The 57,671-nt window shown below is 45.9% G+C and carries 56 protein-coding genes and 1 tRNA gene (2 of these 57 cut by a window edge); 28 read left to right on the top strand and 29 right to left on the bottom strand.

The genetic code is table 11. The features are described from left to right. From QEP07_RS01565 to QEP07_RS01555, 3 genes are all read right to left on the bottom strand, one after another. Positions 1–520, bottom strand: partial view of a glycoside hydrolase family 99 protein gene (locus tag QEP07_RS01565; protein ID WP_285008210.1) — the start only. 755 nt of this gene lie to the left of the window's left edge; 520 of the gene's 1,275 nt are visible here — the first part of the coding sequence; the start codon lies at positions 518–520; the stop codon falls past the left edge of the window. A 63-nt stretch (positions 521–583) separates the two neighbouring features. Further along, on the bottom strand, positions 584–1,021 hold the full coding sequence (locus tag QEP07_RS01560; protein WP_285008209.1) for a tail fiber domain-containing protein: 438 nt from the start codon (positions 1,019–1,021) through the stop codon (positions 584–586). 52 nt (positions 1,022–1,073) lie between these two features. Then, positions 1,074–1,379: a hypothetical protein gene (locus QEP07_RS01555; RefSeq protein ID WP_285008208.1), complete on the bottom strand. Its 306-nt coding sequence runs from the start codon at positions 1,377–1,379 to the stop codon at positions 1,074–1,076. A gap of 203 nt (positions 1,380–1,582) precedes the next feature. Here QEP07_RS01555 and QEP07_RS01550 point away from each other — a divergent pair. The 5 genes from QEP07_RS01550 to QEP07_RS01530 all read left to right on the top strand — a co-directional run bounded on the left by QEP07_RS01550 (position 1,583) and on the right by QEP07_RS01530 (position 6,223). Next, positions 1,583–1,655 (top strand) — tRNA-Lys (locus QEP07_RS01550). 478 nt (positions 1,656–2,133) lie between these two features. Beyond that, positions 2,134–2,916, top strand: coding sequence for a sensor histidine kinase (locus QEP07_RS01545; RefSeq protein WP_285008207.1), 783 nt, complete (start codon positions 2,134–2,136; stop codon positions 2,914–2,916). Then, positions 2,913–3,668: a LytR/AlgR family response regulator transcription factor gene (locus tag QEP07_RS01540; RefSeq protein ID WP_285008206.1), complete on the top strand. Its 756-nt coding sequence runs from the start codon at positions 2,913–2,915 to the stop codon at positions 3,666–3,668. Before QEP07_RS01545 ends, QEP07_RS01540 begins: the two co-directional genes overlap by 4 nt. 140 nt (positions 3,669–3,808) lie before the next feature. Next, positions 3,809–4,729 (top strand): DUF6268 family outer membrane beta-barrel protein, encoded by a 921-nt coding sequence (locus QEP07_RS01535; protein ID WP_285008205.1) that lies wholly within the window; start codon positions 3,809–3,811, stop codon positions 4,727–4,729. Positions 4,730–4,786: 57 nt separating this feature from the next. Then, on the top strand, positions 4,787–6,223 hold the full coding sequence (locus tag QEP07_RS01530) for a serine hydrolase domain-containing protein (protein ID WP_285008204.1): 1,437 nt from the start codon (positions 4,787–4,789) through the stop codon (positions 6,221–6,223). A 76-nt stretch (positions 6,224–6,299) separates the two neighbouring features. Here the strand turns inward: QEP07_RS01530 and QEP07_RS01525 are convergent, their stop codons facing one another. From QEP07_RS01525 to QEP07_RS01505, 5 genes are all read right to left on the bottom strand, one after another. After that, the gene (locus QEP07_RS01525) at positions 6,300–8,462 is read right to left on the bottom strand and encodes a redoxin domain-containing protein (RefSeq protein ID WP_285008203.1); all 2,163 of its coding nucleotides are present in this window, start codon (positions 8,460–8,462) and stop codon (positions 6,300–6,302) included. A gap of 24 nt (positions 8,463–8,486) precedes the next feature. Then, a complete protein-coding gene (locus QEP07_RS01520) occupies positions 8,487–9,881 on the bottom strand; it encodes a RagB/SusD family nutrient uptake outer membrane protein (RefSeq protein WP_256006264.1) in 1,395 nt (464 codons plus the stop codon). Between the two features lie 3 nt (positions 9,882–9,884). Then, positions 9,885–13,268: a SusC/RagA family TonB-linked outer membrane protein gene (locus QEP07_RS01515; RefSeq protein ID WP_285008202.1), complete on the bottom strand. Its 3,384-nt coding sequence runs from the start codon at positions 13,266–13,268 to the stop codon at positions 9,885–9,887. Positions 13,269–13,455: 187 nt separating this feature from the next. Next, positions 13,456–14,661 (bottom strand): FecR family protein, encoded by a 1,206-nt coding sequence (locus QEP07_RS01510; RefSeq protein WP_285008201.1) that lies wholly within the window; start codon positions 14,659–14,661, stop codon positions 13,456–13,458. A gap of 99 nt (positions 14,662–14,760) precedes the next feature. After that, positions 14,761–15,372, bottom strand: a complete 612-nt coding sequence (locus tag QEP07_RS01505; RefSeq protein ID WP_285008200.1) for an RNA polymerase sigma factor — start codon at positions 15,370–15,372, stop codon at positions 14,761–14,763. A gap of 395 nt (positions 15,373–15,767) precedes the next feature. Between QEP07_RS01505 and QEP07_RS01500 the strand changes: the two genes are divergently transcribed. Together QEP07_RS01500 and QEP07_RS01495 are read left to right on the top strand one after the other, a co-directional pair. Continuing rightward, complete coding sequence (locus tag QEP07_RS01500; protein WP_285008199.1) at positions 15,768–16,697, top strand: alpha/beta hydrolase family protein; 930 nt, start codon at positions 15,768–15,770, stop codon at positions 16,695–16,697. Between the two features lie 9 nt (positions 16,698–16,706). Next, positions 16,707–17,621 carry a helix-turn-helix domain-containing protein gene (locus QEP07_RS01495; RefSeq protein ID WP_285008198.1) on the top strand — a complete coding sequence of 305 codons (915 nt, stop codon included), beginning with the start codon at positions 16,707–16,709 and terminating at the stop codon, positions 17,619–17,621. Positions 17,622–17,834: 213 nt separating this feature from the next. Here the strand turns inward: QEP07_RS01495 and QEP07_RS01490 are convergent, their stop codons facing one another. After that, positions 17,835–19,352: a TlpA family protein disulfide reductase gene (locus QEP07_RS01490; RefSeq protein ID WP_285008197.1), complete on the bottom strand. Its 1,518-nt coding sequence runs from the start codon at positions 19,350–19,352 to the stop codon at positions 17,835–17,837. Between the two features lie 752 nt (positions 19,353–20,104). Here QEP07_RS01490 and QEP07_RS01485 point away from each other — a divergent pair. Together QEP07_RS01485 and QEP07_RS01480 are read left to right on the top strand one after the other, a co-directional pair. Further along, a complete protein-coding gene (locus QEP07_RS01485; protein ID WP_285008196.1) occupies positions 20,105–20,308 on the top strand; it encodes a DUF2683 family protein in 204 nt (67 codons plus the stop codon). Beyond that, positions 20,309–20,596, top strand: coding sequence for a type II toxin-antitoxin system RelE/ParE family toxin (locus QEP07_RS01480; protein ID WP_285008195.1), 288 nt, complete (start codon positions 20,309–20,311; stop codon positions 20,594–20,596). 83 nt (positions 20,597–20,679) lie between these two features. Here the strand turns inward: QEP07_RS01480 and QEP07_RS01475 are convergent, their stop codons facing one another. From QEP07_RS01475 to QEP07_RS01455, 5 genes are all read right to left on the bottom strand, one after another. Further along, complete coding sequence (locus tag QEP07_RS01475) at positions 20,680–20,832, bottom strand: hypothetical protein (RefSeq protein WP_285008194.1); 153 nt, start codon at positions 20,830–20,832, stop codon at positions 20,680–20,682. An 88-nt stretch (positions 20,833–20,920) separates the two neighbouring features. Continuing rightward, the gene (locus QEP07_RS01470; RefSeq protein ID WP_285008193.1) at positions 20,921–22,123 is read right to left on the bottom strand and encodes a luciferase domain-containing protein; all 1,203 of its coding nucleotides are present in this window, start codon (positions 22,121–22,123) and stop codon (positions 20,921–20,923) included. A 4-nt stretch (positions 22,124–22,127) separates the two neighbouring features. Beyond that, positions 22,128–23,036, bottom strand: a complete 909-nt coding sequence (locus QEP07_RS01465; RefSeq protein ID WP_285008192.1) for an SRPBCC family protein — start codon at positions 23,034–23,036, stop codon at positions 22,128–22,130. Positions 23,037–23,066: 30 nt separating this feature from the next. Then, a complete protein-coding gene (locus tag QEP07_RS01460) occupies positions 23,067–23,996 on the bottom strand; it encodes a TIGR01777 family oxidoreductase (RefSeq protein WP_285008191.1) in 930 nt (309 codons plus the stop codon). 78 nt (positions 23,997–24,074) lie between these two features. After that, the gene (locus tag QEP07_RS01455; protein WP_285008190.1) at positions 24,075–24,581 is read right to left on the bottom strand and encodes a GbsR/MarR family transcriptional regulator; all 507 of its coding nucleotides are present in this window, start codon (positions 24,579–24,581) and stop codon (positions 24,075–24,077) included. A 144-nt stretch (positions 24,582–24,725) separates the two neighbouring features. Between QEP07_RS01455 and QEP07_RS01450 the strand changes: the two genes are divergently transcribed. After that, a complete protein-coding gene (locus tag QEP07_RS01450; protein WP_285008189.1) occupies positions 24,726–26,786 on the top strand; it encodes a PAS domain-containing protein in 2,061 nt (686 codons plus the stop codon). 8 nt (positions 26,787–26,794) lie between these two features. Here QEP07_RS01450 and QEP07_RS01445 read toward each other — a convergent pair whose 3' ends face one another. Continuing rightward, positions 26,795–27,568: an SDR family oxidoreductase gene (locus tag QEP07_RS01445; protein WP_285008188.1), complete on the bottom strand. Its 774-nt coding sequence runs from the start codon at positions 27,566–27,568 to the stop codon at positions 26,795–26,797. A gap of 114 nt (positions 27,569–27,682) precedes the next feature. Between QEP07_RS01445 and QEP07_RS01440 the strand changes: the two genes are divergently transcribed. Next, entirely contained in the window at positions 27,683–28,009 is a 327-nt protein-coding gene (locus QEP07_RS01440; RefSeq protein WP_256006301.1) for a winged helix-turn-helix transcriptional regulator, read from the top strand. Here the strand turns inward: QEP07_RS01440 and QEP07_RS01435 are convergent. From QEP07_RS01435 to QEP07_RS01425, 3 genes are all read right to left on the bottom strand, one after another. Further along, positions 28,006–29,094, bottom strand: coding sequence for an alkene reductase (locus QEP07_RS01435; RefSeq protein ID WP_285008187.1), 1,089 nt, complete (start codon positions 29,092–29,094; stop codon positions 28,006–28,008). The two genes, QEP07_RS01440 and QEP07_RS01435, sit on opposite strands and share 4 nt — an antisense overlap. Positions 29,095–29,130: 36 nt before the next feature. Further along, entirely contained in the window at positions 29,131–30,084 is a 954-nt protein-coding gene (locus QEP07_RS01430; protein WP_285008186.1) for an NAD(P)-dependent alcohol dehydrogenase, read from the bottom strand. 76 nt (positions 30,085–30,160) lie between these two features. Further along, positions 30,161–30,883 carry a helix-turn-helix domain-containing protein gene (locus QEP07_RS01425; protein ID WP_285008185.1) on the bottom strand — a complete coding sequence of 241 codons (723 nt, stop codon included), beginning with the start codon at positions 30,881–30,883 and terminating at the stop codon, positions 30,161–30,163. A gap of 104 nt (positions 30,884–30,987) precedes the next feature. Here QEP07_RS01425 and QEP07_RS01420 point away from each other — a divergent pair, with 104 nt between their 5' ends. The 4 genes from QEP07_RS01420 to QEP07_RS01405 all read left to right on the top strand — a co-directional run bounded on the left by QEP07_RS01420 (position 30,988) and on the right by QEP07_RS01405 (position 33,159). Then, a complete protein-coding gene (locus tag QEP07_RS01420) occupies positions 30,988–31,905 on the top strand; it encodes an AraC family transcriptional regulator (protein WP_285008184.1) in 918 nt (305 codons plus the stop codon). Between the two features lie 65 nt (positions 31,906–31,970). After that, positions 31,971–32,309, top strand: coding sequence for an ArsR/SmtB family transcription factor (locus QEP07_RS01415; RefSeq protein WP_285008183.1), 339 nt, complete (start codon positions 31,971–31,973; stop codon positions 32,307–32,309). Further along, complete coding sequence (locus QEP07_RS01410) at positions 32,293–32,757, top strand: SRPBCC family protein (RefSeq protein ID WP_285008182.1); 465 nt, start codon at positions 32,293–32,295, stop codon at positions 32,755–32,757. Before QEP07_RS01415 ends, QEP07_RS01410 begins: the two co-directional genes overlap by 17 nt. A gap of 3 nt (positions 32,758–32,760) precedes the next feature. Further along, positions 32,761–33,159: a DoxX family protein gene (locus tag QEP07_RS01405; RefSeq protein ID WP_285008181.1), complete on the top strand. Its 399-nt coding sequence runs from the start codon at positions 32,761–32,763 to the stop codon at positions 33,157–33,159. On the opposite strand, the gene QEP07_RS01400 is transcribed toward QEP07_RS01405, so the two are convergent. Further along, entirely contained in the window at positions 33,138–34,100 is a 963-nt protein-coding gene (locus QEP07_RS01400) for a 2-hydroxyacid dehydrogenase (RefSeq protein WP_285008180.1), read from the bottom strand. The two genes, QEP07_RS01405 and QEP07_RS01400, sit on opposite strands and share 22 nt — an antisense overlap. Positions 34,101–34,184: 84 nt before the next feature. Next, a complete protein-coding gene (locus QEP07_RS01395) occupies positions 34,185–34,691 on the bottom strand; it encodes a DinB family protein (RefSeq protein ID WP_285008179.1) in 507 nt (168 codons plus the stop codon). A gap of 75 nt (positions 34,692–34,766) precedes the next feature. On the opposite strand from QEP07_RS01395, the gene QEP07_RS01390 reads away from it, so the two are divergent. After that, the gene (locus tag QEP07_RS01390) at positions 34,767–36,092 is read left to right on the top strand and encodes a serine hydrolase domain-containing protein (protein WP_285008178.1); all 1,326 of its coding nucleotides are present in this window, start codon (positions 34,767–34,769) and stop codon (positions 36,090–36,092) included. A 36-nt stretch (positions 36,093–36,128) separates the two neighbouring features. Here QEP07_RS01390 and QEP07_RS01385 read toward each other — a convergent pair whose 3' ends face one another. From QEP07_RS01385 to QEP07_RS01365, 5 genes are read right to left on the bottom strand one after another with little or no spacing between them, the layout of a single operon-like run. Continuing rightward, a complete protein-coding gene (locus tag QEP07_RS01385; RefSeq protein WP_285008177.1) occupies positions 36,129–37,346 on the bottom strand; it encodes an FG-GAP repeat domain-containing protein in 1,218 nt (405 codons plus the stop codon). A 4-nt stretch (positions 37,347–37,350) separates the two neighbouring features. After that, complete coding sequence (gene ligD / locus QEP07_RS01380; protein ID WP_285008176.1) at positions 37,351–39,366, bottom strand: DNA ligase D; 2,016 nt, start codon at positions 39,364–39,366, stop codon at positions 37,351–37,353. 27 nt (positions 39,367–39,393) lie between these two features. Continuing rightward, on the bottom strand, positions 39,394–39,570 hold the full coding sequence (locus tag QEP07_RS01375; protein WP_285008175.1) for a hypothetical protein: 177 nt from the start codon (positions 39,568–39,570) through the stop codon (positions 39,394–39,396). Between the two features lie 36 nt (positions 39,571–39,606). Further along, the gene (locus tag QEP07_RS01370) at positions 39,607–40,080 is read right to left on the bottom strand and encodes an NUDIX hydrolase (RefSeq protein WP_285008174.1); all 474 of its coding nucleotides are present in this window, start codon (positions 40,078–40,080) and stop codon (positions 39,607–39,609) included. 24 nt (positions 40,081–40,104) lie between these two features. Further along, positions 40,105–40,842: an MBL fold metallo-hydrolase gene (locus QEP07_RS01365; RefSeq protein ID WP_285008173.1), complete on the bottom strand. Its 738-nt coding sequence runs from the start codon at positions 40,840–40,842 to the stop codon at positions 40,105–40,107. 119 nt (positions 40,843–40,961) lie between these two features. On the opposite strand from QEP07_RS01365, the gene QEP07_RS01360 reads away from it, so the two are divergent. The 6 genes from QEP07_RS01360 to QEP07_RS01335 all read left to right on the top strand — a co-directional run bounded on the left by QEP07_RS01360 (position 40,962) and on the right by QEP07_RS01335 (position 49,014). Then, positions 40,962–41,918: a CvpA family protein gene (locus tag QEP07_RS01360; RefSeq protein ID WP_285008172.1), complete on the top strand. Its 957-nt coding sequence runs from the start codon at positions 40,962–40,964 to the stop codon at positions 41,916–41,918. A gap of 74 nt (positions 41,919–41,992) precedes the next feature. Next, positions 41,993–43,252, top strand: coding sequence for a DUF4934 domain-containing protein (locus QEP07_RS01355; RefSeq protein WP_285008171.1), 1,260 nt, complete (start codon positions 41,993–41,995; stop codon positions 43,250–43,252). 6 nt (positions 43,253–43,258) lie between these two features. Continuing rightward, positions 43,259–46,105 (top strand): peptidase associated domain and porin domain-containing protein, encoded by a 2,847-nt coding sequence (locus tag QEP07_RS01350; RefSeq protein WP_285008170.1) that lies wholly within the window; start codon positions 43,259–43,261, stop codon positions 46,103–46,105. Positions 46,106–46,167: 62 nt separating this feature from the next. Then, entirely contained in the window at positions 46,168–47,886 is a 1,719-nt protein-coding gene (locus QEP07_RS01345) for an FAD/NAD(P)-binding protein (protein WP_285008169.1), read from the top strand. Next, positions 47,880–48,575: a DUF421 domain-containing protein gene (locus QEP07_RS01340; protein ID WP_285008168.1), complete on the top strand. Its 696-nt coding sequence runs from the start codon at positions 47,880–47,882 to the stop codon at positions 48,573–48,575. The genes QEP07_RS01345 and QEP07_RS01340 overlap by 7 nt, the downstream gene beginning before the upstream one ends. Positions 48,576–48,621: 46 nt before the next feature. Continuing rightward, positions 48,622–49,014, top strand: coding sequence for a hypothetical protein (locus QEP07_RS01335; protein WP_285008167.1), 393 nt, complete (start codon positions 48,622–48,624; stop codon positions 49,012–49,014). A 22-nt stretch (positions 49,015–49,036) separates the two neighbouring features. Here QEP07_RS01335 and QEP07_RS01330 read toward each other — a convergent pair whose 3' ends face one another. Genes QEP07_RS01330 through mgrA form a run of 3 tightly spaced genes read right to left on the bottom strand, consistent with a single transcriptional unit; the run spans position 49,037 to position 51,022 of the window. Continuing rightward, positions 49,037–49,315: a hypothetical protein gene (locus QEP07_RS01330; protein WP_256006360.1), complete on the bottom strand. Its 279-nt coding sequence runs from the start codon at positions 49,313–49,315 to the stop codon at positions 49,037–49,039. A gap of 54 nt (positions 49,316–49,369) precedes the next feature. Beyond that, on the bottom strand, positions 49,370–50,017 hold the full coding sequence (locus QEP07_RS01325; RefSeq protein WP_285008166.1) for a YceH family protein: 648 nt from the start codon (positions 50,015–50,017) through the stop codon (positions 49,370–49,372). Positions 50,018–50,023: 6 nt separating this feature from the next. Continuing rightward, positions 50,024–51,022 carry an L-glyceraldehyde 3-phosphate reductase gene (gene mgrA / locus QEP07_RS01320; protein WP_285008165.1) on the bottom strand — a complete coding sequence of 333 codons (999 nt, stop codon included), beginning with the start codon at positions 51,020–51,022 and terminating at the stop codon, positions 50,024–50,026. Positions 51,023–51,125: 103 nt separating this feature from the next. Between mgrA and QEP07_RS01315 the strand changes: the two genes are divergently transcribed. Then, on the top strand, positions 51,126–51,491 hold the full coding sequence (locus QEP07_RS01315) for a response regulator transcription factor (RefSeq protein WP_256006366.1): 366 nt from the start codon (positions 51,126–51,128) through the stop codon (positions 51,489–51,491). Here the strand turns inward: QEP07_RS01315 and QEP07_RS01310 are convergent, their stop codons facing one another. After that, positions 51,492–52,262 carry a queuosine precursor transporter gene (locus QEP07_RS01310; RefSeq protein WP_285008164.1) on the bottom strand — a complete coding sequence of 257 codons (771 nt, stop codon included), beginning with the start codon at positions 52,260–52,262 and terminating at the stop codon, positions 51,492–51,494. 45 nt (positions 52,263–52,307) lie between these two features. Between QEP07_RS01310 and QEP07_RS01305 the strand changes: the two genes are divergently transcribed. The 5 genes in view from QEP07_RS01305 to lepA are tightly spaced (at most 42 nt apart) and all read left to right on the top strand, a layout consistent with a single transcriptional unit that may run on beyond the window. Beyond that, positions 52,308–53,453, top strand: coding sequence for a methionine aminotransferase (locus QEP07_RS01305; RefSeq protein WP_285008163.1), 1,146 nt, complete (start codon positions 52,308–52,310; stop codon positions 53,451–53,453). Positions 53,454–53,464: 11 nt separating this feature from the next. Further along, positions 53,465–54,268, top strand: coding sequence for a nitrilase family protein (locus tag QEP07_RS01300; RefSeq protein WP_285008162.1), 804 nt, complete (start codon positions 53,465–53,467; stop codon positions 54,266–54,268). Between the two features lies 1 nt (position 54,269). Further along, entirely contained in the window at positions 54,270–55,304 is a 1,035-nt protein-coding gene (locus QEP07_RS01295; RefSeq protein ID WP_285008161.1) for a glycosylasparaginase, read from the top strand. Next, the gene (locus QEP07_RS01290) at positions 55,301–56,041 is read left to right on the top strand and encodes a copper homeostasis protein CutC (protein ID WP_285008160.1); all 741 of its coding nucleotides are present in this window, start codon (positions 55,301–55,303) and stop codon (positions 56,039–56,041) included. Before QEP07_RS01295 ends, QEP07_RS01290 begins: the two co-directional genes overlap by 4 nt. Positions 56,042–56,083: 42 nt before the next feature. Next, a protein-coding gene (gene lepA, locus QEP07_RS01285) for a translation elongation factor 4 (RefSeq protein ID WP_256006382.1) crosses the window boundary here: on the top strand, positions 56,084–57,671 show its 5' portion. The gene runs 200 nt beyond the window's last position; 1,588 of the gene's 1,788 nt are visible here — the first part of the coding sequence; the start codon lies at positions 56,084–56,086; its stop codon lies off the right edge, out of view.

Below are 57,671 nucleotides of genomic sequence, written 5' to 3'. Positions count from 1 at the left end.
TGCCCTGGCATCCCGATAGATCGTACATTACAGAGATAGCCCTACCGTATTTCTGCGAAGCGCCCAGCGCGTTCTGCAAGACCCGGTTAAAATGATGCCGACCCCTCTTCTCTTTTATTTCTACAACAAACCGTTGCATAAACACGCCGTCGACACCGTAATCCTTCATCCATTTAAAATGCGTATCGACGGTCGACGAATCATAGGCACTGTGCACAAAAGCCGGACTGCCATCAGCATGCTTAAAATTGGTCTGATACGTACGTTTTAGCTCGCCGACCTCGGGCCACAGATCAACGTTGGTAAAGCCCGGTTCAAACTTTCCCTGCCGCGTGTAATGATACCAGCCACGACCAGCCCCATCAGCCTCTGCGTTGTGCCAGCCCTGATAACCCGCCATAACCAGTCGCGAGTAGCTCTTAAACAACCCAGCCTTACCATGCCTGCTCTGTGCCTGCACCATACCATACGGCAGCGACACCACGAGCAACAGCGCAACTACAACAACATTTTGTTTCATAGCCTGAATATAAAAAAAGCACCGTGTAAACACGATGCTTTAAACTAAAAACACTGGCAAAACTTATTTGGCCTTTTGCTTCAACTGGTTTAGCTGAACCTTAAGGCTTTCTATCTGCTCCTGCTGCTCTTTTATAGCAGCCACAAGCATAGGAATGAGCTCCTTCGTATCCACTTCACTGTACGTAGCAACCTTATGGCTGTTTTTGCCCGAAGGATACTGCTTAGAAGTTTGTTTCACCAACCCAGGGAAAGCCGCGGCAACATCACTAGCCAGAAAACCATAATGCTCACCGGCAGGTAAATTCAGATGCTTAAACTTCTCCACATCATATTTAAAAACAACAGGCTGTAGACTGGTCAGCTGGCGGGTTGTATTCGAAATCTGACCCACACCAATCTTCAGCTCCTTTTCATCGATTTTCTGTGCATTCGCACCAACAGCAGTCACACTCAGTAAAAGTCCCATCAAAGAAACTTTACCCAACATTGGATATTTCATAAAGTATAATTTAAATGATTAATAAAATTTAAAAGAAAATTAGTCGCGCTATTTAAACAGCGGCACCGTCCGGAGGCGGACAAGACGTAGAAAGATGAACCGTCAGGGTATTCGGATTACCCCGTCCATCAAAGGTTGAAAACAGAACAACAAAGGGGACGGTAGCCGCCACCTCAGCATAAAGTTCATCAGGATATTCCGTCAGTTTATTTTCTTTAGAATCCTCATCAGGAACCTCGTCCGAAGACTGGTCTACATGATAGGCGTAAGCAGGCAAACCAGAATCAGCAATCAGATCTACTCCTTTTGCCAAAACAAATGATAACAACAAGAAAATGCCTGCTATTTTACTTAGCATAGTATTCGTCGTTTAACTTATAATTGGTTGCTCTTGCTAACAAATATACAGTATAACAACTCAGTTGCAAACATCGTTTTGTAAAAATTCCCGCCTGCAAAGCGATGCCAATACAGCACATACAAACCGACATCAAACTTTTTAAAATTTTTATAGCAAAATAAACATTTAATTCTATCTTTGCACCTCCTCAAAAGGGGAATGATTCCGTAGCTCAGCTGGTAGAGCATTACACTTTTAATGTAGTGGTCCTGGGTTCGAATCCCAGCGGGATCACGTCTTGGGACAAATCTGAATATATGGATTTGTCCCATTTTTTTACCCTCCAATTTCCTGTTAATCTGACAAATAAAAGCAATAGCAGAACCTAGCCTCAGAGTTCGATGTCTTGTTCCATCAAATCCCAACCATTCAGTGCGACACCTTGAATTCATCCCTTAAATAATGAAGTTCATCGGAAAGTCGGAATAAATAAAACACATCCTTGATACCTAAAATATATTTTTGGACAATGATTCGAATAAAAAACATTAATATAAAGAGACTCACAATCTTCTTTTTTTCGACACTGGTATATGCCCTTTGTCAAATGCTTTTTACCATTGTTTTAATGAAAGAAGATTTATGGCGAAATTTTCATATACAGCTATCAGCCCATTATGTGGTAATCTTTGCTATGTGTATAGCCGATTACACCTTATTAAGGTTTTTAAATAAAAACCTACCTTATTCAAAGAATATATTCTTGCGAATTATGGCAGATATTATGGGGATAACCTTGATATGCCTGATATTACTATGGGCATTTAATTTTCTGATTTATGACGTATTCCGCATTCCCCAGGAGGGACTGCCCCCGTTCCACGTTAAGTTTGCTTTTGCCATGTCAACAAATATTCCTATTCTGTTGGTCTTTGAGTTGATCCATTATTTCCAGTCTGAACAGAAAGCGATAGCCGATTCAGAAAAAGCCAAACGTGAGGTTCTGCTGTTTCAGCACGAGACATTGAGATCACAGATAAACCCTCATTTCCTGTTTAATTCCCTTAATGTATTGTCATCTTTGATATATATAAATCAGGAAAATGCCAACAAGTTCACGAAAGCTCTCTCAAAAAACTATCGCTATGTACTGTCCCTCACGCAACAACCGATAGTGTCCATTACGGAAGAATTGAATGCTTTGGATTCGTATATATTCCTCATGCGGATGAGATTCGAGAACTCCTTTACTTTTACGGTAAACAAAATATCGCCCAATAAACAGCATAAGATTATCCCCCTAACGCTGCAGCTGCTTATAGAAAATGCATTCAAGCACAATATCGCAACGGAAGAATCAACATTAAATATCACAATCAATATTGATTACGAACATATCACAGTCGAAAACAACATCCAGCCATCGGGCAGTGCTGATAAAGGTGGAATCGGGCTAAAATACATTACCAGGCAGTATAAAATCTATGCTAAAGAAGTTATGGTTGATCATACCGAGGAATTGTTTATTGTAAAAATCCCCTACATACAGTCATGAAATACCTGATCGTAGAAGATGAGCGGTTTGCATACGAAGAACTGAAACGTATGATGATGAAGTTACGTCCAGACTATCTCTTGGAAATGCAAACGAAAACGGTCATAGATACCATTGGTTTTCTGAAAGAATCTGTTGTCGATCTTATTCTTATGGATATCCGTCTTGCAGATGGCAACTGCTTCGAAATATTTAGCCATGTAGATGTTACAACACCTGTTATATTTACAACAGCTTACGATGAACATGCTATTGCGGCGTTTAAACTGAACAGTATCGATTACCTCCTAAAACCATTTGATGAAAGTGAACTGGAAACAGCGCTAAACAAATTTGAGCATATATTCTATAGCCGATCTTATAAAAGCGATCCGAAGAACTTTGAGCAACTACTATCGCTCAAGACCAAAAACCGTTTCCTGATATCCAAAGGTGAAAACTATCATTATATTGAAACCAAGGATATTGCCCATTTTTACAGTGAAGACGGGGTCATCTTCCTCCACACGTTCAACGACAGGCGGTATATCATTAATTATACTTTAGATCAATTGGATCAACAGCTTGATGGCCGATTGTTTTTCCGGGTGTCGCGTAATTGCATCGGGAATGTCAAAGCCATTGAAAATGTTGCAAAATACTTTAACAGCCGTCTTAAACTTTCCTTTTCGCCGGAATGCCCACATGAGGTCTTGGTTAGTCGGATGCGAGTACCAGACTTTCTCAAATGGATGGACGGTATCCTACAATAGCTTGATACAGAAAATCCATCTCCTTTATATTGCACTTCATTTAGCAAAATCTAAAGTCTATCGCTTAGAGATTTCTTGATCGCAGCGTTCGCCGTTCTTTTGCCCAAAGAAATAAATAAGTATAAATACATTTTAAAATCGTGAAGACAATATCATTACTCTCTGCAACATGGGTTATGCTTTTATGTCTGGAGGCAAAAGCACAGCAAGTATCCTTCAAGACAGAGTACATCGGAAATTCGGGCTACTACTATTTGCCTCCCGGCGAAAAACCAAGAGAAAAAATAGGTGATGCTAAAGGCTCGGCCATGGTTTATCAGGGAACTTTCAATATGCCCTTGTCCATGAAGTCAAATGAGCATAACCGTCCTACCGCTTGGGGAATTGGTTTTGGAGGGGCATACGTCTCCTTGCATAACCAAAACTTTTCGGAACATATGGTCTCCGAAATCATGAACTTACAGTTTGGCGTTTATCATTTACGTCCTTTAAACGACAAATGGTCCATGAGGGCAAGTGTCGGAATGGGGATATTTACGCAGTCCACCGATTTTACCGAAATCAGTTTCAAAAATGTGCTTGGCAGCGGGGGCATTGTTTTTATCCGTCATCTGAATCCCAATCTTGATATCGGAGGAGGTGTCGCTATAAACAGTTCTCTGGGATATCCGATGGTATTTCCGGCCGTTTACGTCAATTGGAGGCGTGAGGGAAAATACGATGTGAATATTGAATTGGGTGATGGCTTGGATGTGTCCATAGGTTATGCTGTCAACGAAAGATTCAAATTATCATATGCGCTTGAAATGAACGGACAGGTAGCCCTATTGGAAAAGGATGGTAAAGACGTTATATTCTCTCATCAATACATTGTTACGGGATTTCGCCCCGAAGTAAAGCTTGGTAAAAAAGGGCCATCCTTAACGGGTATGGCGGGACTTAACCTATTTCGTCCTGCGTCATACAGCGACAGAACTTTGAAAGGTGTATTTGCAGGAGACAATGACTATCATTTTTCTGTTTCTCCATATGCTTCCATCGGTTTAAAGATGAAGCTTTAACTCATAAACATGCGTTTTCTGAGTAACTTAGCCTATTGATAAAAGAAACCCATGAAGATGAAGAACATCTTACTGATCTTATTACTGCTTTGCCAGGTACGTTTAAGCACCCAGGCTCAGGACTGGCAGGATACCGCGAAGCGGATTGATCAGATTTTCGACATTTACAAAAAAGATCGCCCAGGTTGTCAAATCGCAATCAGCCGAAACGGACAGCTCCTTTACTCGAAAGCTTTCGGTATGGCAGATCTTGAAAACCAAAAAGCAATGTCCCCGCAGACATTGATTGAAGCCGGATCCGTGTCCAAACAATTCACGGCGGCCTCCATACTCCTGCTGGAGCAGCAGGGGAAGTTATCCCTGGATGAAGACGTACACAAATACCTGCCCGAACTACCGCTCTATCCTTCGAAGCTTACCTTGAGGCAAATGATGCAACACACCAGTGGTCTTAAGGACTGCTGGGCGCTTCTATCACCTTCCGATGCGCCAAGGGGCAGCAAAATTTACAGGAATCAGGACATACTTGATTTGCTCTCCCGCCAGAGCCTGAACCACTCGCCCGGAGCGGAATTTATGTACAGCAATACCAATTACGTGCTGCTTGCCATCATCGCCGAACGCGTGAGCGGAGAAACCCTGCAAAAATTCACACGCCGTTTTATCTTCAAACCAGCCGGACTGTCGCACACGCGCTGGCGGACGAATGCAAATGAGATCATCGGCAATAGAAGCATCGCCTATGCCCCAGATCAGAGCAGCTTTCTACCTGACATGCCTAACGAAGAAGTGTATGGCAGCGGCGGTTTGCTTACAACAGCCGAAGATCTGTTAAAATGGAACAAGTACTATACCGGTGATAGACTGGGCAAACCGGGGCTGCTGCAAAAGCAGATTTCGCGGTCGCCATTGAATGATGGACAAACGAATGATTACGCTGCAGGTCTGCGTATCGTTCAGATCAGGAACTGGAAAGTATACATCCACGATGGCGCCACGGCCGCTTACCGCAGTTCCCTGGAATATTATCCGGAAACCGGGCTTTCCATTGCATGGCTGGCCAACACTTCGGCCTTTGACGGTAAGCCCGACGGCCTAAATGAATTGAGGCAACTGCTATTACCGGAAAAAACTTCGGAAGTCAAGTTAGAAGCGAGGCAGGAACCGCCACAAAAACCGTTGAAAATGCCTGAGGTGGTCGCAGTTCCAAATGCCATCGATCCGATTCCGCTGGAATCCGTCACGGGTCATTATTATTCAGACGAAGTACAGGCAGAACTTGACATTAAGCTCAATAATGGTCAATTGGAAATCCATCGGAAATCAAATGAAGTATTTAAATTGGCAACCAGCTCTGACGGCAATTTCCGAATTCAGGATTCTAAAGTGACGCTACAAATACTGAGGGATGACCTCGGCAACATTTCCGCAATAAGTTTCACCACTCCACGCGTGAGGAACATCGTTTTCCGCAAGGTGTTGAAGACCAATTAGGCCATTCCTGCAATCCTGCTAAAGCCTGTTATTAAATAGAGTTAAATAACAAGCTATAGCAGGAAAAAGAATTACGTTATAAAGGCTTCAAAAGTTCCCCGAGTTTCCGGTCAACCCCCTCCCCCCTAAGATTTGTGGCGATAATCCTTCCATCCGGATCCAGCAGGAAGTTTTGTGGTATGGAAGTTACCGAATACAACTTGGCTACCTCATTCTCGTATTTTAAATCTGATACCTGTGGCCAGGTGAGCTTGTCATCTTTTATCGCTTTTATCCAGCCTTCCTTACCGGTTCTGGGATTATCTAATGAAATACCCAATATGATAAAATTATCTTTACCATATTTGTTCAACGCAGCTCTTAAAAACGGACTTTCCTCACGACAAGGAGGACACCAGCTTGCCCAAAAATCCAGCAGTACATATTTTCCTTTAAATTCTTTTAAAGACACTGGCTTGCCTGCGGTGTCAGCTGCGGTAAACTGCGGAGCATAAGCGCCAATCATCACCTTTTTCCACTCCGATATCTTAGCGGCATAAGCTTTGCCTTTTTCCGATGCGCGCACACGGGCAGATAGGGAGTTAAAATGAGATTCAACATCGATGTCAGGTGAACTTTCCCGCAATTTCTGAAGCGCATTTATACTGATCAGGGAGTTCGGGTGCGACTGGAGGAACTTCAAATGGCCTGCTTCTGGCTCTTTTTTAACGAGTTCTGCGAGTGCTTGCTCATCCCTGTTTAGCTCTCCTCCGGCAATTTTTGCCTGATCAATAGTACCGGCGCTGGTCAAGGTAATGGTCGTAGAATCCGTATAAAACTGGATAAACTTTCCGCTTGTGGAAGATTTACCTTTCACCAGATCGGAGACTCTCACAAATCCTAAACTTTCCTTTTTATTGGTAGACGCTTTAAACGAAAACACACCGTCTTTAACATCTGTAGAGTCGGTAGCTATAGTGCCATCAACATGTGTATACACATAAAAAGCACGCTTAGGTATCGAGCTTTTTGGCAACTTTCCCTTTACGACGTATTCGAATGTATCAGCATCAAGGTCGACAGATGAAACCGCCCCCAGAACTTCTTGTAATTTGTTCTCCAGGGCCTCCCCTCTCAGGTTAATTCCAATAATCCTTCCGTCCGGATCCAATAAGTAATTTTGAGGAACTGCTCTAACCATGTACAAATCCGCAACTTTGTTCTGCCAGCCTTTTAAATCCGTGACTTGCGTCCAGGTCAACTGATCGTCTTCAATAGCTTTGAGCCATGCTTCTCTGCCGTTCGCAAAATCCAGCGATACACCCAACACATCAAAACCCTTAGCTTTATATTTATGATAGGCTTTAACTACTGTAGGATTTTCTGCCCGGCACGGCCCGCACCAGCTCGCCCAAAAATCTATCAAAAGATATTTGCCTTTAAAATCCTTTAGGGAAACCAGCTTGCCATTAGCATCAGTCTGAGAAAAGTCCGGTGCAATAGCACCTATTTTCATGTACTTCTGCCTCGCTAATACATCGCCGAAATCTTTCCCCAGCGGATTCAGGCGTACCTGCTCACCGAGTGTATGGTACAGTGAGTCCACCTCCTCGAGTGCAGGGCTGCCCGGTATCGAATTGTATAACAAACGGGAGCTAACGCCCGAATAGGACTTTAGTACCATTAAACTCATCAATGAATTGGGATTGTTTTTTATAAAATCCAGCCATATCTTCTTTTGCCGAAGGCCGATAGCAGAACTTTCTTGCTGGAAATTGTCATTGAACGCTTTTGAGTTCCTGGTTTCCGGTGTCGCATTCAATAGCTTATCAACAAGATCACCCAAGGCTTTGTCCGTCGGTCTCAATTGCGCCTTCAACCTGACATAGTCCATATTTAAGGGTCCACCAGTAAGTTTAGCGTTTGGTAGCGAATCCGGACTGGTGATGGATATCTTCCCCGGTTCTATATAAAAGTTAAACGTAAAGGGGCTACCTCCAATCTGATTAGATTGTAAGCCCGTACCTTTTTTGTTGATAATGATATGCGCAGGCATTGCACCATCAACGTTGCCGGTAAATTTAAAGGACCCCTTGGTTATTACCGTAGAATCAATTCCATTTGCCAGGAACAAATAAGCCTTGGCAGGGGGATTTAGTTTACCGATCTTGCCCTCTACCACATACTGCCGACCTTGTGCGGCAGCGAATAGCGGTAAAGCTAATGCACACAAGGAAATCCCAATTTTAGTTATATTCATGTTCTTTATAAGTTTTGTCAAATATTAATAGTCGTCGTTTTGGTCTAAAGCCGGATTGGCCTGCCGCTCTGCTAGCGGAACAGGAAACACTGCGGCGCTGCTCTTCCAGAATGGTTTTACCGGATCGAGAACCGCATCTATCATTTTTGTACGTTTCAGGTCGATCCATCTGTTTCCCCATTCGCAAAAGAGCTCGACCTGCCGTTCATGAAGAATAGCGCTTAGCGCCGTTGCCTTCGAATCTGTACTGATATCAACGCGGTCCTGCGCCCTATCCCTGATTTTATTTAAGTCAGCCAGCGCTTCGGGCAACTTATCCAGTTGCGCATAGGCTTCGGCGCGGACTAAATAAATGTCGGCGAGCCTAAAAATCATGTAATCCTCTGCAGGGGTCTGACCAGCACTGGTATTCTTATATTTACGTGGATAATAATAGGTAGCGCTGCCTACCGTGTTTACACCAGTCCAGATCGCTACGCGCGGATCACCACTTTCAAAAGCGGCGAGTAACTGCGGAGAAAGCACATAATTTGGCTGGGCGGTTGGGCTATACGGTATAAACGTAGACGCCTCTACCGTTTGGTAGTAGACGCCATTGGCAGGTAATTGCCAAATGGCCTCTTCGCTCCCGCTTAAAAACACATTGTTTAGCGCTGTTAGGCTATATAGTGGCGAAGAAATCACTTTGCTGGACGCATCAATCGCATTCTGATACTGACCGAGGTAGAGGTACACCTTGGCTAATAACGCCTGCGCCACATGCAAATTTGGTCGTATCCGACCAGCAGAAGGATACTCAGCCGTCAATCTCTGCTGTGCGTCGGTCAGGTCTGACATAATCAGCTTAAAAACATCTTCTACTGAAGACCGCGGCATACGCTGAGTTTCCTTATAATCCGTGGAAGTGATAAGCGGAACCGGTCCCCAAAGGTTAACCATATAATAATAGTAAAGTGCCCTGTCCACCTTCAACTCGCCGATCAGCTGATTTTTCAACTTCGAACTTATCGCATTAGAGCCCTCAATGCCGTTTAGGCAAATATTAATCTGATAGAGGTTCTTGTATGCATCAGCCCATATTGACCTGTTGGTGCTATTATCTGGCGTAATCTGGTTATTGTAAAAGTCCGTGCCCGTATAGGTACTCGCCCCCACGGTAAGCTCGTCGCCCGTCAGTCCGGTGTATATGGTGACTGCCCCACTTCCAAATAGCGGGCTGAAGGCAGACAGTCCAAAATTCGTGTACACCCCTGCCACGGCGGAAACGATACTTGCACTATCCGTGAACACGAATTCAGCAGAAACCTTATTTGTTGCATTTGACGGTATTTCTATGAGTTTCTTACACGAACTGGCAACTAGTCCAGTCAGAATGATAGCAACCGTCGATATTTTGTTGATAACACTAAAAGCTTTCATAAGCTATAAATTAATTGTAAGACCAAAATTTATTGTCCGCTGGATAGGGAAACTGAACAACTTGCCCAGTTCAGGATCACCAACTTTATAATTTGTTATAAGAAAGAGGTTCTGTCCGTTAACATACACCTTGGCGTCTGAGATACCCAGTCTCTCACAAAATCCGGAGGGCAGCATGTAAGACAGCGCTGCTGTCCTCAACCTGGCGTACGAGCCATCGCTATACGCACCTGATGAACTGATGAAGTTATACCCGAAAAAGCTGAAGCCGGTCGTTAGCTTTTGGATAGAAGAAATGTCCCCCGGTTTTCTCCAATGGTCTAATACCTCAACAGGCTGATTCGCTAAAGATCCCGGCGATGTTGTTGAGTAGACGCTGCTTAGATAGTTCTCTTGCTGCTTATGCTGGAACTGAAAAAAGAAATACAGGCTCAGACGTTTATACGAAAGTGTATTCCCAAGTCCGCCAATATACTTAGGGTCAAGATTGGCAATGGTCTGAAAGTCGCCTCCCTGCGAAGGTATTCCATATGCAGGAGATGAAGTTAATGTACCATCCGCCTTATAGAACTCAAAAGTACCCGTCTGCGGATTCACACCTGCGAGCTTATAGCCTCTAACGATGTTTACAGATTCTCCTATGGAATATCTAAGCGCATAGGAAGATTCTTCCAGTCCAGGAAACGAGATCAGTTTATTACGGTTGGCAGAAATATTAAAGTTTGTACTCCATGAAAAGTTTTTACCGTTAACATTCTTAGAAGTCAGGTTAAATTCCAGCCCCTTGTTCTCAACTTCGGCCGGGAAATTTGCCAGCACCGAGCCGAAGCCGGTTTGAGAAGGCAAAGTATAATTTACCAGTTGGTTACCGATCCTGTCGCGATAATAATTCGCATTCAACAACACCTTGTCTTTAAAAAAGCCAAGATCCAAGCCCAGGTTCCATGATTTCTTAGTATCCCATCCATAATCCGGATTGTACAGGTTTTCCACAAACAATGGTTTTATCCCCTGAAAGTTGGGCTGAGTATTTCCGGAAAAAGATTGCTGATAGCCATATGGCAAGGTTGAGTCGGTACCAACAGTACCATAGCTAGCTGATAATTTGCCGTACGACAGGAACTGAAGCGGACCTTTAAAAAACTGCTCTTCCGAGAAAATCCAGCCTAAACCAACAGAACCGAAATTACCAAACTGCCGACCAGGGCCAAAGTTGCTTGACCCGTCTCTTCTGCCGGAAACCTGAACAATATAACGCTGGTCGTATACGTAGCCAAGTCGCGCAAAAACACCTATATATTTGTACGGATCATAGGAATCTGTGCCCAGAATAGTACCCGCCTGCGCAATCGAACCCAACAGCGCCTCGTTCGCATAGTTTGTTCCCTCGAGCTGAATTCTCTCAATATCATTCTGCTTATACGTTGCCCCCAAAAGACCGGTAAATACACCTCGTCCTAAATTCCGCTGATAGTTAAGTTGCGGCTCCACGTTTATGGTTTCAAACGTATTGTCTGTAAACGTTGCTTTTGAAGCAGGGAAATTGCTCGGGTTAATGGTACTTGCAGGCCTACGCTGATCTTCGGCACTCATAAGCCTGTTGTATCCCAGGTTTACATTAAACTTTAGGTCGGGGATTATCTGGTAGCCCAGCGAAAGCGAGGTATTCATATTGTGTACCGACAGTGCGCTAGGCTGCATTAAATTCGCGGCGTACTGTGCAAAGGAACCTGTATTGTACCCCTTGTAATTCCAGACCGGATTACCACTGGCGTCCACAAGATCCGGGAAATTGGGAGGTGCCATGATGGTGTTCAGGATATTGGCAGAGGCCGCCGTATTATTTTTTTCATGACTGAAATCAAAGCCAAAGCCTACCGAGAAGCGATCATCTGAAGATTTATAATTTAAGTTCGAGTGCAGGGTTAAACGCTTATCATCAAAGTCGCCCGGAATATTGTATTCCGCTTTAGTATAGCCCGTTGAGATCAGAAAGTTCATTCTGTCGGCCCCGCCCGATACACTTACATGCCCGTCGTTGTTATGTGAGGTACCTCCCAGATATTTCTCAAACCAGTCTGTGTTTTTCTGCTGATCGAAAAGAAGCAGGTCGGGGTAAGACAAAGGATCCGCTGTAGAAAGATCAATGCCATCGTTTGCCAATGCTTCCCGCCTGTAGGCTAAATATTGCTCCGTGTTCAGCAGTTTGATCTTTCTCGTGGCCGTATTTAATCCAGAATTGAAGCTGGCCTGCACCCTGGTTTTCCCCGCCCTGCCTTTTTTAGTGGTAATCAATATAACCCCATTTGCACCTTGTGTACCATAAATAGCGGTCGACGAAACATCCTTCAGAACAGTAATGCTCTCTATATCTGCCGGGTTAAGGCTGTTAATCGGACTAAAGCCTCCTACGCCGTTTATGGTTCCATCATACCCGCCCAGCGACGCTAAAGAGTTGATATTGGTATTCTGGGCGGCTACAGGCACGCCATCAATGATGAACAATGGCTGGTCATACGGTTTTAATGTGGTATTGCTGTTTTGCGATAACGAGTTTTGTCCCCTAACCTGAACCCTCACGGCAGCTCCCGGCGCGCCAGATGTTGAGTTGATATTTAAGCCCGGTACCAGCCCCTGCAAAGCCTGCAGCGGGTTCATCACCGGTTGGTTTTCGATGTCTTTTGCAGATACGGTATTAACAGCGCCAATTGATACCCGTCGGCGCTCTGTTCCGTAACCAATTACATGCACCTCGTCGAGCGGAGAAACAAGTGCTTCCAACACAATGTTGCCCATCTTTTCTTTTACCGGAACCTCCTTTGTTTTATAGCCAACATACGAAAGGACCAAAACGTCCTTTTCATCTGCGTCCAGCATAAAGTTCCCATCGTACCCGGCAATGATCGAATAATTTTTACCCTTTATACTCACCGTTACACCGAGGATACCCTCGCCGTCGCTATTTACCACCCTGCCCGTAACGTGAATAGATTGAAATTTCGCAATTACCCGGTCCAGGATGGATGGAGAAGGCCTTTGAAGCACCGCAATGGTGTTTCCTTCGATCTTATAAACGACGTTCAATCCTTTCAAAGCTGCATTGAGGGCTTCCTCCACAGAAGCATTGCTAAGTACAACCGTCACCCTGTGGTTCTTAGGCAACGTTTTTCCGTCTGAATACAGATCATAACCGCTTTGCTTGCGGATCTCTGTGAGTACCGTACTTAACGGGACATTACGTTGGTTTAAAGTAATGCGCTGTGCGAGTCCTGATGCACTGACCTGCATCAGACAGGCTATCAATAAAACGGTGGTTAATCGCATGATACGCCATAATTTATGGTACAGCCGCTCCGGCATACCAATTTCCTTAATAATTTGATACATTTGTTTAGCGTTTGGTTAAAGCAACATCCTTCATCTTTCCAGGAAACAGGATATTGCGGTTTAGTTCTGGTTTAATAGCTGGCTCTTGGCCAAACCTCAACCAGTTCTTTCAGAACTGGTTGCTTTTCTCAAGCTGGTTCTAGTAAAATTTCTTCATTCTTTGTTTGCTTTAATGGTTAACACCCTGTTATTTATACACATATAGTTTTTTGCCCTCAAATCTGAATTTAACCTGACCCGAATTCTGAATCAGTTTCAGCACCGACGACAACTTGCTTTTTCTGGAAATCCAGCCCCAGGCCTCAATATCTTGCGGAACGCTCTCGTCGTACACGATCTCTATATCATACCACCTGGCTATCTCACGCATCGCCACGCGGAAATCTGCCCCGTCCAGGTTAAACGCTTCCTCCTTCCAGTCTGTAACCAGCGCGGTATTCACTTTCAAGACCTTTAGATCAGCACCGTTATTGACGACCTGCTCACCCGGCCTGATCGTCTGAACGTTTGTACCCGATTTAACCCGCACAGACCCCTCCATCAAAGTCGTCTTCACGGCCGACTCATCGCTATAACTGTTGATGTTAAAATGCGTACCCAGCACCGTCACCTCCTGACCCGCACTTTCTACAATAAAAGGTTGTTTCTTCATGCGCCCCGGCAATGATGCCGAAGCGACTTCAAAATAAGCCTCACCGGTAATTTGCACACGTCTTTCCGCCGCCATAAACTTCGACGGAAACTTCAGGGACGAAGCAGCGTTTAGCCACACACGCGTACCATCGGCCAAAACAACCTGATATGTCCCCCCGCGCGGCGTCGCTACACTCAGCATTTCGACGCCAGCTAGTGCGTGCACCACATCACGACCAGCCGTGTCCGTACCGCCCTTCAGCGAACCTGAAGACAGGGTCCCGGAAGAGTACCGGACAAGGCCATGGTCGACCACCACCCCAGTCTTGCCATCACTCAAAGCTACGGTCTGCCCGTTAGCCAAAGTCAGCGTCGCCCTATTTTTTCCGGGTGCAATATCGCTTGCGGAAGCCATTCCATCACGTTCGCTTTTCAGAAATCCGGAATCGCTGGTATAAAACCAAACGCCTAAAGTAATTGACGCAACTGCCGCTGCTGCCACCGCAATTTTTGGCCATAAACGGACCGACTTTTTACGTGCCTGCGAAATAATGCGGTCGTATAACCTTCCAGACTCCTCAGAACTCAGCATCATGCGTTCTTCAGGAAGAATGGAGCGCCAGGTTTCCTCCATGAATAGTTTAACAGGCTGTTCTGCCAGGTCAGATTTTAACAATGCATCCCATTCCGCCATTTCAACCGGATCCAAGCTGTTTTCCAGATAGGCCTTATGCAGATATTCTATTTTTTTTTGATCCATTTCAGTTTGTGCGGGTCAATAATTGCCCGAAATCGCCAAAGCTATTTAATAGATGGACGTAAAAAGAATGTGCACAAGGGCAATGCACACTCAATTATTTTAAAATAATTTTAAAATAATCAGTAAAACAGATAAATCAGTATGCTTAGCCATAAAAGATCGGAGCGATTTTAGGGCAAGTTTCATGTGGCGGTGTACCGTTTGAGGAGAAATTCCCAGTTCTTTAGCTGCTTCCTCATACTTTAAGCCCTGCTGATGACAAAGCTTGTATACTTGCTTCTGTTGAGGTGGCAACAACGCTATGCCCCTTTCCAGCAACTGTCGGGTATCGCTCAATAAAATACTTTCTTCAGTAATGTTTTCCCGCACATCATCCACCTCCCCTATCGGTTGGACATAGCGCACTTCCCGTTTCAGTTGTCTCAGTATATCGAACGTCCGATTCCGCGTAATGGTAAGCAGATAATTTTCAAGATCATTAACCGAGTTCAGTTTATCACCAAGATTCCAAATCTTGAGGAACACCTCCTGGGTCACTTCCTCTGCCAGTTGCCGCGACTTGAGGTACTTGTTTGCGAAAGTGAGAATCTGAGCGTGATAGGCATCAAAAATAATTCTGAAAGCGGACTCGTCACGCTCGCTAACTCTTACAAGTAGATTTTTTTCCTCTATAACGGGTTTCCTGATCATGTATACTAAGGTTGTTCCCATCTAATCAAGGAATGCCACGCAATATTATAAAAATATTAATCCTGCAACAAATGCACCTATCCTTTTACATCCTGGCTACCTAGTTACTAATAATTAGGTAGTTATTAGAATATAAGTAGATAATAACTGGATAATTAGTGTATAGTTAAGATATCATTGATCTATCCTTGCTATATCAAATAGATATAGCAAGGATATACCAACCATATGCCAACGATATACCAAGGATATACCAACCCCCTATTTATTATCTAATTATTACCTGCTTTTTCTCTACTCAATAGCAATGAGGTGGCCACTTTATGACTCTCCGACTTTGGCTATACAATTCCCCGTTTTGGCTATGCCGCGAAGCTTAGACCTGATGATCTTTGACTATATCAAAATTAAAAAAAATGAAACAGTCAAAAACACCCATCATCAGCTTTAGTCCGGTTGTGTTACCGGTTGCCGGCCGTCATGTAGACCTTGAAATGAAAGTTTCTGTTCCCGCGAACGGAAACAACCTGCCCGTTATTCTTCTTTCGCACGGACATGGCCCGTCTAACTTTCTGTCTTCGTACAAAGGTTATGGCCCTATGGCAGATTATTTTGCCGCAGAAGGATTTGTAGTCATCCAGCCTACCCATCAAAATTCTAAAGCGCTAGCGCTTTCTCCATCCCTTCCCGAAGCACCATTGTTCTGGAGTTCGCGACCGGCCGACATCAGCTTTATTCTCGATCATCTGGATGAGATTATCGATACGGTACCAGGGTTAACCGGAAGAGTGGACAAGACGAACGTTGCCGTTGTAGGCCATTCTATGGGCGGGCAGACCGTCTCTATGCTGGCCGGTATGGAGGTAACTGATCCGGTAACAGGTAAAATAGTGAATGCCGCAGAGCCAAGATTAAAGGCCCGTGTGATTATGGGCGCACCTGGCGGACCCGAAGGATTTACCGGAGCTGCCAGAGGGCTCTATCCTGTGCTGGCTGCAGGCGATTTCAGTACGATGACTCTACCCGCACTTATTGTGAATGGCGACAAGGACGTAAACCTCATGTTCTCTGATGTAGACAACTGGCGTGCGGATGCCTATTATCAAAGTCCCGGACCTAAGGACTTGCTGACCGTTTTTGGCGCAGAACATATCTTTGGTGGCATATCAGGTTATGATGCCCGTGAGACAAGTGATGAAAATCCGGAGCGTGTTTCCTTTGTATGCGAAACCATTCTTGCGTATATTCGAAGTAACTTCGATCCGAACGATCGGAGTTGGGAACAAGCAAAGAAAAGCCTTAATGGCGTAGAAGGTGCGTTAGGCAGTATTGAAAGCAAATCATAAACAGACAATATGAAGGATGAAATGTCTAACCACAGATTTAATTCCTTATCAAGGTTGCATAAGGCGCTGGACATGCCGGCACCTATGCACCCATTGGTAACTTTAATAAATAATGCCGACGGAACCATTCCGCTCAAGAACCTCCCTACTCCTCACATCTTAAGTTTCTACAAGATATCCTATAAGATGAACTTCCAGGGAAAGTTCAAATACGGCCAGCACTATTACGACTTTGAAGAAGGAGGAATGTTTTTCGTTTCGCCAAATCAGATCACAGGAGGTCACGAACCACTAAGCGATCAATCTGGTTATACCTTACTTTTCCACCCGGATTTCTTACTGGGTTATGAACTCGCTAAGAAAATTAAAACGTACGGCTTCTTTTCCTATTCCATCAATGAGGCATTGCACTTGTCTGAGAAGGAAAAAACCACAATTATTACTGTTTTCGAGAGTATCGAAGAAGAACTGGAAGGCAGAATCGATAATTTCAGTCAGGATGTGGTGATTTCCCAGATTGAGTTGCTGCTCAATTATGCCAACCGGTTCTACAGCCGGCAATTCATTACCCGAAAAACCGTAAGCAGCGATTTGCTTCAAAAAGTAGAAGATAATTTGCGCGGTTATTTTCAGTCGCCCCAAACACAAACCCAGGGACTTCCGACCGTCCAATACCTCTCCGCGCAATTAAACGTGAGCGCAAGTTATTTAAGCGATATGCTGCGATCTCTTACCGGGCAAAACGCTCAACAGCACATCCATAACCACCTGATCGAAAAAGCGAAAGAACAGCTATCGACAACGGAAGCATCGATAAGCGAGATCGCCTACGAACTAGGATTTGAACACCCGCCCTCGTTTAGTAAGCTATTTAAGCTGAAGACGAATATGTCGCCTTTGGATTTTAGGAGGTCTTTTAACTAAAGGGTATTCACGAACGAGCAGTTACATCTAAATCAATCTGCTTAAGCACTTCTAAAAATTTCACCAAGGGTCCTGGGTTCGAATCCCAGCGGGATCTGATATCTGCCCGAGTATAAAGAAGTAGTCGCTCGTCCACCGTTTGAACGGGCCATGCGAACTAACTCTAAACAATGAGGCTAGACAAAGTACCATCGTTACGATTTAATTATCGGTCTATAAAAGGCTGATTAACATATCCTTTACAACTTCATTTTCAGGAAAGGCGGTAAACTTACGGACAAGTTTCCCTTCACGATTAAATAACAAATAAGAAGGGATTGCGTCAAACTTGTAACGGTTCATAATGTATTGCCATTGAGCATTACTTAAATAATAGTGTTCACTGCCGATACCCGCAATTTTCTCTTTCCAGAGCTTTACTGGCGAAGAAGGGTTTGTCAGGTACACAAATACGACGTCTTTATCATAAAATTCAGCCTTTGTCGGTCTGAAGCGCTGCATTGCTTCCAGACAGGGACCACACCAGGTTGCCCAAAGATCGATCAGAATGACCTTATCTGCATGCTGAGCAACGATATTATTGATGACTTCCTCGGGCGTCATTTTGGAGACATCGTTCACAACCACAGGAGACTTGAATTTAGCCAGTTGGACAACTTTCTGATTTTTTCTAAATAGAATCTTAGCAATTTCTCCATCCCCCCAATAATTTCGAATATTTTTTTCCTGCTTTTTGTTGAAGGGTTTTAGCCCTTCGGTTAGTTGTTTGCCATAGGCGTTTGCGGCAAGCAGATCATAATATAACCCGCCCTCAAAACCAACCAGATCGGATAACACACCTTTAACCGTTGAAAGCCAGCTCTCTACGTCGCTATCGCCTATTGGAGGTATATATAATATCTCATTTTCAAGAAGCTCACGTTGGAATTCCCAGAACGAAAAAGCATACAGGTATCCTGGGCTATTTAGCTCCAGATCCTTTAAGAACCGATAGTATGATCTGTCGATCTTCTGTATAACGACGGCTTTACTCGTATCGCCACCTGACCTGCGGTAGTTAGCCTTCATGGCTGCGCCATAATTGAAAACTGCACCTCTATAAAATAATAGCCGAAGGTCATCATACAACACTTGCTTCAATTCTTTTGATATCAACTTATCATTTTTAACAACTTCTGATCTCTCCGAAAGTTCAGACTTAGAGGTTGTCAAAAAATAATCTATGCTTTTATCATACAAAGGTTCCGGAATGCCACGAGGTGGATATTCAATCATGTCCCTAATAACCTCGAAGCCCCTCTTCACGTCTTGCAAATTCATTTCTGGCGAAACTCCGACACTTAAGACATCCAAATTTTCGGTGTAAGTAATCTCCAGATGTGTGAGTGTATCACTCCTCAATTTGAGAAGAAGGGGTGCTGAGGGATCCAGACTTGTAGAAAAATGGATATATGAAACACTTGTCTCAACTTCTGCATCAATCGAAAAATTCCCTGACCGATCAACTGCGGCCTCGTATTTAACAAACTCGCCCGAGACTTGATGGGGAACGGTAATTTTTACTTTTGTACCATCTTTGATTGCTCCCTCGGGAGTAATTATTCTTCCTGATAATTTCGCAGTGCCTGAAACTATTGCTGGTGTATCTATGACAGTCGCTTCAGCTTGTCGACAAGAAAATAAAAAGAGAAAGGTGATTAGACAAAGTACATCGAATTTTATAAATTTCATAGGTTCTATATTTATTCTAGCACATCTAAAAGGATCCGTTAGAATAACTTGATGGCTTTCGCAGCAACTCAACGCATTCTAGCGATAAGTTGCGATTCAGTTGAATTTACAAAATTCTTGAACAATTGCGAATATTCTAAATATTCAGATAGTAAGAAACAAGCTTCCTCATAAATCTATGCCTAACCTAATCATTGAAAAATTGAGGCAAACTTAACTTCCCGGCATAACCACTTCCTTTGCTCTCTCCATCCAGTCTTTACATTGCCGATGGAGTATGCTGATTTTTTGCGTTTTAAAGAGTTTATGGGCCGGCATACCTTCCCTCGGAAATACGTCATCAGAAACCGGGGTGATACAGCGGCAGATATTAAGCAAGTGTGATAATGAATGTTGTGATGGTTTGTATCCGATCATTTTGAAAATAAACGTCAGGCATAATTGCTTCATGGCCTGACGCATGAGCCATAACTTTATTTCTTCGTTATCGTTTTCATCCAGCGTTGAGGCTGCATGCAACAGGGCTTTGGCTTTGGAGTATGAAAATTACAAATGCTCTTTCAATCCTCTAGATAAGTTCATAGCAGCTATGGAGGAAAATAAAGCCCTTTATGAACGCTTGTTGAAAAGCGAGCAAGAGAAAGTGGAATTATTGAAGCAGCAGATTAGATAGAAAAAATAGTTTTTTATCTTGTCGTTATCTTAACGGCACTCATATTGTTTATCTTTGTATTAAACCATTAGATCTAAATATGGCAACCATCGTAGTACACCCCGAGAAAGATCAACTAAAAGCTGTGAAGGCTTTTTTGAAAGCCCTGAATGTTCCCTTTGAAGAAAAAGAAGAGAAATTGCCGCAGCATGTAATTGATGGTATCCAGAAAGGTCAGGAAGATATAAAAGCAGGTCGCAGTATATCGTTTGATGAATTTAAACATAGACTAGCTTCGCGGTAGGTGGGCCTACATATTGAAGTCTCTGAAACTGCCATAGCGACATTTGGCGATATACAGGAGCAAATTAGAGGAAGGCTAGGAAATAAAGCAGCAAAAGACTTTGAGAAAAACATGATCAGAACGTTTGAAACGTTGAGCAACTCTCCCTATATGTTTAAGGAAACTGCCGGAGATCCCAACATTCGAAAAGGACTTATCAAGAAAGCATCCTCGTTCTTCTATAAAGTCACTGAGCATCAAATTGAAATATTATTCTTTTGGGATAACAGGCAGGAACCTGTTTTTTAAAAAAAAGAGCGCAGACTTTTGGTTAAAAGGGTATTTTTACGAGCCTTTTAAGCTGCTTGTCAAAAGGCCTTAAGGTAAATATATTATAGCTCATTAACGAGATTTCTTGCAGGACGTGCTTTCAGTTTACCCTGGCGAACCAGCTTAAGGTCTTCAACTGCTTCTTTGATCTCGTCAACTAAAATGGCATTCTCATCAGAAAGGGTTCTGGCCTTAATATCTAATATTACTTTCATGATCTGAACCGTTATTGGTTAACACAAAAGTAATCATATCTTTTCAAAAGATAAAACTCTAAGTCCAAAGCCATTTTGCTTTAAACACCTAATACTCATTAAAGATAGCCCTCGGGTCGAAGCCCAACCGAGCGGTCAACTCAGCGTAGGATATCTGACAGCTGATTAAACTAGCGCGCTTAGCATCGGGTCTATTTGGCATCCAATAGCATTGAGTGACCTTCGTACCCGATACCTTATCATTATATTCAATAACCTTATAATAATACTCAGGGACAATTGCTTTAACCTCCTGCTTTTTGTAAGTGGCCTGACTCCCAAATGTCCCACACCAGATCTTAACGCTATCGGTAACCGCATTAGTTTTATAGCCGGTAAGCATGCGGCATAATTCTTCAGTAGCAAATTGAGTTCCGGTATTCTGCCCCTGATACTGCATACCAGCGTTAAAAGTATAGGTATTCGACAAGATCGCCGCATCCTGATTCCAGGCCATGAGTATCCAGGCCTGGCAATGGCCTTTTGAGATCATCTCGGCCGAATTGGGTTTACCTATAATTCTATTTGCTTCCTTATAAACAGCGGTTTCGTTGGGCTGGCCGTACACAGAATGCCAGGCTGCGTTAGCACCAGTCCGGGGAAGCCGGATTTTTTCCTGTTCAATCCGATGCGCTTTTGTGTAAACATAATAAGTCAAAACAGGCTTATGGTCCACCGTGTCGCCAATCGACTTGAAATAAGGATTGACCCAGAGCAAGCAAGAGGGACAAAGGTCAGATTTCTGGGTAGGATATTTCTTGTAAAGGGCTTTTACGTATTGAGCGGTTGGCTTCTGCGCATAAAGTGCTGCTGGTACTAAAAGTATGAGGAATATGAGGAAACGCTTCATAGAGTAACTAAGCTTCAGTAATTTTATGGCATAAGCGGTATCTTCCGGACTAACTATCTGAAAACTAACCCAACCAGACTTTTTAAAAGTATGATGATCGGTCACCTTGCCTTCTTCAACCAGCAAGGTTTTAACTTTTCGGCTATATAATACATCCAGTATTCCGTTGCCATGCAAATGTCCGATTTCCTTTTTAGCAACATTAAACTGCATTCCGCCATACTTATGCATACAAATTGTGGTTCCATCCCAGCGCATAACTTCAGCTTCAATATGATCAAAAGCATCCAAAAGGTGGCTTCTTAAGATAAAGGTGTGCAATTTTAGCAGACTTTCAAAGACATGCGGCAATAAGGGGACATTCTTGAGAAACCCGAAATGGCGGACAACAAACTGAAACATCTCCTTACTTTTCGCTAAGGTACTTTATATGATCCATTACGCGCAGATGAACATTCCGGGTAATGCTTTTGGCCCACAAATCATAATACCACACAGGAAATACATGAAGCCTGTACCAGCTGTTGCCTGTCAGCGTTGTCGTTCCGTTCCCGTTGTCCTTTAAGATAAATTGCCCGCGCAGGATATCTATGTGCCCCATAATTTCGGGGTCGCGTGGTTGCTGAACAATTTCAAAAGTCAAATTCTCAGCGGGCTTGTAAGTAACCATTTTTTCATCGAAAATGTATCCGTTGCTGAATATACATTTTCGTCCGGCCCCCTCGTAGTAACCATCAACGCTGGCGGCAACAGGACTTGGCATGCCCATCTTAAATAACCAGTAATTTCCCTCTTCCTCTATTCTATCGAAAGCTACTACATGCTTCCAGACCTTTTCTGGCGGAGCATCAACTATGATCACATCCGATACCAAATTTTCATAGTGGTGTCTGGACGCTGTATCCACAAAAAACAGCAATAACAACAGCGAGACTACACTCACGTTTAAGTTCTGGTTACGCTTTTTAAATATCGCCCTGCCGGTAAACAGACCCGTAATAATGAAAGTGAAAATGAGCGGAGATACGATAAGCAGGCAGATCACTCCTTCTCCGAGAAAGACAGCACTCAAAAGCACGCCAATCAACCCATTTAAGCAGGAAAGCAGAACCAATACCCTACTTTTAATTCCCAAATCTCTCCAGCACCAGGCGCAAATAATACCCATCAATAAAGGGACAACAACAAATTCTGTATATACCAGAACGTTTGAATCAGGCTTTAAAAAGCTTGCTATCGCTATGCTACTAAATGCAAAAGCGTTTGAAAGGATGAGACCTTTGATTATTTCGAATTTGAGTGTTTGTTTGTCCATGCTGAAGATAACGTTGTAATATGTGAGATTCTAGTTTGTTCTAGTACTTAAAAGGTCTTTAACCGCATATTCCGGCTTTGGGAAAAGAAAAGAATAGCCACTATCCAAAAGGCGTTTAGGTAAAACCCACCTACTTTTTAAGATCAGTTCCGTTTCAGTTCCAATCACCTTTGCCCCAATTTCAAGTAGCCAGGCAGGTGCGGGTAAACCAAACGGAACGCCATATGCATTGCGGATCAATCCCATCAGTTGAGAATTTTTTATGGGTTCTGGCGCTGTGCAATTAATTACACCATTAAGTTCTTCGCGGTTCAATAACCATTCGGTGCACTTTGCGGCATCTTGCTCGTGTACCCAGGAGACATACTGTTGACCATCTCCTTGCTTGCCTCCGAGGCCGAATTTTACAAGATTGAGCAAACGAGGGAAAGCTCCGTCTTTACGACCGAACACTATGCCCATCCGCAAAGCAATTTTTCGGGTAAGAGGCGTATTGGTATTAAAAAAAGTCTCTTCCCATTGCCGACACACATCAATGGAGAATCCATAGCCAATATCACCGGCTTCCTCGTCTTGTGGACAATCTTCTGCATGTCTGTAAATCGTAGCGGAAGTGATGTTGATCCATACCCTAGGCGGATGCTCCAACTCGGCAATCACACTTCCTAAAAGTGCGGTTGGAATTACTCTAGAATAGATAATTTCAGCTTTATTTTCTTCCGTATACCTGCAGTTCACATTTTTACCGCACAAATTAATCAGCAGGTCAGCACCGTTCAAAGTGTTTTTCCATTCCCCGTCGTTAACTCCATCCCAAAGCACCGTCCGGATGTTGCCTTCTGAGGCCTTATTTTTCCTGCCAAGGACAATTACTTCCTTTGCAAGATATCTATAATATTTGCTTAACACCTGGCCTAGGTATCCGCTGCCTCCGGCGAGCACTATTTTGTTGTATTTCATATTACTTAGCTATTAAAATAATTCTTTTAACTTTTCGTATTTTCAGAAAAAACTGAAAGATTGTGATAAAAAAATATTCTACTTGAATATTTTGAATATAGATCCCCAAAACCAGTTTTCCTCTGCTTTTAGCATAGTGTCAAGTGTTCGATCTACATTCTTAGCTAACTTATGTATATCGGTAACCGACTTATTAAAGGTCACATATTCAGGATCTTTAGCATTCCCCTCTACTTTTGACAATTCATCCAGGGCTTTTAAAACTGGGTCTAATTCTCTTTTCCTTCGCTCTTTAGCTACCTGACGGGCAATGTTCCAGGTGTCCTTATCAGCAAAAAAATATTCTTTACGCTCTCCTGCCTTATGTTGCTTCTCAACCAACCCCCAACCTATTAAATCTCTTAGGGTCATATTTGCATTTCCTCTTGAGATACTTAACGTTTCCATTATCTCCTCTGTCGTGAGAGCCTCGGGTGTTATAAGAAGCAAAGCATGGACTTGTGCCATGGTTCGGTTAATCCCCCACTCAGATCCTAACTTGCCCCACGTCTCAATAAACTTTTTCTTTGCTTCTACTAGCTCCATGAAACAAATATAAAAGATGTTATTAAACTTTCAAAATATTTTGAAAGTTTAATAACAAATCAGAGTTCCAGCCTGTCCCTCCTGAAAATCAGGCAGATTAGTTTGTATAAACTTGCTTATATTTATACGAACAGGTTTCGCCTTATGAACCATATTTTACGTCCACCGGATAAGATCAAGAACTATCAGGGTTATATGGTCTTTATGCTGACCATTATTTGGTCGGCAGTCACGGCTTTGGTCGTGGTGTTCGGCCTTTTCTACTTTCCGCAACTGAAGTCGAGATGGGCAATATTGTTAGGTGTGACCTTGTTAATTGCTATAGTTAACCTAAGCCTGAACTATTATGGGCACACCCGCAAGGCGAGTTGGTCGCTCACCATCATGCTATGGCTGTACATCACCGTGCCATGCTATTCGGCCGGGGGGATATTTGCGCCCGGAATATTATCGCAAATGGCAGTCATTCTTACTGCCGGGTTTTTGCTCGGGCGAAGGGGCGGCCTGGCAATTGGTCTGCTGACCATCGCAGCAGATTTTGCACTGGCTTTGCTCGAAGTTAAGGGCCAGTTACCTGCGCCAACGGTAGTTCACGATCCGATCAGCAGGTGGATCAGCGCTATGATTCCCATCATAACCATATTGGTGATGCAGTATTACGCGATCAACCATCTACGGAGCAGCCTGAGATCGATGCAGCGGGAAACCTTGAAGCGCAGAACGGCTGTAGCCCAGCGGGAACAGGCCTTCAATGAACTCGTTGAGCGGGAAAAGGAACTGGAAGACTATAAATATGCTTTAGACATTTCGTCTATAGTGGCGATATCTAATGTTGACGGTGCCTTTTTGTACGTGAACGAGAATTTCTGCAAAGTGAGCAAATACAGCGCTGAAGAACTTATAGGAAAGACTCACGATATCCTTTTTTCAGGATATCATCCACCCGAGTATTTCGACGAATTAGGCGCCGCGCTTATGGAGGGTAAGCCTTACAGAGGAGAATTTTGCAACAAGGCAAAGGATGGCTCCTACTATTGGGTCGACACTACGATCGTACCGTTTGTGAACGACGAAGGCGAGGTATATCAATACATATCGATAAACAGCGATATCACGGCGAAAAAGGAGGCGGTGCAGCAGCTTAGGATAAACAAAGAAAGATACAAATCCATCATAGAGGTTTCCAATATAGGCGCATGGGAATATGACCTCGACACACAGCGGGTATGGTATAGCTCACAATATTTTTCTATGCTGGGGTTCGACAGACCTGAGGGAAGCTGGGAGGATACGCTGGGCATATCATGGGTGGATCGTCTTCACCCCGACGACCGCGAAAATGCTGTGCGGATTTTCAATGAGTTCCTGAATGGCACTTCTACCGATCTGTATGAGAATTTCTTTCGGATGCGGCATAAGTCGGGCGACTGGGTCTGGATCTGGTCGCGCGCCAGGAAGCTCCAGGACCACCGTGGCAACCTTACGAATATTAGTTTAGGTACACATACCGATATTTCGGCCAGGGTAAAAGCGGAACAAAAGACGAAGGAGAGCGAACAGCTCATCAGAAAGATCACGAGCCAGGTACCGGGAAATACCTATATGTTCGAAATTGAGGAAACCGGCAAACTGAATTTCCTTTTTGTAAACCGTGGAACTGAGGAATACAATTTTACGGCCGATTTAGCGGATATTTCAAGAAATCCAGACAAGATACTGGAAGTCTGGCATGAGGACGACCGCAGTCTTTTTGTGGAGAACATGAAGAAGGCCTATAAAACGGAAAGACCAATAAGCTTTCAATACCGGATTGTGGTAGACGGTGTGATTCGCTGGCGCTGGCTTCAGGCAGTACCGGAAAAAGATCAGGAAGGAAAAGTTGTTTGGTATGGCGCAACCCGCGATGTCACCGCTTTGGTTGACTATATCGCCTCCGCGGAACAGATCCTATATGATATTTCCCATGTACTGCGCCGTCCGATCTGCTCAATGCTAGGCATAACTACGCTGATCAGCGAGGGCAATCTTAGTCCTGATGAAGCTCTTGACCTTGCCAGGCAAATGCATCCTGTGGCAAAGGAACTTGACAAGTTTATGAAAGAGCTAAATCAGGTGTATGAGCAGAAAAAACATGTCGACCAGCTAAACATTAACTTCGCTGCGCTTGTGGATAAACGCAATTCATTATTTGAGCGCGACGACTAGCAGGCCATTTAGACCGTTGGCAATGCGCCGCCGTCGACCGAATAATTTGCACCCGTAATATATTTCGCTTCCGGAGAGCCCAGGAAGGCTACAAGGCTGGCTATCTCTTCCGGTTCGCCCATCCTGCCGAGAGGAACACCTACTTTATCCATTACCGCTTTGAAGGCTTCATCTGATGTGATGTTTGAGGATTTTGCGATGTTGTCTATAAACTCCATCATTAGCGGGGTTTTTATCGCCCCTGGCGAAACGACGTTTACACGTATACCTTTTGCGCCAAGTTCGCTTGCCAGTGCTTTGCTGTAAACGTTTAGGGCTGCTTTTGCAGATGAATAGGACATGGTCATTTCCCAGATCGGTTGCTTTGCCGAACCAGTAGAAATGTTGATGATCACCCCGCTTTTTTGCTCGATCATGGTGGGCAGCAAAGCTTTATTCACGCGGACTACCGACATAAAATTGAGCTGCCAGTCGTTGTTCCAGTGTTCGTCTGACAGCACGCTAAAACCGCCTCCGGGACTTAAGTTCGCTCCTGCGTTATTTACAATAATATCTATCCTTCCGTATTTCTCTAAAATCTCTTTGGAAAGGGTGGCTGCACTTTCGGGTTGGGTCAGATCTGCGGATATAAAATGCTGTCCCTCGATGTTTTCTTCCGGTGCAGTTCGTGCTGTAATCACCACTTGAGCACCACGGTTACTTAATGTTTCGGCAATGGCCTTGCCAATACCTTTTGTTCCGCCTGTTACCAGCGCAACCTGTCCTTTTAATGAATTATTCATATCATTTATTTAATAATGTTTAGCAAAGCAACCTACAATACTTTACTTTTGCAAGTGGTTACACTATTGTATAGTAATAACACCAGGTAAAGAATTGAACATTATCAACTAGTTATGAGCAAAAGAAAATTGCAACAAACGGAATATAAATGCACGCTTCAGGAAATTTTAGGTGTGATCGGCGGAAAATGGTCGATGTCTATCATTTATGCTTTGTTTACTGGTACAAAGCGTTTTAGCGAACTGGAACGACTCATACCAAACATCAGTACCCGAATGCTGGTAAAGGAATTGAAGAATATGGAAGCAAACGGCATCGTGACCAGAAAGGTTTTTGCTACTGTGCCGCCTACTGTGGAATATACGTTGACGACAAAAGGGGAAAAGTTAGAGCCCATCATTAATGAGCTCTATAAATGGGGCGTGGAATATGTAGGTTAAGCATACGCACTTAAAAAAGGGTAGTCGATATAACCCTGATCGCCGCCGCCAAACATCGTTGCCCTGTCTGGTTCATTCAGTGCCGCGTTGGCAAGAAAGCGTTGCGGCAGATCGGGGTTGGCCAGAAACAAGGTCCCGAAAGACACGGCTGTTGCGATGCCTCGTTCAAGCTCTGCTTCTGCCGTGTCTCTGTCGTAGCCTGAGTTGGCAATCACTGCTTGTTTAATCATCTTCCCGAAAACTTCCATCTCATCTATTTCAGGATAATGTTCCGGTGCGGGGAAATACGGACTCCTCTTCATCAGTTCCACATAAGCGAAATCAAGTTTGTTCAATTCGTTTATGAGGTAGGTGTAGGTTTCAACCGGGTTATCCAGCACCATGTTACCGTAGGGATGCAATGGCGAGATTTTAATTCCGACCCGCTGACCCCCTACTGCAGCGATCAGCTCCTGCATCACCTCCAGCACAAAGCGTGCTTTATTGGCATTACTTCCGCCATATTTATCTGTCCGTTGGTTTGCGCTCTCGGCCAGAAACTGGTTGGGCAGATACCCATTTGCCGCGTGAAGCTCTACCCCATCAAATCCGGCTTCTATCGCTTTTTTAGCGGCCCGACCGTAGTCGGCTATGGTTTGTCCGATCTGCTCGTCCGTAATTTCCTGCGGAACCTCATAGTCCTTCAGTCCCTGCGAGGTAAAATGTTGCATGCCTGTTATAGGCAAAGCCGAGGGTGCAAGGGGCAATTTGCCATTTCGGTCTACGGAATGTCCTGCCCTGCCTGTGTGCCAAAGCTGAGCGATGATAAGGCCGCCTTTGTCATGTACGGCTTTGGTCACCTTTTTCCAGGCTTCGATTTGTTCCTCGGTGAAAATTCCCGGAGTAAAAGGGCTGCCGGTTGCGTCTTCACTGATCCGGATCGCTTCGGTGAATATCACGCCTGCACTTACCCGCTGCGTGTAGTATTTTACCGTAGAATCGCCTACCACACCGTTGATGTTGGCCCGACTTCTTGTCATGGCCGACATAGCCATTTTGTTTTTCAATTGCAGACTTCCTAAGCTTGCTTTCTCTAATAGTTTCATATTTTCTGATGTTAAATTGCTATAAGACGTATTTCTTTATCTTTCTTCTGGGAATTCAATAATCACCTTACCGACGAAGCCACCCGCCTCTGCGTATTGATATGCCTGACGGAACTCCGTAAAAGGAAATATCCGGTTGACCTCCACTTCGAAGCCGTTCCTTATGGCAGCCAATAAGGCATCGGCGTATTTTTTAGATGGGCTGGAAAGGACGACCTGGTGTTTCTTTCCGGTAAAGAGGTTGGATATTTTAGACAGGATGATCTCAATGGGTTTGGGCGTTGGGTTCAGGAAGAGCGACCGGGGATTCATGATTTGTTTAGCCTTCCGGTAGCCCATTTTTCCCGACAGATCAATCACTACATCGTAGGTGTGTTTTTGAGCAAGAATGTCTTCTTTGTTATAGTCGACCACCCGGGCTGCACCCCATTGTTTGGCATATCGCATCCCGCCTGCACTTGTAACCGCCGTTACATCAGCATCGGTTTGTGCCAGTAACTGCAGCAGAAACATACCATAACCACCGGTAGCACCGTTGACCAGGATTCTGGTTTGTGAATCGGTATGGCCCATTTTCTCGAAGGTGGTGACCGCAGCAGTGCCGACGACGGGGATAGATGCGGCCTGAGCGAAACTCAATTCTGAAGGCTTCCTCCATACCAGATTTGCGGGTACGGCGATATACTCGGCAGATGCGCCGTCTTTCATGATGTTCCCTACCACACCAAAAACTTCATCTCCTTTTTTAAGTTCTTTCACGGAAGTTCCGGTGGCGACAACTACCCCTGCAAAATCGGCGCCGGTATACTTCGGAAACTTTGACCCCGACATGAGTTTCATCTCTCCCTTCCGGATCTTCCAATCCATAGGGTTAATGGAAAATGTTTTGACTTTTACGAGCACCTGATCATCTTTGATCGAAGGGCTTTGCCTCTCTACAATTTGCAGAACCTCTGTGGTCCCGAACTTTTCGTATGCTATCGCTTTCATGATATTATGTTTAAATGATATCACAAAGTTGCGAAGCGGCCGACGCCTAAACTTGTATCAAAACACTGATGTTGTTTTAGTGTACCAGAATCAGATTGCTGTTCATCTTCAAAGCCTTGGGCGGCATACCGAACATTTCGTACATGTATTTATTGAGTTGAGGCAGGTCGTAAAAACCTGTCTCATAGGCAATCTCGGTGAGGCTCTTGTCTTTCTCCGTAAGCGCCAGATAGATGGCCTGCCGCAGGCGTGTCCACAACAGGTACTTAGAAAGGCTGCTGCCAGTCTGTTCTTTAAACAGTGCGGCTAAACGGGAGGGCGACAAAAATACCTTATCGGAAAAGGTCTGTGGCGTAATATCAGACTCGAAGTAATTGCTCCGGATATAATCGACGATGGTGGCAACCCGGTCGTCATATTGCAGCACCGGAATCTTCGAAATCAGCGTTTCGATAACATCTGGAACGCTCAGGCCATGTTCCTGAGTTCCGAAAAAAGTGATTATCTCTTGTGCTGAACGGAAAATGATAAAAGCCTCGTTTTCTTTAAACCTGGCGGAAAGCTCAAGCCCGAGATTGGAATAGGGTTCTATGTTTAACACACTTAGCGTACCCTTTTCTGCAACGCATAAATGCCTGACATGCGGTTTGATAAGAAAGCCATAAATACCCTCGTTTAACGTCCCATTAATGGTAGAGTTAAATGGGGTGTCGGTCGACAGCACGATCTGATAGGCCGCATGGTGATGGATTTCTACCGTAAGATTGCTTGCCTGAAGCGCTAATATAAAGGGGTTCATATGCAGATTTTAGACACAATGATTCTCGAATGCAAAATAGCTATTATAAACTGTGTAAGACATGCAAAAACCAATTTGCTATTTTTGACGCAAAAGTATTGCAGATGACCAATCCAGAGAGCGAGACCCAGGTTGATTACAAGATCAGGATAAACAAGGTATTCAGATACATTGACGAGCATTTGGACGCACAGGTTTCCCTAGCCGAGGTTGCGGAAATTGCCAGTTTCTCAGCATTTCACTTCCACCGCGTATTTAAGATGGTGACAGGCGAAGCGCTTGGCGCGTATATTACCCGTCGCAGAATAGAAAAAGCTGCGTCCGACCTACTCCATAAGGACGGTCCGCTCACGGAGATTCTTGTAAAATATGGTTTCAGCGACAATGCCTCGTTTACCAGAACCTTCAAAAAGTACTATGGGGTAAGTCCCACCGAATTCAGAAAACAAAACCCAAACAGATTTAGCAAGATAAGCCAAATGCTCAGCAAGATCGGTCAAGTTTACCCCGATGTTGAGAAATACCTTTGCGTTATTAATGATCTAAAAACATGGATAACAATGAACGCAAAAATTGAAATCAAAACGATTCAGGAAATACAGGTGGCCTGCATACCCTGCATTGGCCTTCAAAATGTGCAGACTGCCTACCAGAAGTTAATACGCTGGGCAACGCCGCTCGGATTGCTTTCAGTGCATACTAAAATGGCGACCCTTTATCACGACAGTTTTAAAATCACAGATCCGAACAAAGTTCGCATGGAGGCTTGTGTGTTGATAAGTGAGCCCGTAAAAGTCAGTGGCGAAGTAACTTTATCGACAATCCCCGGCGGGAAGTTCATAGTCGGCAGTTTCGAGATCGGGCTAGAGGAATTTGAGAAATCCTGGACCGGGCTCTTTATCTGGATGAATGAGAACGGCTATAAAAAGGCTAGTCAGAATCCCTTTGAAATCTATCACAATGATTTTAGTAAGCATCCTGAGCAGAAAGCCATCGTAGATTTTTATATTCCTATCGAATAAAAATTCTTCTTAAAACTTGCGTAGTTAAATAGCTACATATATATTTGTAGCCAAATAACTACATAATGAATTTAAGAAGAGACGTTTTTCAGGCTATTTCCGACCCGACCCGACGGGCCATCCTCTTGCTGGTTGCCTCTCAGTCGCTGTCGGCCGGTGCCATTGCGGCCAACTTTGATACTGCCAGACCTACCATTTCCAAGCACTTGCAAATTCTTACGGAGTGTGAACTCTTACGCCAGGAACAAACAGGCAGAGAGGTCCACTATCATATCAGTGCTCAGAAAATGAAACAGGTGGCCGACTTTTTAGAGCCTTTCCGCCAGATGTGGGACGAGCGATTTAACAAGCTGGAAGCCGTAATGAAACAATACAAAAGCAAGCAAGATGGAACAGAAAACTAAAATAAACGCCGAAGAAGGCAGTCAGGAGATCATCATTACCCGGGTGTTCGACCTGCCGGTCGAACTGCTTTTTAAAGCTTATGAAGAGGCTGAGCTATTTGAGCAATGGATGAGTACTAAGGTAACCAAGTTCGATATGCGCAAACATGGCTCCTACGCGTTTGAAACTTCGCATAACGGTCAGGTGGCTTTCCGGGCCAACGGAACGATCCATGAATTTGTTCCCAACCTGAAAATTACCCGCACATTTGAAATGGAAAATACACCATTTCCGGTGCAGCTCGAATATCTGGAGTTTGAAGCCCCCACTGCCCAAACCAGCAAGCTGACCATGCAAATTGTATTCAAATCGACCGCCCAACGCAACCAGCTGCTTCAAATGCCTTTCGCGCAGGGGCTCAACTGGGCACACAACAAACTGCAAGACACCCTAAACGCTTTAAAATAGAATATGAAAAAGACACACAAGATCATCTACTGGGTAGCCACACTATGGCTCGGGCTGGGCATGGCATCAACAGGCATTGTGCAACTTATCCAAATGGACGAGGAAGTACAGAAGATGAGTGCACTTGGCTACCCTGCTTATTTTTTAACCATTATAGGCATCTGGAAGATACTGGGCACCATAGCGGTTATTCTACCTAAAACACCTCTGCTCAAAGAATGGACCTATGCGGGATTCTTTTTTCTGATGACAGGCGCCATATTTAGTCACCTGGCACATGGCGACGGTGCCATAGAGTACTTCGGCCCTGCCTTGTTGCTGGTGCTGACCATAGTCTCCTGGTATTTCCGGCCGGCCGACCGAAAGGTCGGCACGCCACATCAGCTAACTGAGACTGCGTAATCATCCAGCAGCCTGATCACCTGCGTGGTAATATCGCTGATGGCCTCGACGGTTAGGAAGGCCTGATGTGGGGTGAGCAGCACTTTAGGATGTGCAATGAGCCGGGTGAGCAGCGCATCGCGCACGGTGTCAGACTCCCGGTCTTCAAAAAAGATACCTCGTTCAAACTCATATACATCAGTACCATAATAGCCCAGTCGGCCAGCATCAAGGGCCTGCAGCACATCAATCGTGTTCACTAGTCCCCCTCTCGAGGTGTTGATCAGCATAGCTCCTTTCTTCATCAGGCTCAGCGTTTCGGAGTTGATCATATGTTCGGTTTGGCGGTTTAGCGGCACATGCAGGGAGATGATATCACAACTTTGCAGCAGGTCGTTCAATGGAACCTGCGGAATACCGGGAGCGCTTACGTCCGGATTCACGTCATAACCAGAAACATTGCAGCCAAAGCCCTGAAAGATCCGGGCTGTAATAAGCCCGATATGTCCCATGCCCACAATACCTACCTGCTTTCCATTTAAGTTGAAGCCCGTAAGGTGATCCAGACTAAAATCGTATTGCATACAGTTGCGATTGGCCCTGATGAGGTGGCGGCTCAGCGCCAGCGTAAGCGCAATGGCATGTTCTGCTATGGCATTTGGTGAGTACGCAGGAATATTAGACACCCGGATGCCGTTTCTCGCTGCCGCCTCAAAGTCGATATGGTCGGTTCCGGCCGAGCGTGTAATCACATATTTTACGCCAAGTGTGGCCAACTGGTTCATGACCGAAGCGGATACGTCATCATTCGTGAAGACTACTACTGCATCCTGACCGGCAGCAAGCTGAACAGTGTCTTTGCTCAATGCGGCCGTTTGCCAGCTAAGTTCATGCTTACCATCATTGGCCTTCGAAAGGATCTCTCTTTCATTTTTCCGGCTGCTGTATACCAACGCTTTCATAATTGCTCCTTAGATTGTTGATCAAAGGTAGCGGTTGGTAAGCCGTAAGACCGTGACAGCCATCACTTAAAGCGATGACAATCGTCAGGCTCCAGGATTACTCTGTTCGTACGTTGGCCCGTACATACCCGGCACTTTGTTACCCGTAGCACGCAGGTAAACGATCATTTCACCCCGGTGGTGATAGATGTGATTGAAGAGAAATCCCCGGGCTACGATGCCTCTCGGCATTGGGCCGAGAAGTACTTTATCCCCCGCTTTCATCGTCCAGTTCACCGCCAGATCTTCTTCCTTTAGTGTCTGCAATGCTGCCCGGGCTTTCTCTACATTGCTTTCGAAAAGCACAAGCGTTGCCTGAATATCGTCTGTACTGCCACGCTCAAGGTGATCGGCCGTGATGTCGTACACATCTTGTGTAAACGTACCCACATACCAATAATAAATTGTAGCAATGTGCTGGGCAAGTTCGCCCATATTCCATGAGGTTTCAGAAGGCTTATAGCCAAGGTCCTTTTCCGGAACAGCCTGCAACAACTTTCGTGTACTGTTTACCTCATGTTCAAATTCCTGTGTCAGATATTGTAAAATCATATTCAAACGCTTTTCATAAAGATAGCAAATATTCGCGCCTTTCTTTATACCTTAATGCCCGATTAACGTATACACATGAAAAAAATCATCGCAATCTTACTTCTCGGTGTGCTCTTTGCCACACAATCTCATGCCCAGACCGTCAACACCGCCAAACTTGATAGTTTCTTTAACGCACTGGCTGCGAACGACAAAACGATGGGCAGTTTTGCTGTGGCTAAAGACGGCAAGGTGGTTTATCAAAGGTCTGTAGGTTACCAGTCGCTGGGTCCCGACAGTGTGCTGGCCAGTGCCAATACCCAATACCGGATCGGTTCTATTACTAAAGTTTTTACTGCGGTGATGATCTTCCAGCTTATCGATGAGGGCAAACTATCGCTCGACACCAAGTTGTCTAAGTTCTATCCAGCCCTGCCAAACAGTGATAAAATCACCATCGATCACCTCCTGTCGCACACCAGCGGGCTGATCGATTATGTCAGCGAGGTAAGCAACAGGGCCTGGATCACTCAAGCTCATCCTAAAAATGAACTTCTGGATACGATAGCGAAGCGTAAAGTGAATTTTGAGCCTGGCAGCAAGCAGCAATACTCCAATTCGGGATACCTGCTTTTGAGCTATATTCTTGAAGATATTACGGGAAAGTCATTTAACAAATTGTTGGAGACCCGCATCGTTAAAAAGCTGGGCCTTAAAAGCACTGTGGCGGGTGTTCCTAACAATAGCAAAAACGAGGCTATGCCGTATGCGAGGATCAGTTCATGGACGGATATTAAGGACATATACTTTCCCAATGTAATTGGCGTGGGCGACATACTATCGACCCCCTCCGATCTGCTTGTGTTTATGAATGCCCTGGCCAGCGGCAAACTTTTATCTGCGGAACGTTATGCTGATATGCGTACATTCACCGGCCAAAGTCGACTTGCCAGAGGGTTAATGAAAGTTCCTTTTTATGAATATTGGGGTTTGGGCCATGGAGGCGACACTTACGGCACGCACAGCATTCTATATCATTTCAAAGAGGGCGGCATCTCCATAGCTTTCTGCGTTAATGGACTCAATTACCCGATAAACGATATCAGCATTGCGCTGCTGAGTGCAGCCTATAACAAACCGCTTCAAATCCCCTCCTTCAAGTCGCTGGACCTGACTCCGGCTGAACTTGATCCACTTACCGGGACTTATGGTTCTGCCGGACTTCCCTTTACGATAACGGTGACCAGAAATGGCAATTCAATTATTGCACAGGCTTCCGGACAATCGGCATTGCCTATGGAAGCGGTTACCAAGAGCAGGTTTAAGTTTGATGGTGCAGGGATAGTTCTGGAGTTTGATACGCAAAAGAAAGAGATGTTGCTGAAGCAGCACGGGCATAGTTTCGTGTTCTCTAAACAGTAAGTCCTGCACCAGGTTTCGCTGCAGGAGTTCTTGGTGCTACCGCTTACCCAGGAGCAATCTGGCCTGTGTTCCCCACTGACCGATAAACAAATCTGCTATGCCGTCGCCGTTTACATCGCCGACGGCAATGCCCCAGCTCCGGCCTATGGTAGAACCTGGGATAACTTCGGCTGTGGCCAGGTTAAACTTGCCTTTTCCATCGTTTTGCAAGGCCTGGACCTGCATAGGCGCAAATGAGGGAATCCTAACGGCACTGAAGATGATATCGGGATGTCCGTCGCGGTTAAAGTCGACCACCGCGCCGGCATAAGTTGAGTATTCCTGTTTGGGCAAGCGCAACGCAGTCTCATCTTTAAACCGCCCCTTGCCGTCGTTTATAAGCAGGCGAGCGTTTGGATCTTTCTCATATTTACCGGCGTTGCTGGTCAGATTAGCAAATAGGATGTCGGGATGCTTGTCTCCATTCGCATCAAAAACGATCACTTCACGGGTATGAAGCGGAACCGGAAGATCTAATGCCCCCTCGCGTTCTGAAAAGTTGCCCTTTCCATTATTGAACATCAGGCGGTTAGGCGGAACCTCATTTCCAAATACGACATCAAGGGCGCCGTTGCCGTCCAGATCGGCCAGTTTAACCGATTGCGTCTGCGCCGGAAGTTCAGACAAAACGCCTCCGGCATGCACCTTAAAATATCCCGGACGCGCGGGATCATTTAACCATAAGAAGTTTTTAGCATCCGCACCTGTATTGCCCACCACAATATCAGGGAGGCCGTCGCCATTCACGTCGCCGATATCGAGACCGTTACCCTCACTGCGTGCCGGAAGCCGGTCGCTCACATCGGTAAAGGTCCCATCACTGTTGCCCAAATAGTATTCATGATTGTGATCATCCTCCGCTACAAAAATCCCGTCCAGGTGACCGTCGCCATTGAAATCGCCTAGCCTCACATGTTCTGTGTCGTGGTTCTTATCCGCAAACACCCCCTTCTTCCAGCTAAAAACACCCTTGCCGTCATTGATATACAGTCGGTTTGGCTGGCCCTCCAGTGCTAATACCGCATCAAGGTGACCGTCTGCGTTTACATCAGCAAGAACCACATCCAGGATATGTGCTTCCGGATCGGCTGGAAGGGCTGTTGCCGTAACATCCTTAAAATAACGCGTTTCGGTGGTTTGAGCGTTGGCCGACTGGTAAACCAAAGTACTCAGCAGACTAAATGCCGCATAATGTGTTAAAACTCTTGCCTTCATATGATCATCCAAAAAGTTCCTTGGCCTTTTTCACCGTCTTCTCCAAATCAATCCCTTGCCCTAATACACCCTTAAACAGATCGCCCTTGTCTTTTAGCCGGTCCACCGCGTTAAATATCGTAAAGTCCCGCATTTTAAGTCCCGGTTTTACTTCCTCCCATTCAAGCGGCATAGACACCGTAGCTCCGGGCTTCGGCCTTAAAGAGTAAGGGCCTGCAATGGTAGCCCCCGGCCGGTTTTGCAGGAAGTCCAGATACATCTTGCCTTTGCGGTTCGAAATCATCCGCTCCACACTGGTAAATTCCGGTATCCGTTTATGCACGAGGTTGACGAGTATGCGCGCAAACATCTGGCTTTGGTCGTACGAATATTTAGCGGCCAGCGGAATGTAAATATGTATGCCTGTGGAGCCGGAAGTCTTGCAATAGCTTCGCACCGCGAGCTGATCCAGAATGTCTTTTACCGCAAGCGCTGCTTCAATAACCTGCTCAAAAGTGTTCTGATCCGGATCGAGGTCAATCACACAGTAGTCCGGATTATCCGGATGCTGTATCCTTGAAAACCATGGGTTTACTTCGATGCAACCCAGCGAAGCCATCCAGAGCAACGTCGCTTCATCATATCCCACAAGATATTCCTTGTCCTCGCCATCGCTTGTGGTGTACGGAAAAGTCTTAGCCCATTCCGGCGCCTTATCCTTCACATCTTTCTGGTAAAAACTTTTGCCGTGTATGCCGCCAGGAAAGCGGTTAAGGGAAAGCGGCCTGTCCTTCAGATAAGGCAGGATAAAATCAGCCACCTGGTAGTAATAATTAAACAGATCGCGCTTCGTCACGCCGTCTTCCGGCCAGTACAGCTTGCTCAAATTGGTGAACTTCAAGTCGTGCCCGTTTACCTTCCGCACCTGCGATTGCTCCTTGGGATTGAGCAGCGTTTTGCGTTGTTTTGCTTTGGGCGGTTTGATCGCCTCTGCATGTTCGTCTAAGCTTTCCAGCGCATCTGCGGTACCCACCGGCACTTCCAGTCCCACGTCAGTCGCCTTCTTGTCGATCCGCATACCCTCAAAAGAAGGGTGACGGAATACTCCATCGCTGGTCACCTCCGTAAAAGCAACTTCGCATACTAGCTCTGGTTTAAGCCATGTGGCTTTTGCCTTCGGCGGATTAGGCCGAAACCTGGAAGGCTTATTGACATCAGGAATCTCATTGAATGGGCTCTTATCTGTGATCAATGGTTTAAAGCTGGCCATCATTTGCTTCTGCGTTTTATCGTTAAAGCCCGTTCCCACCTTTCCTGCATAGCGCAGAACACCATCCTCATACACCCCTAGGAGCAGCGAACTGAACAGCTTGGGCGTATCCTCGTTTTTCGTGTAACCAGCAATAACCACTTCCTGCCGCTTCTGCACTTTAATCTTGAGCCATTCCTTGGAGCGGTTGTTCACACTATACAGACTATCGGCCTTCTTGGCAATGATACCTTCAAGCCCCATACGCTGTGCGGCATTGAAAAACTCCGTTCCCTTGGCCTTAAACACCTTGCTCAAGCGAATGCTCTCGTCATCTTGCGGCAGTACCTCCGCCAGAATTGCCTGTCTTTCGCTCAGTGGTAAACCAGTCAGGTCTTTGCCCTCATACCAGATGAGGTCGAACACATAGTACACCAATTCACCATCGGCCTCGCTGCGCCAGTTCTGCAGGTTTCCGAAATTAGAGACCCCATTCTCGCCCAGCACCATAATCTCGCCGTCGACCACAATATCAAGCTTCCACTTGCCCATGAGGTCATATATCGGGTAAAATTTCTCGTTAAACTGCTTGTTGTTGCGAGACAGCAATTGCACATCGCCATTCTTCAGACTGAAACCCAGTGCTCGATAGCCATCCCATTTCACTTCGTACACCCAGTCGTCGCCATCAAAAGGCTTATCTACCAGCGTAGCCAGCATGGGCTTTATACCTATCGGGATCTTGGTCTTAGGAGCAGCTTTCAGAAGCTTTCTATAATCGGTCGCGCTCATGGTTTCAGCAGTTTAGAAGGATCAATATTATCGGCACATGGCCACCGGTGGTCTCGGCGAAGGTGCACTCTGTGATTTGGCGCCCTGGTTGCATTTGCCCAGCAGGGTCCAGATGAGCGCAAATATGATGATGGTAGATAGACAGCCTCCGCCCAGTTTCCTGGCGCCCCAGGCAGCAATAATACCTCTGAAAAAGTTGTTCATAGCTTGTGTTTTCTAGCTAAACAACCCTTTCAGGCATTAAGTTTTGTTTGCGCCTTGGTTTTGCAGTACGGCAAGAAGTTCGGTGAGCAAGCCCCGCTGCTTTTCGTTGATCTTTTCACAGGCCTCTGCATAGCCGAACCAAGCCACTTTGTCGACCTCCTCAAAGGCCTCCATCTTGCCCGACCTGGGTGGCCACTCCATCTCAAATGTATTGCAGCGCAGGTGATCCGGATCAAAATCGCCCTCCACTGCCCAGGCATGCACTTCCTTGCCGGCTTTCTGCACAATGGGCTGCAGGGCAATAAAGTCGCCCGCAGGCTTGTGCCCCGTCTCCTCCTCAAATTCTCTTACGGCTGCGTCGAACAGCCCCTCGCCTTCACTGGGTTCGCCCTTCGGGATGGTCCACACCCCAGCGTCCTTATTTCGAAAGAATGGCCCGCCCGGATGTGCAAGCAGAAATTGTGGTCCCGCACTACCTTTTCTGTACAGTAAAATTCCAGCACTTTTCAAACGATGTCCCAAGGCTACTGCAATTTAGATGTGCACTACTAAACCATCCGTGGCGCATTCTGGTTTTACATACTGCATGTTGGACAGCATTTCATGATCGAAGTGATTGAGAAGTAATCTTTTACAGGTCAGCTGACTAAGTCGGCTTTCAAGCTCAATATAGCTTAGGTGACCCTTTACCTGGGTTTGATAGAAGTTGCACTCGCAAATGAACAGATCTGCATCGGCGCTAAGCGGAATCAGTTCATCTGTCCAGGAGGTATCACCCGAAAAGCTCAGAATGCGGTTGCCCGTTCTGATGCGCAGCCCATGCGGCAGAGCTTCCTCACTATGTATCACCGGGAAAGCCACGATAGATAGGTTGGCCGCCAGCAGGGGTTTATGCTGCTCGTATTCAATAAAGTTGACCGTTATTTTTTCAATGGGCTTGCTGCCAGGATACAGCAGATCAGTCAGTGCGCTGATGCGCTCCCTGCCGCCGGGGGGTGTGATGATGTTGAGGGGGCGACTGCGCTTTGCGGTAGCCGCATCGAGGATAACGAAGGGTACACCACCATAATGATCGCCATGAAAATGAGTGATTACAATGGTATCAATCTCTTCGATGGCTATGCCTGCACGTTTCAGGGCGGGCAGACTGCTTGCGCCGCAGTCGACCAGAAATCTGGTATTGTGCGCGGCTACGAAAAAGCAGGTATTAAGCCTGCCTCCACTGCCAAAAGCGTCTCCGCAGCCAATAACCTGTATTTTTACACTTTCCATTTCAGTGATAACATTTTTAATCTCAGATCGTTTCGCAAATCATTAAACATATGCGCTCAGGGCGGTGTTATTTATGAAGCAAAATTAACAAAATTGATTTATCTCAAAGGGGGAAGTAATTGAACTGGCTCGACTTTATACTGATCATTATTCTGCTGCTGTCTATCCTTTCGGCCGTGCAGCGAGGCTTTATATTGTCGGCCGCCGAACTGGTGTGCTGGCTGGGTAGTCTGGCGCTTGCATTGTTTGGCTACGGACTGTTGCTTAACCTGCTCAATGCAGTTGTGCCCTCCCTCGGGGTATGGGCTGCCCCTGTGGCATTTCTCGTGACACTTATTGTAGCCCGCTTGTTGCTGGAGCGCGCGGTGGAATATGTACTTGCGGGCATCGACCGGCACTGGCATGGGCACTTGCTGAACAGGATTCTTGGCGTGGTTCCGGGCGTGATCAACGGCTTTTTGTGGATGCTTTTCTTGTCGGCTTTGTTTATGCTGATGCCGCTGACCAGCCGGCTGTCGGGCCAAAGCAACGAGAGCAAGTTAAACGATTGGGTGCTCGACCGCGCCAGTTGGGCTAAAGACAAACTGGCGCCTGTGTTCACCGATTTCTTTCAGAAGATCGTTCCGGCCAATAACGCCGCGGTGAATAAGGAGGAAAGTATTGACCTTCCGTTTAAAGTGAACAAGCCTTCTACCCGGCCGGATCTGGAGGCTGAAATGCTGGAGCTGGTCAACCAGGAACGTGCAAAAGAGGGCTTAAAGCCATTCAAGGCCGATACCGCCTTGCGCGTTGTAGCGCGTAAGCATTCTGCGGATATGTTTGCCCGCGGATACTTCTCGCATATCGCACCCGAGGGCACTACGCCTTTTCAGCGTATCGACCGTGAGGGGATTCTTTACCTCACCGCCGGTGAAAACCTGGCTTTAGCACCTACGCTGAAGATTGCCCATGAAGGCCTGATGAAATCGCCCGGTCATCGTGCTAATATTCTCAGGCCGGCATTCGGTCGGGTGGGCATTGGGGTGCTGCAGGGCGGGATATACGGTCTGATGATCACCCAAAACTTCAGAAACTAAACGTTATTTTTTGTTAAACCTCTTTTGTTTAAGGCTTTTTGATTTATCTTTAGGGGACCAATATAACCATCAGTATGTTTAAAACAACGCTCATCTACCCCCTGCTCGGTATGCTTGTCTTTGTATTGTTTTGCCATTCGGGCCATGCGCAGGAAAGCAAAATAGACAGCTCAGAAATGAAAACGCTACGTATTGATCCGCAAAGTGCCCGCGGAGCAGCCGTATCGCAAATATTCGACGAAGTAGAGTTTATACCGCTGGAGACAACTAAAGAGAGTCTTTTTGGATCAATCGCAGAATTTGATCTGACAGACAGTTGCTATGTGATCTTCGATTACGATACCAGAGGTGTCTTTATATTTAACAGAGACGGCAAGTTCCAGGGCAGGATTAACGCAAGCAGTTTGCCTAAAGAAGAAAATGAAAAGGAACCTCAGAACTTTTGGGGTTTCCAGCTTAGGAAAGAGGGCGACAGATCACTCATTCAGATTCAATCCAGAAAGTACGCTATCTTTTTTGATACTAAAGGAAAGCTTGTTAAAAAGGTACTCCACAAGGATAACAAATACCGGGGCGAATATACTTTCTCCAATGGAGATCAGGTTCAGCAGGGTTTTCGGGATAACAAGACCAAAGACAGCACCTACTATGAGCTGGCCGTACTCAGAGATACGGTCCCGGTAGCAACTTATCTCCCTTTCGACGTAAAACGCTATGAGAATGATCAGTTCTTTGGCCACGGTGGTGTTTATGACTATCGCGTTCAGGATGAGTTGTTTTTTCTGACGTATTATAAAACTAATATTTACAAGCTGACTCCTAAGAAACTTTCTCTTGCCTACCGCATTATTTTTCCGGCGGCAAACACGTTGCCGGCAGACTTCCTGTCGAACCCCGTGTACAAGGGGAAAAGACAGGAGTATTTCGATGCCAACCGTGATGCGATCTACGCTTTGAGCGGAACCTATAAATTTGGAAATAACCTTTATTTTAAGACACACAGCTGGGGAGGCTCGAGGGAAAAGAAATTTGCCTTTGTATATAACCTTGATAACGCTGACCTGATCTCTCTTGGCAATCTGGAACCGGATTCTCTGTCGCATTTCCTTCCCGTTAATGATGCAGGAAGCGGCTGGGATTTCTCTAACCGGGGATTTCATAAATACGACGGGACGTATTTGTATACCAGTTATTCCTCGCTCGCGATGTTTAGTTTCAAAGAGCAAAGTGCAGGCAAAAATGCCACCTATCCGCCTAAACTGGTTAGCTATTTTAAATCAGAAAACAAGAAAAGCAATCCGGTATTAATACGCCTGAAACCCAAGAAAAATTAACGCCTCATGATGACTACAAACCTCATTAAACTTGCAGCGGCGATGCTGTTGCTGGTACTGTCTGTACCGTTTCACAGTCAAGCACAGCAAACTACTTCTGGCCATAAAGGCATAGCGAAGGGTCTGGTGAAAGATACGACACAGAATTATGTACTCCGCTCCGCTACCGTATCGGTCTATAGGGCGGCTGATAGCTCTCTACTCAATTACCAGATCACCAACAATTATGGGGAGTTTGTGTTTAAGACCCTTCCGGTCGGCATCCAGCTTAGGTTAGATGTAAGTTACGTGGGGTATAATCCTTTTAGGAAGACGTTTGTGATTCCGGCCGACAAAGGGGAAATTGATCTGAAAACGCTTGTGGTACAGTCGCGGGACGTTATGCTTAAAGATATTGTCATTACCGTCCCTCCCATCAGTATGAATGGTGATACCCTGGAGTTTAACGCTGCAGCGTTTAAACTCGACAGTAATGCCGTGGTGGAAGACCTACTCAGAAAGATTCCGAATATTGTGCTTTGGGGCGACGGACAGGTTACCGTGAATGGTCGGGAAGTAAAGAATATTCTGGTAAACGGCAAGCCTTTCTTTGGCGGTAATACGAAGATCGCTACGCAAAATATTTCTAAGGACGCGCTGGAGAAGATACAGGTATACAGTACGCTTAAAGATGAAAAAAACCTGCTCGATTCGACGCTGGAAATGAACCTGAAACTTAAGAAAGGTAAAGAAATCGGCTATTTTGGTAAGCTTGGGGGCGGTTACGGCACAGACCGCAGGTTTGAAAGTGATGCAAGTTTTAACATATTTACGCCTAAAATGCAGCTGGCGATTATCGGTACAAGCAACAACATCAATAAGCAGGCGAACAGCATAAATACGCTTATGGAAAGCAGCACATTTAAGGGTACGGGCACCAATGTGGAATATCAGCCCGACTTCCGGGCAACAGGCATTAACCGCGGCAAATCCGGTGGGATGGCCTTTACCTATAATTTAATTGAAAAACCCACCTGGGAAAATAAGAAAACCCTGAAAGCGAATTATTTTCTTACCGACAATGAACGGGACAATAACTCAGACCAAGTCACCACGACAACGCTACCTAATGCCGACAGGATCAAGGAGGAAAGCATCGGCACGAATTTAGGCGATAATACGCGTCAGCGGTTCGATTCGGAATTCGAGTGGGTAAAAAAGTCGAAGAGCTTTAAAGTTTCCCAGAACCTGAACAGGAACCAGGGGGAGAATAACAATCAGACTTTTCGCACGGCGCTTAATGCCGACGATGTAATGACGAGTACCAACAACAGCAGCAACCTGAGTAATTTTAACAATATGGATTTTAACCTGACCGCAGATTTCCGGCTGGGGCAAAACTATAATAAATGGGACCAGCGGTTTAAAGGTTTTGATGTCAGATATAGCTTAAACGTGATCGACAATCAGGATGACAGGACGAATTTTACGGAGTTCCGGTCGATGACCGATCCGGCTGCCAACAGGAAGTTTAACCGCAGATATGACAGTAAATTCAACGAAACTACGCACAGGATGCAGCTTACGCTGAACAGTCTGCGGTCGCTTATCTTTGGAAAGGCGCAATTGGCAGGGATTGATTTTAACGCTTATAACAATATAGAGCTGAAGCATAACACAGACAACGACCGGGTTGACGACATGGACACGATCAGCAATGCATACCGGCAAAACGCTTATCTGAGTAATAACGTGCAAATGGATGTGTTCGACCAGGCGCCCGGAATCCGGATATCAAAGACGTTCTCAAAAAATCTCTCAAACAGATATTATGAAAACCTGACTTTATCTTTCTCACCTAAGCAGCGAATGATCAGTCAGCAGTTTAAATCGGTCCGCTCCTTCCAGAACATTAAACGCAACTATACCCAGTTCATGCCGGATGCTTCGGTGCAGTATAGTGATAATCAGTACGGAGAATATTACCGTAACTACAATCTGGATTTTAACACAGTGGTCCGCATGCCTTCTTTGGAACAACTGGCTCCGCTAACCGACAGTTCCAATGTGTATTATCTGCGCAGAGGTAATATAGCACTCAACCAGGCAGTGGAACGTGTATTGTCGTTTAATTTTAACCATTCCGATCAGACGACGAAAAATACGCTCAACTATGGACTGTATGCGCGGGCTGCATCTGTACGGGACAATATTGTGGACAGTGTTTTGATTGACAGCCTGAACAGGCGTACCGTGTATTCGGTAAATGCGCAGGGAAACAAATATGCGAACATAAATGGCAATATCAGAAAGGCCTTCAAATTCAAAAGCGCTGAACTTCAGTTGGGCACGAGTGGAGATATTTATGTGGGCCGGAATCCAGGCTTTACGAATAATGCTTTTGCGTATTCGAAGCAATTGAACAGCAATATCCGGGTAAATGGAACTCTTACCTATAAAAGCCTTTTTGCGCTTGAAGTAAGTGAATCCTTGTCGACCTACAGAACGGTTCAGGAAGCCTTTAATACCAGGTTTAGCGGTAAAAACTTGAGTACAGCAGTGAGCACGAGCTATAATGTCACCAAGAAGCTCACCTTAAATAGTAATATCTCTGTCAACACGAGTTCTTCCTCATCCGCTGAGAACGTGAACTTCACGATCTGGAATGCCAGTGCGATTTATCGCTTCCTGAAGGGCAATAATGGTGAGATTAAGTTTTCGGCATTAGACCTGCTTCACCAGAACAGCAGCGTGATTAATTATGGTAACGCAAGCAGTGTGACTGTAGGCCGGCAAAATGTATTACAGCAGTATTTTATGACTACCCTATCCTATTATCCACGGAAATTCGGAAAAAATCAGCCGAAGAAATAAGTTTTGTCGACACACGCTGGCATAAAACAACTCTGCCCTGATCGTTGTTCTGCATATAAAAGTTGGAACAGCTAAAAAATATAGCCATTGTTGGCGGTGGTCCGGGCGGGTTGTTTATGTTTAAAAGACTTATTGAGTCTGGCCGGCATGACATCAGCATCGATGTATTCGAGAGAAAAAACAAGCCTGGTGCCGGTATGCCATACAGTAGCGAGGGCGCTAATGATGAACATATCACCAACGTTTCGGGCAATGAGATACCGGAACTGGTGATTCCGATTGAGGATTGGATCCAGAAGGTTCATCCTGACACACTGAGCCGGTTTAACATTAATCTTGATACTTTCCACGAGTACAAGGTTCTGCCCAGATTATTGTTTGGCGACTATCTCTGCGAGCAATTCAATTTGCTCAGGAAACTGGCGAAAGAAAAAGGGATTCAGGCTTCGGTGTTTTTTAACGCGGAGGTAACGGATCTCTCGGACAATGCTGATGTGAAGAAAGTCAGGGTACATCTCTCTGATGGCACTGCTAAGGATTACGACCATATCATCGTGTGTACAGGCCATTTGTGGCCGAAGGACTGTGAAGAAACCGAAAAAGGATGTTATGATTCGCCCTACCCTCCTGCAAAACTTTCCCTTAAAGTAGATTTTCCAATAGCACTAAAAGGCGCTTCGCTTACTGCCATTGATGCCATAAAGACGCTTAGTCAACATAACGGAAGGTTTTCAAGAAATAAAGCTGGCCAGTTGGTATACACGCCTGATGAAGACAGTAAGAACTTTAAGATCGTGATGCACTCCCGAAGCGGGCTTCTCCCTGCGGTGCGCTTTCATTCGGACGACCTGCTTTCTTCGCAATACACCCGGCTTAGCTGGGAAGACATTCAGCGGAACAGGGAGCAAAACGATGGGTTTTTGTCGCTCGACTACGTATTTGAAAAGAGATTTAAAGATCTGATGTGTGAAAAACATCGGGAATTTTATGATCAGATCCGTGACATGCAAATGGAAGATTTTGTCTCGGAAATGATGGCACGTCGTCTGGACATAGACCCGGTACAGCTTTTTAAGGCGGAATATGCAGAGGCGGAGAAATCGATCAGAAGGAAGCAGTCGGTATACTGGAAGGAATCGCTTGCCGTACTAAGTTACGCCATGAATTATCCGGCAAAGTATTTTTCGGCAGAGGATATGCAGCGGTTGCAAAAGGTCCTCATGCCCTTAATTTCCATTGTTATTGCCTGTGTGCCGCAGCGTTCTGCCGAAGAAATGATTGCTTTATTTCAGGCAGGGGTGCTGGAAATTATAGCGGTGGGCGACGATAGCCGGGTGGAAGTGAAACCTGAGGGCGGCGTGATTTATCATCGTATCGATGAATCGGGCCAACACCTGGCGCAAGGGTACGACTTGTTTGTGGACTGTACGGGCCAGCCACATCTTGCATTTAAGGATTTCCCGTTTCAGGCTTTGAAAGAACAACGTGCGGTAAGTCCGGCCCGCGTGCAGTTCAGAAACCCGGAAAATGGCCTAAAGGCTCTGGAAGAAGACAGCGGGCTGGTGGAAAAAGATACAGAGGGCAGATATTTTTTACGCGTGCCGGGTATCGCGATTAACGACAGCTTTCAGGTGGTGGACGCTTACAACGCTTACAATGAACGCATTTACGTAATGGCTGTTCCTTTTATTGGAGGCTATAATCCTGATTACTCAGGGCTGGATTTCTGTGCCACGGCCTCCGAAGTTATTATGAAAAGTTTAAATTCACTGAGATGCTGATGGCTATTGACTGGAACGCCTTCCTGATAGGCGAAGAAAACTGGGAATTTCTTGTTGAGATCGCGCTAAGAACGATCATCATGTATTTCATCATACTGCTCGGATTGCGCCTGCTTGGTAAACGCGGCGTGAAGCAGCTCTCGGTGTTCGAGCTCGTGGTGATCATTAGTTTGGGTTCCGCAGCCGGCGACCCGATGTTTTATAAGGAAGTTGGTCTGGCAATACCTGTGGTGATCTTTTCTGTGGTCGTGGCGGCTTACCGGCTTACCACCTATATGATGGCTAAGAGCCAGCACTTTGAAGATCTGGTGGAGGGCAAACCTGTGTATCTGGTAAGGGACGGTGAATTTTCTATCGATAATTTCGGAAAGGAAGCGCTGGCATATGACGAGTTCTTTGCCGAACTGAGACAGCAGAGTGTTGCACATCTGGGACAGGTAGACACGGCTATTCTGGAAACTTCGGGCAACCTGAGTGTGTATTTCTTTCCTGATGATAAAGTGCAATACGGCCTACCAATACTTCCGGAAGAGTTTGAGAAATGGTTCATTAAAATTGAAAAAGGCGGTGTATATGCATGCCAGTATTGTGGCAGAGCGGTAGAACTAAAACCCGCCAGCGAGCATAAATGTAAGAAATGCAAACGGAAGCGATGGGTGAAGGCATTGAACGTCCAGAGAATCCGGTAGAAACAAAGCCTGCTTAACGGTTGTTATAACACATATTTCAAATCATATGACTCCACCGATATACTGGATTTTTATCCTGGCAATACCTGTAGCTTGTATAGCCTGGACGGTAACAAAAGAAGAGGTGTTCAGAGAACCTCGGGAATTCTGTGTTGAGCGATCTAAAAGCTGCAAAAGCCTGTTTCAGCGCAAGCTATTTTATATGTTTACCTGTGAATACTGCTTTAGCCACTACGTGACCATTCTGCTTCTTATTGTCACTAAATACACCCTGCTGTACCCGGACTGGCGCGGGTATATCCTTGCCGGCTTTTCCATTGTATGGATTGCCAACGTTTATATGAGCTTATATAACCTGGTGCGTATTGACCTGAAGAAGATCAAGCTGACCGCCCAGAAGGAAGAAGAGAAATTAAAAAACGGCGATCTCTCGCCGTAATTCATTATTGTTTTTAAGTGCTTCAGGTCCTGATGATCTTCTCATCCTCCGACTCGTCGTCCGACCTGTCGTTTCCAAGATCAGTTTCAGGGAGGTCCGTATCGTGTGAACCGTCGGTATCGATATTCCGCTGCTCATCGTTCATGTTCTCTACCTGCGGCAATCCGCTGCCCTCCCGCTTCTCGGTTGCACTGTTGAATTTGGGCATGGCAAGGTTTTCCGGATGTTCCAAATCATAGTGTTCCGAATCCGGTTGCGGCGTCTTGTTCTTGTCTGAATCGGCTGCTTTATTTGTTTCCATATGCTTACATTAAAAGGTGTAAACATAAAACATAGCCTGAGGGCAAAAGTTTGCCTAACCCATCAGTTCCTTCATCAGCTTGTCGAAGTCGGCTCGCAGCGTTGCGAGTTCCTCTTCCACACTGGCCAAACGCTGCTCCAAATCGCCCGCGGGTTTACTGTAAGCCTCGTCAGCTTCTTGTTCGACATCCGGGATCCCTGCGAAAAGATGCGCATACCTTGCTTCCTTCTGCCCAGCCCTGCGTGGCAGTTGCATCAGATACGGAGGTTCCTCGGCCGCCAGCTTTTCAAGAACCTCCTGGACTTCGTCGAGCGACTCAAACTCATACATCCTGCCCGAATTGGTATTGATCTCCCCCGGGGTTTGCGCACCGCGCAACATAAGCAGGCATATGACGGCTACCTCCGACGGGAGCACCGGAAATACGATTGCAAAGTTATGCTTATACTTTACCGAGCGGCTTGATCCGCCTGTTGCGGTCGATATAAGTCCTTTCCGCTTAAGGGCATCAAGCGTGAGCGTAACGGTTTGTTCGTCGTACTGCACTACCGGCTTCCGTGATGTTTTCTGATTACATGCTGCAGTAATGGCGTTTATGGTCATGGGATAATATTCAGGGGTGGTCCTGGCCTTTTCCATGAGCACCCCAAGCACCCTAATTTCCTCCGCGTTAAGCACGGGGAGCGTATATTTTTCTTCCATGTATGCTTATTGTTCCTGCGTTAATATTTGGTCTATGCGGCTAAGTTCCTCTGCGCTGAAGTCGAGGTTATCCAGACATTTCAGCGAGTCGGCCAACTGGCTGGCACGGCTTGCCCCGACAAGCACCGACGTGACCCGATGATCTTTCAGCAACCAGCTTAAAGCCATGTGCGCAAGCTTTTGTCCGCGGCCCTGCGCCAGCTCGTTCAAAGCCCTGATTTGCTGCAACCGGCTTGCAGTGATCTGATCCGCTTTTAAGAACCCATGCGATTTTGCCGCCCTTGAATCTTCCGGTATACCGCTCAGATATTTGTCAGTAAGCAAGCCTTGGGCTAATGGAGAAAATGGTATACATCCCACGCCTTCCCTACCTAGTACATCCAGCAAGCCGTTTTCCACCCAGCGCTCAAACATGGAGTATTTCGGCTGATGAATGAGACATGGCGTACCCAGCTCTCTAAGCAGACGGATCGCCCGCTCGGCTTCAACAGGCTGGTAATTCGATATACCTACATAGAGTGCCTTCCCTTGTCTCACAATCAGGTCGAGCGCGCTCATGGTTTCTTCTAATGGTGTATTTGGATCGGGACGATGATGATAGAATATATCCACATAGTCGAGCTCCATACGCTTAAGGCTCTGATCAAGACTGGATACCAGATACTTCTTGGAACCCCAGTCGCCATACGGCCCTTCCCACATGGTATAACCAGCTTTCGAGGAAATAATCATCTCGTCGCGATAACCTGAGAAATCGCGCTTAAGTAATTTACCAAAGTTTTCTTCGGCCGATCCCGGAGGCGGCCCGTAGTTGTTTGCAAGATCGAAATGCGTTATGCCGCAGTCGAACGCCAGGCGCAGTATCTCTGCGGAATTCTCGAGCTGGTCGACATGACCGAAGTTATGCCATAAGCCGAGCGAAATGGCAGGGAGCTTGATGCCGCTGTTACCGCAGCGGCGATAAGGCATTGATGTATATCTGGTTGATGAGGGTGTATAGTGCATGACCAAATATATGTATTAAGTACAAATTTGGAAGGTAGTTATGATTGTCAAAAACCTTTTTGATGTTATTTCGTTAGGTAATACGAGTTACGATTAATTTGATATGGGTAAAATTATACACGTTGTTGAAGATGATGATGACATCAGATTCATCATCGAATACATACTGATGGATAGCGGATACCAGGTCTTTTCGTCGGCGACAGCCACCGCTTTCTACGAGACCATGAATAATCCTAAACCCGATCTTGTGCTGCTGGATGTGATGCTGCCAGATGGAAACGGCATCGATATTTGTCGAGATATCAGACTTTCTAAAGACGCTGACCAGATTAAAGTGATTGTTATGTCGGCACACGCCGCAGAAAAAGCGGTGTTGGAGCAGGCTTGTGCAGATAGCTTTATCAGTAAACCCTTCGACCTTGACAAATTGATTACACAGGTAAAGAAACTCCTTCCGAACGACTAGCTACTTCCGACCTGCCATTTGTATCATTCGCTGCGCGAGTTCCTTGCCTAGGTAGCGATCTATGGCACCGTGTACAAGGTATAAAACCGGGGTCATGAGGATGGCGACGATAAATTTATAGGTATAGTTGACCAGGCCGATCGCAGCGACCATCTGCCAGCTCCACTGGTATTGCGGATTCAGGTAAAAAGCGATAAATATAACAACAAAGCTGTCGATAAACTGGGAAACAAGCGTAGAGCCGGTAGCCCGCAGCCACAGGTTATTTTCGCCTGTGAGGCGTTTGATCCGGTGGAAGATCAGCACATCGGCAATCTGGCCAACAATAAAGGCGATAATGGAGCCGACAATAATCCACATGCCCTGGCCGAATATCCCTGCGAAAGCGTTATTCATATTGAGCGCCTCTCCGTTAACCTGCTGGTTTACCCAGAAATCGGATGGTGTAAGCTGCATGGCGCCGCCAACTACAATAAAGGCGTACGCGATCAGCGCAGCGGTAAGCAGGGAAAGGAACCTAACCTGCCTGATGCCATAATATTCGTTGATGATGTCGGTCATGATGAAAATGAGCGGCCAGGTGAGTACGCCGGCCGACATATTGAAAGACAAATTGGGAACGCCAAGCAGGTTGATATTGAACTGACTGATGCCCAGCGAGCCTTCTACCGTAAATATTTTAACGCCGATAAATTCGGACAGGACTGCGTTGGCAACGAAGAAGCTGCCCAGCATCAGCAAAAGCCTGCTCTCTTTGGTCTTTGAACTCATACGAAGGTTGAAATTATTAAATAAATCTGATATTTTCGCCCTTACATGATATCTATACAATCGAAGCTACCCGGCGTTGGCACAACGGTGTTTACGACCATGTCTAAGCTTGCCGGGCAACATAATGCCATTAATCTTTCCCAGGGTTTTCCTGATTTTGACTGCGACCCTGCGCTGATAGAAGCGGTTAACGAGGCTATGCGCTCAGGAATGAACCAATATGCCCCTATGACGGGCTTGCCGGTGCTCCGGGAACTGATTGCCGAGAAAACTAAAAATCTGTACGGCGCCTCATATAATCCCGAAACTGAGATCACGGTAACGGCGGGCGGTACCCAGGCCATATTTACGGCGCTAAGCGCCTGCATAAGCGCGGGCGATGAGGTGATCATCTTTGAGCCGGCCTATGATGCGTATGCCCCCGCTGTGCGGCTGCTCGGCGGTTTGGTGAAGCCTTACGAGCTGGCTCCGCCAAACTATGAGATCGACTGGGATATGGTGAAAAAGCTGTTCAGCGCAAATACGCGGATGATTATTTTGAACTCCCCGCAAAATCCCTCAGGTAAAATGCTGAGTGAAGCTGACATACAGGAACTCATTAAGCTGACACGGAACACCGATGTGCTGATTCTGAGTGATGAAGTGTATGAACATATCGTTTTTGACGGGAACGTGCACGAAAGTGTTTGTCGCCACCCCGAACTGCGGGAACGTAGCTTTGTAATTGCTTCCTTTGGCAAATTACTGCATACGACCGGCTGGAAAATGGGCTACTGCCTGGCCCCTGCTGAACTCACCAAAGAGTTCAGGAAGGTGCACCAGTTTAATGTATTTAGTGTGAACACCCCAATGCAGGCCGGTGTTGCAAAATACCTCGCCAACCCGGAAAGTTACCTGGGGTTGTCAGCTTTCTTTCAGGAGAAGCGCGACCTGTTCCGGCGCCTGATGTCGGAAACTAAATTTAAATTACTACCTTGTGAGGGGTCTTACTTCCAGTGCGTTAGTTACCGGCATTTTAGTGAGGAGAAAGATACAGAGATTGCGGAGCGATTGATTACTGACTTTGGCGTGGCGTCCATCCCTGTTTCTGCATTTTATACCAAACGTACGGATCATGGTATTTTGCGCTTTTGTTTTGCGAAAAGGCAAGATACCCTGGAAAAGGCCGTTGAAAGGTTAATGAAATTATAGCCCATCTTGATATGGAACAAATCAGTAAATCCGGTATCAGCAATTTAAAGATCACTATTTTCCAGGCTTATCTTTTCTGGGAAAACGTGGATAAAAACCTCCAGAATTTAAGTCTCCGGCTCTCCATGGGCATCAAGGAAAAAACAGACCTGATTGTTTTGCCAGAGATGTTCAATACGGGCTTTAGCATGAATGCTGAGGCTCTTGCCGAAGAAATGGATGGTAAAACCATGAAATGGATGGCAGACACGGCGGTGAAGTATGATTGTGCAGTAGCGGGGAGTCTGATTATTAAAGAAGGGGGCAACTACTTTAACCGGCTGATCTGGATGTTGCCCGATGGCAGTTACAGCACGTACGATAAACGCCATTTGTTTAGTCTGGGTGGCGAAGACGCCAGATATACCCCTGGAAATGAAAAGGTGATTGTAAATCTAAAAGGCTGGAACATCCGACTGGCCATTTGCTACGATCTGCGTTTCCCGGTATGGCTGCGCAACCAAAATGGGGAGTATGATGCTCTGCTGATCATCGCCAGCTGGCCGGATAAGCGGTCGGCCCACTGGAATGCGCTGATTCCTGCGCGCGCAATAGAAAACCAGTCTTATGTGATTGCGGCTAACCGGGTGGGCCACGACGGAAATGAAATGTACCACAGCGGGCACTCCCAATGCATCGACCCGATGGGAAAAACGGTATACTACAAACCGGAGGATGAAGATCTGTACACATTCAGCATCAGCTACGAAGAGCTGATCAAGACCCGGGAAAGTTTTCCATTTCTGCAGGACGCAGACAAGTTTAAAATGTTGTAGTATGTTTGACAGAAGAAAATTTCTTAAAGCGTCGGCACTTTCTGCTGCGTTTGCTGGCGTTGGCCAGACCAAAGCCGGCAATATCGTGGCGGGTATGGCAAACGGGATTGAGCCGGTGGTGATCTCAACATGGGATTTCGGTATTCCGGCCAACCAGGCGGCATGGAAGGTGTTGTCGGCCGGGGGCAGGGCACTCGACGCTGTGGAACAGGGTGTACGCGTTCCGGAGGCAGACCCGAAGGTTCAGACGGTGGGCTACGGTGGCTTTCCTGATCGGGACGGGCGGGTAACGCTTGATTCTTGCATCATGGATGAATTCGGCAATTGCGGTTCAGTTGCGGGTATGGAACATATTATGCATCCGATCAGCGTGGCTCGCATGGTGATGGAAAAGACACCTCACGTGATGCTTGTTGGGGATGGAGCCCTGCAATTTGCGCTGGAGAATGGCTTTGAAAAGGTGAATCTCCTTACGCCTGAATCGGAAAAGGCCTGGAAAGAATGGCTTAAAACGGCGAAATACTCGCCCGTAATGAATATAGAAAACAGGTCTTATGACAAGCTTGCCCCAAAAAAACTACCGGGCAACCAGTATAATCACGATACGATAGGTATGCTGGCATTGGATGCGAAGGGCAATTTGTCGGGCGCCTGCACGACCAGTGGCATGGCGTTTAAACTTCACGGACGTGTGGGCGACAGCCCTATAATAGGTGCCGGGTTGTATGTCGATAATGAAGTTGGCGGCGCTACCTCGACGGGCGTAGGTGAAGAGGTGATCAGGAACGTGGGCAGCTTTCTGGTGGTGGAACTGATGCGACAGGGATATCCGCCGGAGGCGGCCTGTAAAGAGGCTGTGATGCGGATCATCAGAAAGAAGCCAGAAACGGCAAAGCAGATCCAGGTGGGCTTTCTGGCACTTAATAAAAAGGGCGAATATGGCGCCTATGCTATTCAAAAGGGTTTCAGTTATGCGGTTTGTAACAAACAGCGGAATGACGTGCTGGTGGACGGAAAAAGCTATTACAACTCATGATTAATATGGAGGTTTGCGCCAATTCGCTGCGTTCGGCACTTGAGGCACAGCGAGGTGGTGCAGTGCGGGTGGAGTTGTGTGACAACCTGCCTGAGGGTGGAACCACCCCCAGTTATGCGCAGATTAAACTGGCTCGGCAACTTCTGAATATCCAGGTATACCCCATTATCAGGCCGCGTGGTGGCGACTTTCTGTATACGGATCTGGAGTTTGAAATCATGAAGGAGGACATTCTTCAGTGCAAAGCACTCGGCTGCGACGGGGTTGTGATCGGGATTCTACACACGGATGCCACTGTGGATAAAGCGCGTTGTGCGGAACTCATAGGGTTAGCCGGTTCGATGGGCGTTACGTTTCACAGGGCTTTCGACATGACCAGGGACCTGGTTGAAGCCATGGAAGACATCATTGAACTGGGCTGCGAACGCATTTTGACCTCTGGTGGAAAAGCCTCTGCTGTGGAAGGAGCTGATACCATATCAGAATTGGTCCGCCTATCGGCAGGGCGGATTAGCATCATGCCTGGCGCAGGTGTTAATACAACAAATATTGCCGGGCTTATTCAGCGCACCGGCGCTCTGGAATTTCACGCATCGGCGCGGAGGCTGCAGCCTGGCGGCATGCTTTTCAGGAATGAGGGGCTGTGTATGGGGGCCGAAACAGATGAGTTTAGTTACGACCTCACCGACAGTCAGTTGGTTAGCGAACTTATCCGGCTTGCCCGCGGCGCTCAATAATTCACTGAATAATTCCACCAAAACACTATCTTTGCGCCACTGATGAAGCATATACGTAATTTCTGCATTATTGCACATATTGACCACGGCAAGAGCACTTTAGCCGATCGTTTACTGGAGTACACCAAAACCATTAGTCAGCGTGAGGCTCAGGCCCAGTTGCTGGACAACATGGATCTTGAGCGTGAACGTGGTATTACCATTAAAAGTCACGCCATCCAAATGAACTATACCGTAGATGGGCAGGAATATGTGCTGAACCTGATCGATACGCCTGGACACGTCGATTTTTCTTATGAGGTATCGCGCTCCATTGCGGCTTGCGAAGGGGCTTTGCTGATTGTAGACGCGTCTCAAGGCATACAGGCGCAAACAATATCTAACCTTTATCTTGCCCTGGAGCATGATCTGGAAATTATTCCGGTCCTGAACAAGATGGATCTTCCCGGTGCTATGCCAGAAGAGGTTAAGGATCAGATTATCGACCTGATAGGCTGCAAACGTGAGGAAATTATCCCTGCCTCGGGTAAGACCGGAATGGGCATCCCGGATATCCTTCAGGCGATCATAGATCGTGTACCTGCTCCGGTAGGTGATCCCGAAGCGCCGCTGCAGGCGCTGATTTTCGACTCGGTGTTTAACCCGTTCAGGGGGATCATCGCTTATTATAAAGTGGTGAACGGAGAGATCAAAAAGAATGACAAAGTAAAGTTCATCAACACCGGCAAACAATATATTGCTGATGAGGTAGGTATTCTTAAGCTGGATATGGCGCCGCGGAATTCGGTGAAGACCGGAGACGTAGGCTATATTATCTCGGGTATTAAGGAAGCACGCGAGGTAAAGGTTGGTGATACGATCACTACCGTAGACAGGCCATCCCCTGAATCTATACAGGGCTTTGAGGAGGTTAAGCCTATGGTATTCGCGGGGATTTATCCGGTAGATACAGACGAGTTTGAGGAACTCAGGGAGGCCATGCACAAGTTGCAGCTTAACGACGCCTCCATTGTGTTTGAACCCGAAAGTTCTGCTGCTCTTGGTTTCGGCTTCCGTTGCGGATTCTTAGGAATGCTGCATATGGAGATTATTCAGGAGCGTCTGGAGCGGGAGTTTGGAATGACGGTTATAACGACAGTACCAAACGTTTCGTACATAGCGAAGACTACCAAGGGTGTGGAGACCGTAGTAAATAATCCTTCTGATTTGCCTGACCCGAGTAAACTTGATTCTGTTGAAGAACCTTTTATCAAAGCGAACATCATTACCAAGGCAGAGTTTGTTGGACCGGTAATGTCGCTCTGTATTCAGAAAAGAGGGATTATTATCAACCAGTCTTATCTCACGTCTGACCGGGTGGAGCTGGTGTTTGAGATGCCGATGGGTGAGATCGTATTTGATTTTTATGATAAGCTCAAGACGATTTCCAGAGGCTATGCGTCGTTCGACTACCACCAGATAGGTTACCGTAAGTCGGACCTGGTACGATTGGATATGCTGCTCAATGAGGAACCTGTGGATGCTTTGTCTTCCCTGATCCACCGGAGCAATGCCTATGATTTCGGCAAGAAAATATGTGAAAAGCTGAAGGAACTGATCCCCAGACAGCAATTTGAAATAAAGATTCAGG

Origin of the sequence: Pedobacter faecalis (genome assembly GCF_030182585.1) — a bacterium.
Lineage (GTDB): Bacteria > Bacteroidota > Bacteroidia > Sphingobacteriales > Sphingobacteriaceae > Pedobacter > Pedobacter faecalis.
Note: the sequence above shows the minus strand (reverse complement) of the source record. Positions and strands in the feature narration are given on the sequence as shown.

Bases quoted from the DNA above. Each gene is read 5' to 3' on its own strand.
- QEP07_RS01560 (WP_285008209.1), bottom strand. From the start codon at position 1,021: ATGAAATATCCAATGTTGGGTAAAGTTTCTTTGATGGGACTTTTACTG.
- QEP07_RS01555 (WP_285008208.1), bottom strand. From the start codon at position 1,379: ATGCTAAGTAAAATAGCAGGCATTTTCTTGTTGTTATCATTTGTTTTG.
- QEP07_RS01545 (WP_285008207.1), top strand. From the start codon at position 2,134: ATGGCAGATATTATGGGGATAACCTTGATATGCCTGATATTACTATGG.
- QEP07_RS01540 (WP_285008206.1), top strand. From the start codon at position 2,913: ATGAAATACCTGATCGTAGAAGATGAGCGGTTTGCATACGAAGAACTG.
- QEP07_RS01530 (WP_285008204.1), top strand. From the start codon at position 4,787: ATGAAGAACATCTTACTGATCTTATTACTGCTTTGCCAGGTACGTTTA.
- QEP07_RS01525 (WP_285008203.1), bottom strand. From the start codon at position 8,462: ATGAATATAACTAAAATTGGGATTTCCTTGTGTGCATTAGCTTTACCG.
- QEP07_RS01520 (WP_256006264.1), bottom strand. From the start codon at position 9,881: ATGAAAGCTTTTAGTGTTATCAACAAAATATCGACGGTTGCTATCATT.
- QEP07_RS01515 (WP_285008202.1), bottom strand. From the start codon at position 13,268: ATGTATCAAATTATTAAGGAAATTGGTATGCCGGAGCGGCTGTACCAT.
- QEP07_RS01510 (WP_285008201.1), bottom strand. From the start codon at position 14,661: ATGGATCAAAAAAAAATAGAATATCTGCATAAGGCCTATCTGGAAAAC.
- QEP07_RS01505 (WP_285008200.1), bottom strand. From the start codon at position 15,372: ATGGGAACAACCTTAGTATACATGATCAGGAAACCCGTTATAGAGGAA.
- QEP07_RS01500 (WP_285008199.1), top strand. From the start codon at position 15,768: ATGAAACAGTCAAAAACACCCATCATCAGCTTTAGTCCGGTTGTGTTA.
- QEP07_RS01495 (WP_285008198.1), top strand. From the start codon at position 16,707: ATGAAGGATGAAATGTCTAACCACAGATTTAATTCCTTATCAAGGTTG.
- QEP07_RS01490 (WP_285008197.1), bottom strand. From the start codon at position 19,352: ATGAAATTTATAAAATTCGATGTACTTTGTCTAATCACCTTTCTCTTT.
- QEP07_RS01485 (WP_285008196.1), top strand. From the start codon at position 20,105: ATGGCAACCATCGTAGTACACCCCGAGAAAGATCAACTAAAAGCTGTG.
- QEP07_RS01475 (WP_285008194.1), bottom strand. From the start codon at position 20,832: ATGAAAGTAATATTAGATATTAAGGCCAGAACCCTTTCTGATGAGAAT.
- QEP07_RS01470 (WP_285008193.1), bottom strand. From the start codon at position 22,123: ATGTTTCAGTTTGTTGTCCGCCATTTCGGGTTTCTCAAGAATGTCCCC.
- QEP07_RS01465 (WP_285008192.1), bottom strand. From the start codon at position 23,036: ATGGACAAACAAACACTCAAATTCGAAATAATCAAAGGTCTCATCCTT.
- QEP07_RS01460 (WP_285008191.1), bottom strand. From the start codon at position 23,996: ATGAAATACAACAAAATAGTGCTCGCCGGAGGCAGCGGATACCTAGGC.
- QEP07_RS01455 (WP_285008190.1), bottom strand. From the start codon at position 24,581: ATGGAGCTAGTAGAAGCAAAGAAAAAGTTTATTGAGACGTGGGGCAAG.
- QEP07_RS01450 (WP_285008189.1), top strand. From the start codon at position 24,726: ATGAACCATATTTTACGTCCACCGGATAAGATCAAGAACTATCAGGGT.
- QEP07_RS01445 (WP_285008188.1), bottom strand. From the start codon at position 27,568: ATGAATAATTCATTAAAAGGACAGGTTGCGCTGGTAACAGGCGGAACA.
- QEP07_RS01440 (WP_256006301.1), top strand. From the start codon at position 27,683: ATGAGCAAAAGAAAATTGCAACAAACGGAATATAAATGCACGCTTCAG.
- QEP07_RS01435 (WP_285008187.1), bottom strand. From the start codon at position 29,094: ATGAAACTATTAGAGAAAGCAAGCTTAGGAAGTCTGCAATTGAAAAAC.
- QEP07_RS01430 (WP_285008186.1), bottom strand. From the start codon at position 30,084: ATGAAAGCGATAGCATACGAAAAGTTCGGGACCACAGAGGTTCTGCAA.
- QEP07_RS01425 (WP_285008185.1), bottom strand. From the start codon at position 30,883: ATGAACCCCTTTATATTAGCGCTTCAGGCAAGCAATCTTACGGTAGAA.
- QEP07_RS01420 (WP_285008184.1), top strand. From the start codon at position 30,988: ATGACCAATCCAGAGAGCGAGACCCAGGTTGATTACAAGATCAGGATA.
- QEP07_RS01415 (WP_285008183.1), top strand. From the start codon at position 31,971: ATGAATTTAAGAAGAGACGTTTTTCAGGCTATTTCCGACCCGACCCGA.
- QEP07_RS01410 (WP_285008182.1), top strand. From the start codon at position 32,293: ATGGAACAGAAAACTAAAATAAACGCCGAAGAAGGCAGTCAGGAGATC.
- QEP07_RS01405 (WP_285008181.1), top strand. From the start codon at position 32,761: ATGAAAAAGACACACAAGATCATCTACTGGGTAGCCACACTATGGCTC.
- QEP07_RS01400 (WP_285008180.1), bottom strand. From the start codon at position 34,100: ATGAAAGCGTTGGTATACAGCAGCCGGAAAAATGAAAGAGAGATCCTT.
- QEP07_RS01395 (WP_285008179.1), bottom strand. From the start codon at position 34,691: ATGATTTTACAATATCTGACACAGGAATTTGAACATGAGGTAAACAGT.
- QEP07_RS01390 (WP_285008178.1), top strand. From the start codon at position 34,767: ATGAAAAAAATCATCGCAATCTTACTTCTCGGTGTGCTCTTTGCCACA.
- QEP07_RS01385 (WP_285008177.1), bottom strand. From the start codon at position 37,346: ATGAAGGCAAGAGTTTTAACACATTATGCGGCATTTAGTCTGCTGAGT.
- ligD (WP_285008176.1), bottom strand. From the start codon at position 39,366: ATGAGCGCGACCGATTATAGAAAGCTTCTGAAAGCTGCTCCTAAGACC.
- QEP07_RS01375 (WP_285008175.1), bottom strand. From the start codon at position 39,570: ATGAACAACTTTTTCAGAGGTATTATTGCTGCCTGGGGCGCCAGGAAA.
- QEP07_RS01365 (WP_285008173.1), bottom strand. From the start codon at position 40,842: ATGGAAAGTGTAAAAATACAGGTTATTGGCTGCGGAGACGCTTTTGGC.
- QEP07_RS01355 (WP_285008171.1), top strand. From the start codon at position 41,993: ATGTTTAAAACAACGCTCATCTACCCCCTGCTCGGTATGCTTGTCTTT.
- QEP07_RS01350 (WP_285008170.1), top strand. From the start codon at position 43,259: ATGATGACTACAAACCTCATTAAACTTGCAGCGGCGATGCTGTTGCTG.
- QEP07_RS01340 (WP_285008168.1), top strand. From the start codon at position 47,880: ATGCTGATGGCTATTGACTGGAACGCCTTCCTGATAGGCGAAGAAAAC.
- QEP07_RS01335 (WP_285008167.1), top strand. From the start codon at position 48,622: ATGACTCCACCGATATACTGGATTTTTATCCTGGCAATACCTGTAGCT.
- QEP07_RS01330 (WP_256006360.1), bottom strand. From the start codon at position 49,315: ATGGAAACAAATAAAGCAGCCGATTCAGACAAGAACAAGACGCCGCAA.
- QEP07_RS01325 (WP_285008166.1), bottom strand. From the start codon at position 50,017: ATGGAAGAAAAATATACGCTCCCCGTGCTTAACGCGGAGGAAATTAGG.
- mgrA (WP_285008165.1), bottom strand. From the start codon at position 51,022: ATGCACTATACACCCTCATCAACCAGATATACATCAATGCCTTATCGC.
- QEP07_RS01315 (WP_256006366.1), top strand. From the start codon at position 51,126: ATGGGTAAAATTATACACGTTGTTGAAGATGATGATGACATCAGATTC.
- QEP07_RS01310 (WP_285008164.1), bottom strand. From the start codon at position 52,262: ATGAGTTCAAAGACCAAAGAGAGCAGGCTTTTGCTGATGCTGGGCAGC.
- QEP07_RS01305 (WP_285008163.1), top strand. From the start codon at position 52,308: ATGATATCTATACAATCGAAGCTACCCGGCGTTGGCACAACGGTGTTT.
- QEP07_RS01300 (WP_285008162.1), top strand. From the start codon at position 53,465: ATGGAACAAATCAGTAAATCCGGTATCAGCAATTTAAAGATCACTATT.
- QEP07_RS01295 (WP_285008161.1), top strand. From the start codon at position 54,270: ATGTTTGACAGAAGAAAATTTCTTAAAGCGTCGGCACTTTCTGCTGCG.
- QEP07_RS01290 (WP_285008160.1), top strand. From the start codon at position 55,301: ATGATTAATATGGAGGTTTGCGCCAATTCGCTGCGTTCGGCACTTGAG.